Annotated in this window: 50 protein-coding genes and 1 pseudogene (1 of these 51 running past the window's edge); 25 read left to right on the top strand and 26 right to left on the bottom strand. The window is 70.1% G+C overall.

The features are described from left to right. Positions 1-95 precede the first annotated feature (95 nt). Positions 96-779: a nitrate reductase molybdenum cofactor assembly chaperone gene (narJ, locus tag G6048_RS04955; RefSeq protein ID WP_165338193.1), complete on the top strand. Its 684-nt coding sequence runs from the start codon at positions 96-98 to the stop codon at positions 777-779. Continuing rightward, the gene (gene narI / locus G6048_RS04950) at positions 776-1,549 is read left to right on the top strand and encodes a respiratory nitrate reductase subunit gamma (protein WP_165338192.1); all 774 of its coding nucleotides are present in this window, start codon (positions 776-778) and stop codon (positions 1,547-1,549) included. The genes narJ and narI overlap by 4 nt, the downstream gene beginning before the upstream one ends. Positions 1,550-1,694: 145 nt before the next feature. Here the strand turns inward: narI and G6048_RS04945 are convergent, their stop codons facing one another. Next, positions 1,695-2,042: a DUF1330 domain-containing protein gene (locus G6048_RS04945; protein ID WP_165338191.1), complete on the bottom strand. Its 348-nt coding sequence runs from the start codon at positions 2,040-2,042 to the stop codon at positions 1,695-1,697. A 322-nt stretch (positions 2,043-2,364) separates the two neighbouring features. Between G6048_RS04945 and G6048_RS04940 the strand changes: the two genes are divergently transcribed. Beyond that, the gene (locus tag G6048_RS04940) at positions 2,365-3,417 is read left to right on the top strand and encodes an aldo/keto reductase (RefSeq protein WP_165338190.1); all 1,053 of its coding nucleotides are present in this window, start codon (positions 2,365-2,367) and stop codon (positions 3,415-3,417) included. A gap of 344 nt (positions 3,418-3,761) precedes the next feature. On the opposite strand, the gene G6048_RS04935 is transcribed toward G6048_RS04940, so the two are convergent. Continuing rightward, on the bottom strand, positions 3,762-5,501 hold the full coding sequence (locus G6048_RS04935) for a sensor histidine kinase (protein WP_165338189.1): 1,740 nt from the start codon (positions 5,499-5,501) through the stop codon (positions 3,762-3,764). Between the two features lie 328 nt (positions 5,502-5,829). Then, positions 5,830-6,609 (bottom strand): HAD family hydrolase, encoded by a 780-nt coding sequence (locus tag G6048_RS04930; protein WP_165338188.1) that lies wholly within the window; start codon positions 6,607-6,609, stop codon positions 5,830-5,832. A gap of 495 nt (positions 6,610-7,104) precedes the next feature. On the opposite strand from G6048_RS04930, the gene G6048_RS04925 reads away from it, so the two are divergent. Then, the gene (locus tag G6048_RS04925; protein ID WP_165338203.1) at positions 7,105-8,604 is read left to right on the top strand and encodes an FUSC family protein; all 1,500 of its coding nucleotides are present in this window, start codon (positions 7,105-7,107) and stop codon (positions 8,602-8,604) included. 174 nt (positions 8,605-8,778) lie between these two features. Beyond that, positions 8,779-9,819, top strand: a complete 1,041-nt coding sequence (locus G6048_RS04920; RefSeq protein WP_165338187.1) for a lactonase family protein — start codon at positions 8,779-8,781, stop codon at positions 9,817-9,819. A gap of 90 nt (positions 9,820-9,909) precedes the next feature. Here the strand turns inward: G6048_RS04920 and G6048_RS04915 are convergent, their stop codons facing one another. The 4 genes from G6048_RS04915 to G6048_RS04900 form a co-directional block, all read right to left on the bottom strand. After that, positions 9,910-10,833 (bottom strand): sirohydrochlorin chelatase, encoded by a 924-nt coding sequence (locus G6048_RS04915; RefSeq protein WP_206341176.1) that lies wholly within the window; start codon positions 10,831-10,833, stop codon positions 9,910-9,912. Between the two features lie 119 nt (positions 10,834-10,952). Next, positions 10,953-11,993, bottom strand: coding sequence for an N-acetylglucosamine kinase (locus G6048_RS04910; RefSeq protein ID WP_165338186.1), 1,041 nt, complete (start codon positions 11,991-11,993; stop codon positions 10,953-10,955). Continuing rightward, positions 11,990-12,667 (bottom strand): uracil-DNA glycosylase, encoded by a 678-nt coding sequence (locus tag G6048_RS04905; RefSeq protein ID WP_165338185.1) that lies wholly within the window; start codon positions 12,665-12,667, stop codon positions 11,990-11,992. Before G6048_RS04905 ends, G6048_RS04910 begins: the two co-directional genes overlap by 4 nt. 118 nt (positions 12,668-12,785) lie before the next feature. Beyond that, on the bottom strand, positions 12,786-13,871 hold the full coding sequence (locus G6048_RS04900; RefSeq protein ID WP_165338184.1) for a WD40/YVTN/BNR-like repeat-containing protein: 1,086 nt from the start codon (positions 13,869-13,871) through the stop codon (positions 12,786-12,788). Positions 13,872-14,083: 212 nt separating this feature from the next. Between G6048_RS04900 and G6048_RS04895 the strand changes: the two genes are divergently transcribed. Continuing rightward, positions 14,084-14,662: an Rv1733c family protein gene (locus tag G6048_RS04895; RefSeq protein WP_165338183.1), complete on the top strand. Its 579-nt coding sequence runs from the start codon at positions 14,084-14,086 to the stop codon at positions 14,660-14,662. A gap of 12 nt (positions 14,663-14,674) precedes the next feature. Here G6048_RS04895 and G6048_RS04890 read toward each other — a convergent pair whose 3' ends face one another. Next, positions 14,675-15,754, bottom strand: coding sequence for an NADH:flavin oxidoreductase/NADH oxidase (locus tag G6048_RS04890; RefSeq protein WP_165338182.1), 1,080 nt, complete (start codon positions 15,752-15,754; stop codon positions 14,675-14,677). A gap of 184 nt (positions 15,755-15,938) precedes the next feature. Between G6048_RS04890 and G6048_RS04885 the strand changes: the two genes are divergently transcribed. Then, positions 15,939-16,298 carry an ArsR/SmtB family transcription factor gene (locus tag G6048_RS04885; protein ID WP_328825673.1) on the top strand — a complete coding sequence of 120 codons (360 nt, stop codon included), beginning with the start codon at positions 15,939-15,941 and terminating at the stop codon, positions 16,296-16,298. Here G6048_RS04885 and G6048_RS04880 read toward each other — a convergent pair. From G6048_RS04880 to G6048_RS04870, 3 genes are all read right to left on the bottom strand, one after another. Next, entirely contained in the window at positions 16,218-17,615 is a 1,398-nt protein-coding gene (locus tag G6048_RS04880) for a nucleobase:cation symporter-2 family protein (RefSeq protein ID WP_165338181.1), read from the bottom strand. The genes G6048_RS04885 and G6048_RS04880 overlap by 81 nt on opposite strands. A gap of 126 nt (positions 17,616-17,741) precedes the next feature. Then, positions 17,742-19,091: an FAD-dependent oxidoreductase gene (locus G6048_RS04875; protein WP_165338180.1), complete on the bottom strand. Its 1,350-nt coding sequence runs from the start codon at positions 19,089-19,091 to the stop codon at positions 17,742-17,744. 141 nt (positions 19,092-19,232) lie between these two features. After that, on the bottom strand, positions 19,233-19,880 hold the full coding sequence (locus G6048_RS04870) for a DUF305 domain-containing protein (protein WP_328825672.1): 648 nt from the start codon (positions 19,878-19,880) through the stop codon (positions 19,233-19,235). 214 nt (positions 19,881-20,094) lie between these two features. Here G6048_RS04870 and G6048_RS04865 point away from each other — a divergent pair, with 214 nt between their 5' ends. After that, the gene (locus tag G6048_RS04865) at positions 20,095-21,606 is read left to right on the top strand and encodes an LVIVD repeat-containing protein (protein WP_165338178.1); all 1,512 of its coding nucleotides are present in this window, start codon (positions 20,095-20,097) and stop codon (positions 21,604-21,606) included. On the opposite strand, the gene G6048_RS04860 is transcribed toward G6048_RS04865, so the two are convergent. The 5 genes from G6048_RS04860 to G6048_RS04840 form a co-directional block, all read right to left on the bottom strand. Beyond that, positions 21,585-22,295, bottom strand: a complete 711-nt coding sequence (locus G6048_RS04860; RefSeq protein ID WP_165338177.1) for a TetR/AcrR family transcriptional regulator — start codon at positions 22,293-22,295, stop codon at positions 21,585-21,587. The two genes, G6048_RS04865 and G6048_RS04860, sit on opposite strands and share 22 nt — an antisense overlap. Before the next feature lie 132 nt (positions 22,296-22,427). Next, complete coding sequence (locus G6048_RS04855) at positions 22,428-23,129, bottom strand: HAD family hydrolase (protein WP_165338176.1); 702 nt, start codon at positions 23,127-23,129, stop codon at positions 22,428-22,430. 10 nt (positions 23,130-23,139) lie between these two features. Continuing rightward, positions 23,140-23,868 carry a phosphatase PAP2 family protein gene (locus G6048_RS04850; RefSeq protein ID WP_165338175.1) on the bottom strand — a complete coding sequence of 243 codons (729 nt, stop codon included), beginning with the start codon at positions 23,866-23,868 and terminating at the stop codon, positions 23,140-23,142. A gap of 68 nt (positions 23,869-23,936) precedes the next feature. Continuing rightward, on the bottom strand, positions 23,937-24,872 hold the full coding sequence (locus G6048_RS04845; protein ID WP_165338174.1) for a M56 family metallopeptidase: 936 nt from the start codon (positions 24,870-24,872) through the stop codon (positions 23,937-23,939). Positions 24,873-24,964: 92 nt separating this feature from the next. Further along, positions 24,965-25,498, bottom strand: a complete 534-nt coding sequence (locus G6048_RS04840) for a DUF5134 domain-containing protein (protein ID WP_165338173.1) — start codon at positions 25,496-25,498, stop codon at positions 24,965-24,967. Between the two features lie 210 nt (positions 25,499-25,708). On the opposite strand from G6048_RS04840, the gene G6048_RS04835 reads away from it, so the two are divergent. The 6 genes from G6048_RS04835 (at position 25,709) to G6048_RS04810 (ending at position 32,699) form a co-directional block, all read left to right on the top strand. Further along, positions 25,709-26,239: a MarR family winged helix-turn-helix transcriptional regulator gene (locus G6048_RS04835; RefSeq protein WP_165338172.1), complete on the top strand. Its 531-nt coding sequence runs from the start codon at positions 25,709-25,711 to the stop codon at positions 26,237-26,239. Positions 26,240-26,518: 279 nt separating this feature from the next. Continuing rightward, positions 26,519-27,562 carry a LacI family DNA-binding transcriptional regulator gene (locus G6048_RS04830; RefSeq protein WP_328825674.1) on the top strand — a complete coding sequence of 348 codons (1,044 nt, stop codon included), beginning with the start codon at positions 26,519-26,521 and terminating at the stop codon, positions 27,560-27,562. Positions 27,563-27,587: 25 nt separating this feature from the next. After that, positions 27,588-28,832, top strand: a complete 1,245-nt coding sequence (locus tag G6048_RS04825; protein WP_165338170.1) for a sugar ABC transporter substrate-binding protein — start codon at positions 27,588-27,590, stop codon at positions 28,830-28,832. An 8-nt stretch (positions 28,833-28,840) separates the two neighbouring features. Next, entirely contained in the window at positions 28,841-29,803 is a 963-nt protein-coding gene (locus G6048_RS04820; protein ID WP_165338169.1) for a carbohydrate ABC transporter permease, read from the top strand. Next, positions 29,800-30,627 (top strand): carbohydrate ABC transporter permease, encoded by an 828-nt coding sequence (locus G6048_RS04815; protein WP_165338168.1) that lies wholly within the window; start codon positions 29,800-29,802, stop codon positions 30,625-30,627. Before G6048_RS04820 ends, G6048_RS04815 begins: the two co-directional genes overlap by 4 nt. A 56-nt stretch (positions 30,628-30,683) precedes the next feature. Next, the gene (locus G6048_RS04810) at positions 30,684-32,699 is read left to right on the top strand and encodes a glycoside hydrolase family 31 protein (protein ID WP_165338167.1); all 2,016 of its coding nucleotides are present in this window, start codon (positions 30,684-30,686) and stop codon (positions 32,697-32,699) included. 21 nt (positions 32,700-32,720) lie between these two features. Here G6048_RS04810 and G6048_RS04805 read toward each other — a convergent pair whose 3' ends face one another. Continuing rightward, positions 32,721-33,482 (bottom strand): VOC family protein, encoded by a 762-nt coding sequence (locus G6048_RS04805; protein WP_165338166.1) that lies wholly within the window; start codon positions 33,480-33,482, stop codon positions 32,721-32,723. A 169-nt stretch (positions 33,483-33,651) separates the two neighbouring features. Here G6048_RS04805 and G6048_RS04800 point away from each other — a divergent pair, with 169 nt between their 5' ends. Then, entirely contained in the window at positions 33,652-34,578 is a 927-nt protein-coding gene (locus G6048_RS04800; protein WP_165338165.1) for a GNAT family N-acetyltransferase, read from the top strand. On the opposite strand, the gene G6048_RS04795 is transcribed toward G6048_RS04800, so the two are convergent. Then, complete coding sequence (locus G6048_RS04795) at positions 34,554-35,603, bottom strand: Ppx/GppA phosphatase family protein (protein WP_165338164.1); 1,050 nt, start codon at positions 35,601-35,603, stop codon at positions 34,554-34,556. The genes G6048_RS04800 and G6048_RS04795 overlap by 25 nt on opposite strands. A 158-nt stretch (positions 35,604-35,761) precedes the next feature. Between G6048_RS04795 and G6048_RS04790 the strand changes: the two genes are divergently transcribed. Continuing rightward, positions 35,762-36,109 carry a DUF6479 family protein gene (locus G6048_RS04790; RefSeq protein ID WP_235989473.1) on the top strand — a complete coding sequence of 116 codons (348 nt, stop codon included), beginning with the start codon at positions 35,762-35,764 and terminating at the stop codon, positions 36,107-36,109. A 150-nt stretch (positions 36,110-36,259) separates the two neighbouring features. Continuing rightward, complete coding sequence (locus G6048_RS04785; RefSeq protein WP_165338199.1) at positions 36,260-36,739, top strand: flavin reductase family protein; 480 nt, start codon at positions 36,260-36,262, stop codon at positions 36,737-36,739. Here G6048_RS04785 and G6048_RS04780 read toward each other — a convergent pair. The 3 genes from G6048_RS04780 to G6048_RS04770 form a co-directional block, all read right to left on the bottom strand. Beyond that, the gene (locus G6048_RS04780; protein ID WP_165338163.1) at positions 36,732-37,718 is read right to left on the bottom strand and encodes an SMP-30/gluconolactonase/LRE family protein; all 987 of its coding nucleotides are present in this window, start codon (positions 37,716-37,718) and stop codon (positions 36,732-36,734) included. The two genes, G6048_RS04785 and G6048_RS04780, sit on opposite strands and share 8 nt — an antisense overlap. After that, positions 37,715-38,353 carry a diguanylate cyclase gene (locus G6048_RS04775; protein ID WP_235989472.1) on the bottom strand — a complete coding sequence of 213 codons (639 nt, stop codon included), beginning with the start codon at positions 38,351-38,353 and terminating at the stop codon, positions 37,715-37,717. The genes G6048_RS04780 and G6048_RS04775 overlap by 4 nt, the downstream gene beginning before the upstream one ends. A 114-nt stretch (positions 38,354-38,467) precedes the next feature. Beyond that, positions 38,468-38,710: a DUF7218 family protein gene (locus G6048_RS04770; protein ID WP_165338162.1), complete on the bottom strand. Its 243-nt coding sequence runs from the start codon at positions 38,708-38,710 to the stop codon at positions 38,468-38,470. Positions 38,711-38,771: 61 nt separating this feature from the next. Here G6048_RS04770 and G6048_RS04765 point away from each other — a divergent pair, with 61 nt between their 5' ends. Further along, on the top strand, positions 38,772-39,752 hold the full coding sequence (locus tag G6048_RS04765; protein ID WP_165338161.1) for an LLM class F420-dependent oxidoreductase: 981 nt from the start codon (positions 38,772-38,774) through the stop codon (positions 39,750-39,752). 284 nt (positions 39,753-40,036) lie between these two features. On the opposite strand, the gene G6048_RS04760 is transcribed toward G6048_RS04765, so the two are convergent. After that, on the bottom strand, positions 40,037-40,423 hold the full coding sequence (locus G6048_RS04760; RefSeq protein WP_165338160.1) for a VOC family protein: 387 nt from the start codon (positions 40,421-40,423) through the stop codon (positions 40,037-40,039). A gap of 71 nt (positions 40,424-40,494) precedes the next feature. On the opposite strand from G6048_RS04760, the gene G6048_RS04755 reads away from it, so the two are divergent. Continuing rightward, positions 40,495-41,037 carry a GNAT family N-acetyltransferase gene (locus G6048_RS04755; protein WP_165338159.1) on the top strand — a complete coding sequence of 181 codons (543 nt, stop codon included), beginning with the start codon at positions 40,495-40,497 and terminating at the stop codon, positions 41,035-41,037. A gap of 3 nt (positions 41,038-41,040) precedes the next feature. Here G6048_RS04755 and G6048_RS04750 read toward each other — a convergent pair whose 3' ends face one another. After that, positions 41,041-41,724 carry a glycerophosphodiester phosphodiesterase gene (locus G6048_RS04750; protein ID WP_165338158.1) on the bottom strand — a complete coding sequence of 228 codons (684 nt, stop codon included), beginning with the start codon at positions 41,722-41,724 and terminating at the stop codon, positions 41,041-41,043. Positions 41,725-42,105: 381 nt separating this feature from the next. On the opposite strand from G6048_RS04750, the gene G6048_RS04745 reads away from it, so the two are divergent. Genes G6048_RS04745 through G6048_RS04735 form a run of 3 tightly spaced genes read left to right on the top strand, consistent with a single transcriptional unit; the run spans position 42,106 to position 45,355 of the window. Continuing rightward, on the top strand, positions 42,106-43,503 hold the full coding sequence (locus G6048_RS04745) for a DUF6421 family protein (protein WP_165338157.1): 1,398 nt from the start codon (positions 42,106-42,108) through the stop codon (positions 43,501-43,503). Between the two features lie 38 nt (positions 43,504-43,541). Next, a complete protein-coding gene (locus G6048_RS04740; protein WP_165338156.1) occupies positions 43,542-44,288 on the top strand; it encodes an SDR family NAD(P)-dependent oxidoreductase in 747 nt (248 codons plus the stop codon). Then, positions 44,285-45,355, top strand: a complete 1,071-nt coding sequence (locus G6048_RS04735) for a threonine aldolase family protein (protein ID WP_165338155.1) — start codon at positions 44,285-44,287, stop codon at positions 45,353-45,355. Before G6048_RS04740 ends, G6048_RS04735 begins: the two co-directional genes overlap by 4 nt. 4 nt (positions 45,356-45,359) lie before the next feature. Here G6048_RS04735 and G6048_RS04730 read toward each other — a convergent pair whose 3' ends face one another. Further along, on the bottom strand, positions 45,360-45,605 hold the full coding sequence (locus G6048_RS04730; protein ID WP_165338154.1) for a helix-turn-helix domain-containing protein: 246 nt from the start codon (positions 45,603-45,605) through the stop codon (positions 45,360-45,362). After that, complete coding sequence (locus G6048_RS04725) at positions 45,605-46,102, bottom strand: DUF2975 domain-containing protein (protein WP_165338153.1); 498 nt, start codon at positions 46,100-46,102, stop codon at positions 45,605-45,607. The genes G6048_RS04730 and G6048_RS04725 overlap by 1 nt, the downstream gene beginning before the upstream one ends. Before the next feature lie 146 nt (positions 46,103-46,248). Between G6048_RS04725 and G6048_RS04720 the strand changes: the two genes are divergently transcribed. After that, positions 46,249-46,842 (top strand): transglutaminase domain-containing protein, encoded by a 594-nt coding sequence (locus G6048_RS04720; protein WP_165338152.1) that lies wholly within the window; start codon positions 46,249-46,251, stop codon positions 46,840-46,842. Between the two features lie 7 nt (positions 46,843-46,849). Here the strand turns inward: G6048_RS04720 and G6048_RS04715 are convergent, their stop codons facing one another. Beyond that, entirely contained in the window at positions 46,850-47,578 is a 729-nt protein-coding gene (locus G6048_RS04715) for a lysophospholipid acyltransferase family protein (protein ID WP_165338151.1), read from the bottom strand. 215 nt (positions 47,579-47,793) lie between these two features. Here G6048_RS04715 and G6048_RS04710 point away from each other — a divergent pair. Then, positions 47,794-48,190 (top strand): annotated as a pseudogene (locus G6048_RS04710) (TlpA family protein disulfide reductase). A 97-nt stretch (positions 48,191-48,287) separates the two neighbouring features. Continuing rightward, positions 48,288-48,315, top strand: the 5' portion of a protein-coding gene (locus G6048_RS04705; RefSeq protein WP_165338149.1) for a flavin reductase family protein. It continues 476 nt past the right edge of the window; only the first 28 of its 504 coding nucleotides appear in the window; the start codon lies at positions 48,288-48,290; its stop codon lies off the right edge, out of view.

Genomic DNA, 48,315 nt, shown 5'->3' with positions numbered 1-48,315 from the left:
GCCCAGCCACCAGTCGCCGGCCGCGTGCATCATGCCGACGATGCCGCACCCGGCCTCTTCCCACCCGCCGCGGACGACGAGAAGGGCTCCGTGTCATGAAGTCCGCCGCCGCTGAGGCCCGTAACTCCCTGGCCTGGCAGGCCCAGTCCCTGCTGCTGGCCTACCCCGACGACCAACTCGCCGACCGCCTCACTCTGGCCCTCAAGGTCGCCGCCACTCAGCCGAAACCGATCGCGCAACCTCTCGTGCGCTTCGCCGAACACGCCGCCCGTACCCCTCTTCAGGAGCTGTCCGCCGACTACGTCGCCACCTTCGACCACCGCAAACGCTGCTGCCTCTTCCTGACCTACTACGCGCACGGCGACACCCGGAAACGCGGCACCGCCCTGCTGAGCCTGAAGCAGACCTACGCGCAGGCCGGCTGGCAGATCACCGACGACGAACTGCCCGACCACCTCGCCGTCGTCCTCGAATTCGCCGCCACCGAACCCGCCCTCGGCTCCCGGCTGCTGACCGATCACCGCGCCGGCCTGGAACTCCTGCGCCTGGCCCTGCGCGACGCCAACTCGCCCTGGGCACACGTCCTGTACTCCGTCTCCGCCACCCTGCCCGCCCTTGCCGGCGACGAACGCACCGCCGTCATGCGCCTGGCCGCCCAGGGCCCGCCCGAGGAACAGGTCGGCCTCGACCCGTACGCGCCCCCCATGCCCGCACCCGGCCCGGCCCCCGTGTCAGCCCCTGTGTTCCTGCCCGATCCCGTCGTAGGAGGTCCCCGATGACCGCACCCGCGCAGCCACCCGTCAGCCTGGCGGTCGAGGCCGGCACCGGCGGCATCCTGCTGTGGGTCGTGCTGCCATACGTGGCGCTCGCGGTGTTCGTTCTCGGGCATGTCTGGCGCTACCGCTACGACAAGTTCGGCTGGACCACCCGCTCCTCCCAGCTGTACGAGAACCGGCTGCTGCGCATCGGCAGCCCGCTGTTCCACTTCGGCATCCTCGTCGTGCTCCTCGGCCACATCGGTGGCCTGGTCATCCCCAAGAGCTGGACCGAGGCGGCCGGGATCAGCGAGCACACGTACCACATCGGCGCGGTCGTGCTGGGCACCATCGCGGGCATCGCCACGCTCGGCGGCCTGGCCATCCTGATCTACCGCCGCCGCACCGTCGGCCCGGTGTTCTCGGCCACCACCCGCAACGACAAGGCCATGTACCTCTCCCTGACCGTCACCATCGTGCTCGGCCTGGCCGCCACCGTGGCCGCGAACGTCGTCGGCGGGGGCTACGACTACCGCGAGACCATCTCCCCCTGGTTCCGCTCCATCTTCTACCTCCAGCCCGACCCGGACCTGATGACCGGCGCCCCGGTGCTGTTCCAACTGCACGCGATCAGCGCCCTGTTGCTGTTCGCGGCCTGGCCCTTCACCCGGCTCGTCCATATGCTCACCGCACCGCTGGGCTACCTGACCCGGCCCTACATCGTCTACCGCAGCCGCGACACCCAGCTCGGTGCCCGCGCCCCGCGCCGCGGCTGGGACCGTGTGGGGTCCTGAACAGCCGAGCCACCGACCCGCGGTGATCCCGCCGCCAGGACGGATGAAGGAGTCGACACCCTCTGAGTTCGGGGGCGCCGTGTGTTCCGGCGTCCGGCCCTGCACCGATGGAGCGTGGGGCGCGCTGCGGGCCCGGGCCCGGGGCTCAATCGGCAGGCAGGGCCTCCCGCATGGCCTTTGCGGTGGCAGTCGGGTCGTAGTCCTCGGGGACGCCTTCGACCAGGATGATGTCGCCCTCGATGTGCCGCGAGCGCAGCGGAGCGATCTCCCGGTAGGCGGGGGAGTCCCACCAGGACCGCGCCTCGGCGATCCCGGGGAAGCCGATCACCACGACGTGCCCGGGCCAGCTGCCCTCCTTCACCTCGTGCTGTGTGGCGTGTACGAGGAAGCGGCCGCCGTACGGTGCGAAGGTGGCGGGCACGCGCTCGATGTACTCGGCGATGTCCGGGTGCGGGGCGGCCTCTTGCAGGTGAGCTATGGCATAGGCAGGCATGGCGTCCTTCCGGTCGGTCGGGTTCCGTACGCAGTTGATCGTGGCATTCAGCTGCGCCGGGGGCGATGACCTGGCAGGTAATCGCCCCCGGCCCGCAGCGCGACCAGCCGCCTCGGTCGGCACTACGCCGCAGACCACTGCGCTGCGTATCCGCGGCCTTCGCCGCGCGTGACACACCCGTATGCCCATCACTTCCGGAGGGGAGCGCAACTGACAACGCGGCCCGACAGAACCTCCCCGTGCCCTTGCCGTCAAGTGCACTCCAAGTCCTAGGCTGACGCTCCCAACCCGCCCCCGCCCCCGCCTGCGACGGAGTACCGGCATGCGCTATCGAGTCCTCGGCAAGACCGGCATCGAGGTCAGCACACACTGCCTCGGCACGATGATGTTCGGTGCCGTCGGCAACCCTGACCACGAGGACAGCGCACGCGTCATCCACGCTGCGCTCGACGCCGGCATCAACTTCGTGGACACCGCCGACATGTACTCGGCCGGCGAATGCGAGGAGATCGTCGGCAAGGCGCTCAAGGGTAGACGCGACGACGTCGTGCTCGCCACGAAGGTGCACTTTCCGCTGGGGGAGGGACGCAACCACAGCGGCAATTCGCGCCGCTGGATCCTCAAGGCCGTCGAGGACAGTCTGCGGCGCCTGGACACGGACTGGATCGACCTCTACCAGGTGCACCGTCCTGACCACACCACCGACATCGAGGAGACGCTGTCCGTCCTCAGCGACCTGGTGAGGGCAGGCAAGATCCGGGCGTTCGGCTGCTCCACGTTCCCCGCCGAGGACCTCGTCGAGGCTCACCATGTGGCGGAGCGGCGCGGACTGATGCGGCTGCGCACCGAGCAGCCGCCGTACTCGATTCTCGCGCGCGGCATCGAACGGTCCGTGCTGCCCACCGCGCAGCGCCTGGACATGGGAGTGCTGACCTGGTCACCGCTCGCCTCGGGATTTCTGTCCGGCGCCTACCGTGAGGGCCGGCCCGTCGACCTCACCACCGGCCGCGCCAAGCTCACTCCGCACCGTTTCGACCCCGCCGTCCCGGGCAACGCGGCGAAGCTCGCGGCCGCCGAGCAACTCGTCACCCTCGCTGAGGAGGTGGGCTGCACCCTGCCGGAACTGGCCGTCGCCTTTCCGTTGGTGCACCCGGCCGTCACGTCGGTGATCATCGGTCCACGCACCATGGACCAGCTCACCTCGCTGCTGAAGGGAGTTGACCTGCTGCTCGACGACGCGGTGCTCGACCGTATCGACGAGATCGTGGCGCCCGGTACCGATCTCTATCGGGCCGACGGTGTCTGGCAGCCGCCGTCACTCACCGAGCAGGCGTTGCGCAGGCGCCCGGCTGGGGAGCGGGCGGCCGCGGGCTGAGCCTGTCGTTCGAGAGTCCGGGCATCACGGCGTGGGGCAGGCGGATGGGTCACCGGAGGTGGTCGATCCGCTGATTCCCGTGCCCGCGAACCGGGCACCCGCCCCGCCCCGCAGGCACCCGGACGAGGGCTACCTGGTGCTGCTGATCGCCGCTCATGACACCGCCGATGCCTGGCACACCGAACACGCGGACACCCGCGGCGGCTCCAACCGGGAGGCGTATTACCCGAAACTGGGCGACTGCCCTGCCGGGCAAGCCAGGTCGTGGCGTGGCTTGCGCCGTCCGTCCGCTTCCGACGCCGCAGGCGCCCTCCTCGGCGCTTTGAGCGCTCCCGGGTGGGGGCTCAGGCTTCCGTCTGCGAGGGGAGGGGCACGGTCCATTCCACGATGGTGCCGGTGGGTTCGTTCGGTGTGAGCGTGAAGCTGCCGCCCAGGTCGGTGGCGCGGCGGTGGAGGTTGTCCAGGCCGCTGCGGCGGGTGACGGCCGGGTCGATGCCCCCGCCGTTGTCCGCGACGCGCAGATGGAGCCGCCTGCCGTCCGTCTCGGCGGTGACCTCCACCGCGGTGGCGTGTGCGTGCCGGGCGGCGTTCGAGAGGGTCTCGCGCAGCACCGCGAGCAGGTGCTCGGCGTGCCCTGCGGGTACGTCGGTGTCCAGCAGACCGGTCATGCGCAGCGCGGGAGTGAAGCCGAGCACGGCGGCGGCCTGGTCGGTCTCGGCCAGCAGCTTCGCTCGCAGCCCCCCGCGCCCGTCGGAACGGTCACGCTCACGCAGCGCGTAGATCGTGCCCCGTACGGTCTTGATGGTGTCGTCGAGGTCGTCGACCACGCGCTGGACCCGCTCGGCCGCCTCGGGCCGGTCGGAGATGCGGCCGAGGACGGAGTTGAGGGTCAGCCCGGAGGCGAACAGCCGTTGGATGGCGAGGTCGTGCAGGTCGCGGGCGATGCGGTCGCGGTCGGTGAGGACCATGAGCTGCTCGGCCTCGCGCCGGTGCTCGGCGATCTCCAGGGCGAGTGCGGCCTGGTCGGTGAAGCCGTCGATCATCGCCATGGTGGCGTCGGAGAACTCCACGCCACCGGGCAGGTTCGCGACCTGCAGGACCCCGCGCACGTTCTCGCCGCCGCCCAGCGGGAGCAGGAACCCCGGCCCCAGGCCGAGCTGTGCCGCTGATCCGCCACCTGCCTGCGGCTCGGCGGACAGCGCACTGCTGGTGACCCGCTCGTTGGAGTGGTAGACCTTCGCGGCGAGCGTGGTGGCCTGCAGCACCAGTCCGTGCACCTGCTCGGCGCCCTCACCGTCGGCGGCCTCGATGACCAGCTCGTCTCCGCCCTCGAACGGCACCGCCAGCGTCACCAGATCGGCGCCGGACAGCTTTCTGACGGTGGCGGCGATCTGGTGCAGGACCTGGTCGGTGTCGGTTCCCGACAGCAGGCTGCGGGTCAGCTCGCTGCTCGCCGCCAGCCACTGCTCCCGGCGACGCGTTTCGTCATACAGGCGGGCGTTGTCGATGGCGACACCGGCCGCTGCCGCGAGCGTGCGCAGCACTGCCTCGTCATCGTCGTCGAACTGCGCCCCGCCGCGCTTGTCGGTCAGATACAGGTTTCCGAAGACCCGGTCGCGTACGCGCACCGGCGCTCCCAGGAACGTCGTCATCGGCGGATGTCCTGCGGGGAAGCCCACCGACTCGGGATGTGCGCCGAGGTCGGCAAGGCGCAGCGGCTCCGGCTCCCTGATCAGCAGCCCCAGGATGCCCTCACCTTCGGGATAGTGGCCGATCGTCTTGATGGTGTCCTCGTCGATACCGACGGTGATGAACTGCTTGATCCTGCCTTCCTCGCCCAGCACCCCCAGCGCCCCGTATTCCGCGTCCACCACGGCCACCGCGGACTCGGTGATCCGCCGCAGCACCACGTCGAGATCCAGATCGGTGCCGATGCTGAGGACCGCGTCCAGCAGGGTGTGCACTCGGTCCCGGGCCGCGCGGACCTGTTCCACCTGTGCCTGCAGCCCCTCCAGGAGCTCATCCAGCCGCAACTGGGGCGCCGTCGGGAGGCCCTTGCGCCCCTGTGCTGGGCTCTCCGCCATTCCCACTCCCTCTGGAACAGGTGCCGTTGGCACCTCCTCATCATGCCCGAACGGCCCTGCTGGCACCCGAACGCCTGTATTAAACGGCCGCCCCAGATCTTATGGCCCTATGCCGGGTGTGACCGAAGCGTGGCGTGAGGTCCAAGCCGTCGCCGCCCACCACGCCCCGTCCCAGGGTCCGGTCAATGCCACCCTGCGGTGTGGATGCCATTCGGCTCTTCCGAGACGAACGGCCCTGGCCGAGGCGGCGCGTTATCACGTGTTTCTCCTGGGTGTCGGGCGTACCGCGTGGGGGGCATGGCGGATCGAGATGGTGTCGGCCATGGGTTCACCGCCATGTGGTGCGCGGGCGGCCTCGTGACGCATGGTCTGTGTCGGGCGACGAAGAGGCGGCAGGAGAAGACAGGGTTTGGGTGCTCGGGGGCGTCCAGTACGAAGACGCGGTCGACGATGAAGTGTGAGGGCCGGATATGAAGGCCAGGATGTGCGATACGGCCTCGTGCAGACTGGCGAATTGGCGGTGCACGCCGTCCACCGCGACAGCGGCGTTCACGCCCCACACCGTCATCCCGGCACGCAGCCCGGACCGCACTCCGGACGGGGCGTCCTCGATGACCAGGCAGTCTCCCGGCTCGGCTCCAAGCCGCGCAGCGGCTCGCAGATAGGGGACGGGAGAGGGCTTGCCCTCCTCGACAGCAGCCGCGTCCACGATCACGTCCGGCACAGGCAGGCCTGTCCGCAGGAAACGGCCGCGCACCCTGTGCTCGTAGTTCGAGGTCACCAACGCCCAAGACCCCGGTGGCAGGCCGTGCAGTAGCTCGGATGCGCCGTCGAAAGCCGCGTAGACGCCGGATCGGACGTCTTCGTCCTCCAGTTCGTGCAGCGTGGCCAGGCACTCGCACGGATCTTGGTCCGCAGCGACCTGAGCGAACGTCTCCATCGGTCGCGTCTGCAGAGCCACCCGGTAGACCTCTTCAGCATCCAGCCCGTACCGCTCTGCCCAGGTTGCCCAGACTCGGCGCTGGTTGCTCACCGCGTCGATCAACGTGCCATCGACATCGAACAGGACGTACTTCGTGCGGCCCGGCCGCCCAGGTTCACTGGTCACGCGTCGATCATGCCAGGCGGCGAGCGGGCGCTTGCGGGACAGCCCTTGGGGAAAGCTCGTCTTCGCCGCGGGCGGGGGGTGGACAGCCGGTGCCGGGGATTCGCTGCTATATACGGTCGGTCCGCAAGCAGGTTCGGTGTTCACGGGCGGTCGGTTTACGGCTGCTGGACAGACGGGCTCGCTGTGAGCCGGAATCGAGGCCACGTGCGGCCCAGGACCTGGGTGATGTCTGACCCGTTGGCCTCCCATCAGTCGACACCGAGGCTGATCAGCTGTGCCATTGGCGCAGCCAATGGCATGACAGTTGAGCCAGTGGGCCCAGAGTGGCTATCTTGGCCTTATCCATGTACTTGCGGCGCCGCGTAGCGCCGGACGGCGACGAGGCCGGATCCGGACCGCGGTGCCTTCGTTGTGTCTGCTCGCTGTCCACCACCCCGGACTGCCACGGATGCGGCGCGTACCACGGCAAGGGGGCGGCCGACCGCTGTGAAGAAGATGTTCGTTGCTCCGGACCCGGGGCGCCTGCGACTGAGGAACGCGACCCGTGCCGTCATCGGTGTCGCCGTAGCCGTCGCCGTGTCCGAGCTGTGCGGGCTCTCGCTCACCGCGTCGATCACCGGAGGGCTCGCGGCACTGCTCGCCCTCTTCACTGTCACCGACGCGACCGTCCGTGACCAGCGGATCACCACAGCCCTGCTGCCCACCGCCGGATTCCCGTTGCTGGCGCTCGCCACCACCTTGCACGGCATCACCCTGGCCCGCGACGCCGCGTTCCTGGCCGTCGTCTTCTGCGGGGTCTACGCTCGCCGCTGGGGCCCGCGCGGCCACGCGCTCGGGATCTTCGCGTTCATGAACTTCTTCATCACGCAGTTCCTGCACGCCGCCCCCGCCCAACTGCCCGAGCTGTACGCCGCCGTGGGCCTGGCCCTCCTGGCGGTCGGCGCCGTGCGCTTCGTATTCTGGCCCATCGAGCGCCGTACCGCGCCCACCGCAGCTCCGCCGGCCCTGCCCGGCACCGGCCTGGCGCGGCCCACCACCCGGCAAGCGTTCCAGGCCACTGCTGCCTGCGCGCTCGCGCTTTCCGTCGGGCAGGTGCTCTCCGAAGACCGTTGGTACTGGGCCGTCGGCACCGCATGGTGGATTTTCGTCAACACGGCATCCCGCGGCGAGACCTTGGTCCGCGGTTTCCGCCGTGTCCTCGGCACGTTGATCGGTATAGCCGTCGGTCTGCTGGTCGCCATCCCGCTGGACGGCGCGCCCGCGCCGACGGCCGGACTGGTCGCCATCTGTGTCTTCGGGATCTTCTACACCGCCGCCGTTTCGTATTCCTGGATGATGCTGGTGGTGACGGTCATGGTCGGTCTGCTCTACGGTCTGCTGGGCGTGCTGGACCCCAGCCTGCTCGTGCTCCGGCTCGCAGAGACCGGTGTGGGCGCTGTGTGTGCCGTGCTGGCCGTGGTTCTCGTGCTGCCGGTCACCACGCATGCCACGAACGATGCCTGGATCCAGCGGGCACTGCACTGCGTGCACGCCGCCACGGCCGAGGCGGCGGCTCGCCTCGCCGGTGACGCCGAGGCCGACCCGGCCCCGCACGCCGCCGAGTTGGAGCTGCTGCTCGGCCGGGTACGGATGTCAGTCGCCCCGCTGGTGCACCCGCTGAGCCCGTTCCGTGCTCGGAAGGCGCGCGCCCGTCACGTCATCGAGCTGCTCGACGACTGCGCCCGCGAGGTGCGGGGTCTGGTCTCCCTTGCCACCGACCCCACCGCGTCGAATGACGCCCGTCTGGCCGCTGCCTGCTGGCGGGTCGAGGCCGCTGTGGAGGCCCTCACCGTCGGCGAGATGCGGAGCAGGCGGGTGACGACCGCCACCCGCGAGACGCCCCATCAGCCGGAAACCGAGTCAGCCCTCGTCCATCTGCACGGCCTGGAGAAGGCCCTGTCGGAGCTGGCGATGCCGCTTGGGACCTCTCCGCGCTCTCCATTGGTCGGTTCCTGAACCGCGGGAAAGGGCGCCACTCGACTCAGGTGCGACGCTCTCTGACGGGCAGGCGCTCAACCGAGGGCGTGAGCACGCACCAAGCGGTCACACAAAGGCGATCGGCTTGGTCCAGTCCTTTGATCGTCTGCTGCTACCGTCGCCCCGACAGCGCGGTACCGAGAGGGGACGGCAGTGGCATACGGCGGCAGACGGCAACGGCGTGCGTTCATCGGCTCGTTCACGGCGGCAGGAGGACTTGGTGTCCTCGCCGCGGCCCTAAACGAGGACAACGGCGCGCTGACGGCCCTCGGCAGCGTGGACGGCGTCCCCGACCCCTCGTACCTCGCGCTGTCGCCCGCCGGGGACATGCTCTACGCGGTCAGCGAGACCGCCGAGGGCGCGGTGGCCGCGTTCCGCGTCAAGGGCGACAAACCGGAACGCGCGGGCCCGCCGGTCCCGGTCGACGGCAGCGGACCCACCCACCTCTGCGTGCACGCCGGGCACGTCCTGACCGCCAACTACGGCTCCGGCAGCGTCAGCGTCGTGCCCCTCCGCGCCGACGGCACTCTGGAGGGCGCCGCGTCCGGGGTGCTCCGGCATGCCGGTTCGGGCCCGCACACTCCGCGTCAGCAGGGCCCGCACGCCCACCAGGTGCAGCCCGACCCGAGCGGGCGGTGGGCCGTGAGCGTCGACCTGGGCACGGACTCCGTACGGGTGTGCGCGCTGCGGGACGGGGCGCTCACCGTGCACCGCGAGATCGCGCTGCGTCCCGGGTCGGGGCCCCGCCACCTGGCGTTCCATCCGGACGGCGAGCACGCGTACGTGGTCAACGAGCTCGCGCCCACCGTCACCGTCTGCCGCTGGGACGCCGCCGAGGGCAGCCTGCGGCCGGTCGGCGAGACGCCGGTACTGCCGGTCGCCCCGGACGGCGACGCGTATCCCTCGGGCATCGTCGTGTCGCCCGACGGCCGCTTCGTCTGGACCGCCACCCGGGGCCAGGACGTCCTCTCCGTGCTCGCGGCCGACGCGGACGAGCTTCGCCCGGTCATCACGGTGTCCTGCGGCGGCAACTGGCCGCGCGCGCTCGCCCTCGACCCCTCGGGGCGCTTCCTGTACGTGGCGAACGAGCGATCCGGCGACGTGACCTGGTTCGGGCTCGACCCGGACACCGGCATCCCGCGTCGCGGCGGCTCCATCGAGGCGCCCGCGGCGTCGTGCGTGGTGTTCGACTAGCAGCCGGCCCATACGACGGCGGACACGACGAAGGGCCCGCTCCTGCGAGAGGAGCGGGCCCTTCGTCGTACGTGAGGGTGTGTGCCGGCGTCAGCGCACCGGCGCGCCCTGCGGCTGCTGCGGCGCGATGCCCAGTGCCGTCGTGTACTTGGAGAGCGCGAGCTTGCCGATCGCCGGGTACGCGCCGAGCCCCTCGGCGGCGGAGCAGCCCGCCTCCTTCGCGGCCGCGTGGAGCAGCGTCGAGTCGAGCTCGGGACCGATCAGGTACGGCGCGAGCGCCAGCTGCTGGGAGCCGGAGGAGCGCAGCTGCTCGGCGGTGGAGGCGATCGCGCCCTCCTCGTCGAGCGCCGCCGCCATCACCGGCACGGCGAGGCGGGCGGCGAGCAGCATGCCGGTGATCCCGGCGGCCTGTACGGCCTCCTCGCCACCCACGGACGCCAGGATGATGCCGTCCGCGGCCGTCGCCACGGTGAACAGGCGGGCGCGGTCGGCGCGCGCCAGACCCGCCTCGGACAGCCGGACGTGCAGCGCCTCGGCGAGCAGCGGGTGCGGGCCGAGCACATCGGTCAGCTCGGCCGCGACACGGCTCTCCATAACTGCCTGGCGGATACGGCGCAGCAGCGCGTTGTCCGGGCCTGCGAGGAGCGGCACGACCACGGCGACGGGGCCCTCCGGCTCCCTGACGTCCACACCGGCGGCGCGGGCCTGCTCGAAGCGGGCGGTGCGCTCCTCGGCGGCGTGCACGAGCACCGACTGAAGCGTGGGGAACTCCGAGTCGTCACCGTCGAGGTACCCGATCCGGGCGTCGAGTCCGGGCAGCTCGGAGCGTGCGATGCTCACGACCTCGTCGGCAAGGCTGCGCACGGCACCGCTGGGCGTGCCGGGCACCGCGAGGAGCAGCGCGGGCGCGCCCTCGGGAGCCGACAGCGGCTCGGGACGGCGGTGCCGCCCGGGCTGGCGGGGTCGCGGCATTCGTACTGGCAGGCCGGACTCGGGCCCAGTGGGGGAGCTCATGGCGCCGCATGTTACTGGTTTTTGGGGCTCCCCTGTTCGGGGAGGGTGCAGGTGAGCGGTATACGTCCGGTTTTGTCTGATGAGTTACGTACGGATTGATCTCTTTGCGTACGTACGGATCAAGGTGCCGGGGTCTCGGGTGTGAGGGCCTCGGGCGCGAGGGTCTCCGCGATCACGTGCAGCATGTCTTCCTCGCGCGGCAGCGTCAGCCGGTCCTCGGCCAGGTCGGCGGCGATGTGTACGGCGCCGGCGAGCGGATCGCCCGCGGCCGCAACCTGGCGCGCGTACGGCAGCCGTTCCGTCAGCGCGGCACGCAGGGGTACGAGCAGGGGGTCGCCCATCTTGAACAGTCCACCCGTAAGGGCGACTTGGACCTCCCCGGTGACCTCGCCACTGGTGGGGCAGACCGCGTGGGCCGCGTCGGCGATGTGCCGGGCGGCCTCGGCCAGGATGTCCGTGGCCACCGGGTCGCCGTCCGCGCAGGCGGCCACCTCGGGTGCGAAGGACGCGAGCAGGGCGGGGCGGTCGGTGCGCGGGTAGAGCTGCCCGGGCCAGGTGTCGGCAGGGCCGAATATCTCCTCGCCGCGCGCCAGGAGCCGGGCCGAGCCCCCGGACCGTCCGTCGTGCGCGCGCAGGGCCGCGTCGAGTCCGGCCCGCCCGATCCACGCGCCGCCGCCGTTGTCGCCCAGCAGATGGCCCCAGCCGTCCGCTCTGCGCCAGCTCGTCAGCTCCGTGCCGATCGCGATCAGACCGGTGCCGGCCGCGACCACCGCACCCGGCCGCTGCCTCAGCGCGCCCACGTACGCGGTGACCCCGTCGGCGGCCAGCGCGAGCCTGCGCACGCCGAGTTCGCGGGCCAGCGCGGACGGCAGGTCGGCGCGCAAGGAGTCACCCAGCGAGGTGTAACCCGCGGCCCCCACGGTGACGGCGGCGAGCGTGGTGATCCCCGCGTCCGCCATCAACTGCCGGGCCATCGGCACCAGTTGCTCCACAAGGTGCCCGGCGTCGATGCCGCGCGGCCCCGTGCGCACCGGCTCTCTGGACTCGAGCGGAGCCGTACTCCGGCCGTCCTGGCCACCCTTGACCACCAGTACGGCCCGCAGGCCCGAACCTCCGGAGTCCACACCCAGTACGCCCGACGTCTCGCCGGGACCGGTCACGGCAGCCGCCAGTCCACGGGTGCGCCGCCCTGACGGACCAGCAGGTCGTTGGCGCGGCTGAACGGGCGCGAACCGAAGAAGCCGCGGTCCGCCGACATCGGCGAGGGATGCGCCGACTCCACCGACGGCAGGTCACCGAGCAGCGGACGGAGGTTACGGGCGTCGCGCCCCCACAGGATGGACACCAGCGGCCGCCCACGCCCGGCCAGCGCCCGTATCGCCTGTTCCGTGACCTCTTCCCAGCCCTTGCCCCGGTGCGCGGCGGGACGGCGCGGGGCTGTGGTGAGCGCCCTGTTGAGCAGCAGCACACCCTGCTCGGACCAGGGCGTGAGGTCGCCGTTGGACGGCTGCGGCAGCCCCAAGTCACTGCTCAGCTCGCGGTAGATGTTGATGAGGCTGCCGGGCAGCGGACGCACCTCGGGTGCGACCGAGAACGACAGCCCCACCGCATGTCCCGGTGTCGGATAAGGGTCCTGGCCGACGATGAGGACCCGGACGTCGTCGAAGGGCTGCTGGAAGGCGCGGAGCACATTCGGCCCGGCCGGGAGATAGGTGCGTCCCGCGGCGATCTCCGCGCGCAGGAAGTCACCCATCTCGGCGATCCGTCCGGCCACGGGGTCCAGGGCCTTGGCCCAGCCCGGTTCGACGATTTCATGCAACGGTCGTGGAGCCACGACGTCACCCTACTGGCGCCCGGACGGGCTCCATCAACCGGTGGCCGCGGAACGGCCAAGCGTGATAGGTCCGTTGACGGCCAGGGGTGGCCAGGGCTCAACAGATGACCGCGGAGGCTCAATCGATCACCGCCGCCCGTACGCACAGCACATCCGGCAGATGCGACGCCAACTGCCGCCAGCTGTCACCGTCGTCGGCCGATGCGAACACTTCTCCGTTGCGGTTGCCGAAGTACACGCCCGCCGGGTCCGCGCCGTCCGTGCACATCGCGTCGCGCAGCACCGTGCCGTAATGGTCCTCCTGCGGCAGTCCCGCCGAGAGCGCCTCCCACGTCTTGCCCGCGTCCGCCGTGCGGAAGACCCGGCATCGGCGCTCGGCCGGGACCCGGTCCGCGTCGGCGGTGATCGGGAACAGGTATGCCGTGTCCCCGCGGTGCGGGTGGGCGGCCGCGGCGAAGCCGAACGTGGACGGCAGACCCTCGCCGATGTCCGTCCAGTGCGCGCCCGCGTCGTCGCTTCTGTAGACACCCCAGTGGTTCTGCAGATACAGCCGGTCCGGCGTCGCCGCGTCCTGTGCGATCTTGTGCACGCACTGGCCGAACTCCGGGTTCGGATCGGGCAGGAACACCGCGGACACACCAGAGTTGGAGGGCGCCCAGCTCTCACCGCCGTCCTGCGTACGGAAGACTCCGGCCGTGGAGACGGCGACCGTCACCGCGCGCGGATCGCGCTGGTCCGTGATGACCGTGTGCAGGCCCTCTCCGCCGCCGCCGGGCACCCACTGCGAGCGCGTCGGGTGCTCCCACAGCGGGCGGACGAGTTCGAAGGTCTCGCCGCGGTCCTCGGAGCGGTACAACGCGGCCGGTTCCGTGCCCGCGTACACCACGTCCGGCTCGGCCGCCGCCGGATGCAGCTGCCACACCCGCTCCAGCGAAGCCCCCGTGTCCTGGGGGAACTTGACCGCGGGCTTGGCCGGTTCGGTCCAGGTGCGGCCCAGGTTGTCGGAGTGGAACACGGACGGGCCCCAGTGCGCGCTGTCCCCGCCGACGAGGAGCCGCGGCACGTCACCGCGGGTGTCGATGGCGACCGAGTACACGGCCTGCGCGTTGAAGTACGGACTGTCGTCGAACTCCCAGGCGCCGCCGCGCCGTCGCCCGATGAACAGGCCTTTCCGTGTGCCTACGGTGAGCAGTACGTCGGCCATGCCGACCACCTCCGGACGTCGTTGTCAGCAGACACGGGTCAGTCTGCACCCAGGCACTGACAATCACCTCTGGACGCACCATCCGGGCAGGTCAGACGGCATTCCGGCGACCAACGGCTATGTGGGAAACGTCTCTCCGTGAGCACCGGGGCGGTCGCTCGCGTATGGGAGGGAGGGGGACTGGTGCGTCGGTGAGGAGATTGGGGCGTTCGATGGCGGCATTCCGTGGTCCGAAGGTGTGGCTGTGGCGATGGCGGCGCAACCCGCTGCGGCGCCGCAGCGACGAACTGGAGTCCTGGCTCCTGCTCGCCACCTGGGCCCTGATGCTGGTCACCGGTCTGCTCGCCGGACTGGCGACGGCACACGCGGTCGAGAGCACCCTGGCCCAGCAGCGCGCCGAGTGGCATCCCGTCCTCGCCCTGACCACTGAGAAGACCCCGGTCGCGAGCACATCCGCCGCCAGCCACGAACGGATCTGGGCCGAGGTGCGCTGGACTGCCGAGGACGGTTCGCCGCACACCGGCCAGGCGCGTGTCGAGCCCGGCAGCACGGCCGGCACCCCCGTCGTCGTGTGGACGGACCGTGATGGCCGCCTCGTCACCAAGCCCGCCAGCGCGCACCAGGCCGGACTGCGGGCCGGGATGTCCGGGGTGCTGGTGGGTGCGTGCGCCGCCGCCGTGCCCCTCGGCGGCGGGCGGCTGTTGCGCAAGCGCCTGGACCAGCGGCGCATGGAGCAGTGGGACGCGGAGTGGGAGAAGTTCGGCCCGCAGTGGGGCTGGAAGACGGGCTGAGGGGCCGCGTGGTCAGACGGACCGGTGGTACTGGTCCGGTACGTGCGCCTCGCTCCCGAGTTCGCGCGCCGCGTACCGGGCCCATGAGGGGTTGCGCAGCAGCTCCCGGCCCAGCAGCACCGCGTCCGCCTCACCATTGGCGAGGATCTTCTCGGCCTGCTCCACATCGGTGATGAGGCCGACGGCGGCGACCGGCATGGACGTCTCGTTCTTCACGCGGGCCGCGAAGGGAACCTGGTAGCCCGGGCCGACGGGGATGCGGACTCCGGAGGCGTTGCCGCCGCTGGAGACGTCGAGCAGATCGACGCCATGGGCGGTCAGTTCGTCGGCGAAGCGGACCGTGTCGTCGGCCGTCCAGCCGTTCTCCTCCAGCCAGTCGGTGGCCGAGATACGGAAGAACAAGGGCTTGTCGTCCGGCCATACGGCCCGTACGGCGTCGACGACTTCGAGGGCGAGGCGCGTGCGGTTCTCGTGCGAGCCGCCGTACGCGTCCGTGCGCCGGTTGGAGTGCGGGGAGAGGAACTCACCGATCAAGTAGCCGTGCGCGCCGTGGACTTCGACGATCTCGAAGCCGGCGTCGAGAGCGCGACGCGCGGCGTCGGCGAACTGGCCGACGATCTCCCGGATCCCCTCGACCGTGAGCTCGGTCGGCACCGGGTGGTTCGCGTCGAAGGCGAGCGGGCTGGGCCCGAGCGGCTGCCAGCCGTGGGCCTCGTGACCGACCGGAGCACCGCCCGTCCAGGGGCGGTCGGTCGAGGCCTTGCGTCCGGCGTGCGCGAGCTGCACGGCCGGAACGGTGCCCTGCCCCTTGAGGAAGCCGGTGATCCGCCGGAAGGCCTCGGTCTGCGTGTCGTTCCAGATGCCGAGGTCGTACGGCGAGATCCGGCCCTCGGCGCTGACGGCCGTGGCCTCGACGACGATCAGACCCGTACCGCCGGTGGCGCGCGCCGCGTAGTGCGCGAAGTGCCAGTCGTTCGGGGCGCCCATGTCCGGGCCCTCGGGCGCCGCCGAGTACTGGCACATCGGGGGCATCCAGACGCGGTTCGGGATGGTCACATCGCGCAGGGTGTAGGGCTCGAAGAGCGCGCTCACGGCGGGACTCCAATCGTCACGGGGCCGGGTTACGACTCGTACGATAGGCATCGTAGTACGGGAGATGTCAAACTACGATAGTTCTCGTACAATGGAATCCTCCGGAGCGATGGAGCCCTCGGAGACCTGGGCGCCCGCCGGAACCAGAGGACCACAAGGCCCGAGCACAAGGACTGGAGCCGCCGTGACGACCGCAGCCCCGACCAGCAGCAGCCGTGAACTCCCGCACCCCACGCGCGAGGAGATCCGGCTGGAATCCGTGCTGCACGCGCTCTCCGACCCGATGCGGCTCCAGGTCGTACGAGAGCTCGCCGCCGACGGCGACGAGCTCTCCTGTTCGCACTTCGACCTGCCCGTCACCAAGTCCACGACCACGCACCACTTCCGGGTGCTGCGCGAGAGCGGAGTGATCCGGCAGGTCTACCGGGGCACCGCCAAGATGAACGGCCTGCGCCGGGACGATCTAGACGATCTCTTTCCGGGACTTCTCGACAGCGTCCTCGCCGCCGCCACTCGCCAGGCCGTCCGCCTCGGGGGCAGCTGAACCGCCCTTCGAGGGAAGGTGGTTGAAGAGCAGGTTCAGCACGATCGCCGTCAGGCAGCCCGCGCTGATCCCGCTGTTCATCACCGTCTGGAACCAGTCCGGGAACTTCTCGTAGACCGTCGGCACCCCGACCGGCAGCATTCCCACAGCGACCGAGACGGCCACGACCGTCAGGTTGTCGTTGCCCTTGAAGTCCACCTGCGCCAGCGTCCGCAGCCCGCTCGCGGCGACCGTCCCGAACATCACCAGGCCCGCGCCGCCGAGCACCGGTGCCGGGATCGCCGCGACCACCGCACCCAGCTTGGGAAGCAGGCCGAGCAGAACGAGCATGCCGCCGGCCGCCGCCACGACCCAGCGGCTACGGATCCGCGTCATGCCGACGAGGCCGACGTTCTGCGCGTACGCCGTGTACGGGAAGGTGTTGAACACACCGCCGAGCACGGTGGACAGGCCGTCGGCGCGCAGGCCGTCGGCAAGCGGGCGTGGCTCGACCTCGCGCCCGGTCATCTCGCCGACCGCGATGAAGTCACCCGTGGTCTCGGTCATGGTTACCAGAGCTACTACCAGCATCGACGCGATCGCCGACGCCTCGAAGGTGGGGGCGCCGAAGTGGAACGGCGTGCTGATTCCCAGCCAGTCCGCGTCCCCGACCCCGCCGAAGTCCGTGAAACCGAAAGGCACCGCGACGGCGAGGCCCACGGCGATGCCGATCAGTACCGCGATCCGGCGCAGGAACACCGGGGCGTACCGCTGCACGCCGAGCACCACCGCGAGCACGAAGGCGGCCAGCGCCACGTTCTTCGGCTCGCCGAAGTCCTCCGCGCCTACACCACCGGCCGCCCAGTTGCCCGCCACCGGCAGCAGCGAGAGCCCGATGATCAGGATCACCGTACCGGTGACCAGCGGCGGGAAGAACCGCAGCAGTTTTCCGAAGACCGGTGCCAGCAGAATGATCGCGAGTCCGGCGACGATCACCGACCCGTAGATCGCGGGCAGTCCGCCGCCGCCCGTACCGATCAGCACCATCGGCGACACGGCCGCGAAGGTGCAGCCCTGCATGATCGGCAGCCGCACCCCGAAGCGCCAGAAGCCGACGCACTGGATGAGCGTCGCGATACCGCACAGCAGCAGATCGGCCGTGATCAGATACGCCATGTCCGCGGGCGGCAGCTTCATCGCACTGCCCACGATCAGCGGGACCGCCACAGCGCCCGCGTACATCGCGAGCACGTGTTGCAGCCCGAAGGCGGCGAGTTGGCGGACGGGTGGGACCTCGTCCACGGGGTGCACGGGACGTGCGGGTGTCGTGGTTGCCATGGGCACTCCAGGAGCGGCGGGGGAGCGGAGCGGGGACTGCACGTGACCGTAAGGGGCTTGAACAGTTTGTTGATTTCCACGCCGTTGCCGTCAGATGTCATGCCTTCCGAGGCCCGCTCGACCCTGCTACGTCCCCGCCGTCCGCGCCGCTTCCATCAGTGACGACCAGTCGGGCAGCTTGACCACGCTCCGCCCGAGTGAGGCCCCGAGCTCCGCCTCCGCCCGCTCGATCGCCAGCCAGCCCGACCACTCGACCGGCCGCAGGCCTTCCGCGCGCAGCACCGCGAGGGGATCGTCCGGCACCTCACGGCGTACGAGAACGGGGGCGTCCTCCAGCAGCGAGGTCACCGTCTCCTTCGAGCAGGGCCGGTTGGTGCCGATGACGCCCGTCGGGCCCCGCTTGATCCACCCCGCCACGTACTCGCCCGGCGCCACCGAGCCCTCGCGCAGGACCCGTCCCGCGAGATGCGGCACCGTGCCGCGTTCGGCGTCGAAGGGCAGGCCCTCCAGCGGCACCCCGCGATAGCCGACCGAGCGCAGCACCAGCTGCGCCTCGATGTCCTCGTACTGCCCCGTGCCCGTCACGCCCCCGGTTCCGTCGGGCGCCGTCCGCTCGAAGCGCACCGCGCCCACGCGGCCCCCGGCGGGCAGCAGCTCGACCGGACGCAGGAAGAAGCGCAGCCGGATCCGCCGGGAACCGCCGCCCGGTGGCTGGGTGGCCCAGCCGCGCAGCACCTCTACGTTGCGGCGCTGGGCGGCGGGGAGCGCCGAGGGGTCCGCGTACGCCGGATCGAGCGCCAACTCCTCGGGGTCCACGAGCACTTCGGTGTCGGGCAGTGTGCCCAGCTCCCGTAGCTCCTTCGTGGTGAAGCGGGCCTGGGACGGGCCGCGCCGCCCCACCATCTGGATGTCCCGCACCTGGCTGTGGGCCAGCGCGGCGAGGGCTCCCTGCGGCATGTCGGTGGGGCTCAGCTCCGCGGCGCCGCGGGCCAGCATCCGGGTCACGTCCACCGCCACGTTGCCCACGCCGATGACGACGGCCGCCCGCGCGCCGAGCACGAAGCCGTCGGCGGTGGCGTCCGGATGCGCGCTGTACCAGGACACGAACTCGGTCGCCGACCAGCTACCGGGCAGCTCCTCGCCCGGCACTCCGAGATGCCGGTCGGTGGCGGCTCCCACGCAGTACACGACCGCGTGGTACAGCTCCCGCAGCCGGGCGGCCGGCAGCCCGCCCGGGCCGACCTCGACGCCGCCCAGGAACCGCACCCGCTCGTTCTCCAGGACCGTACGCAGGTTGTTCTGCAGCGACTTGATCTTCTCGTGGTCGGGCGCCACGCCGTACCGCACCAGTCCGTACGGGCAGGGCAGCCGGTCCAGGACGTCCACGCGGACCCCGGGCACCTGGCTCTGCTGAACGAGACTCTGCGCGGCGTAGACCCCACTCGGCCCCGAACCGACCACGGCGACGTGCAGCACGGCGGAACTCCTTCCCGTAGGAGAACGAGGAGATCGCTGCTACCTCCAGAATCGCACCGAGCCGCCGTCCACGGGAGGGTCACGAACGCGTCGCTACGCCACCGGAGTGCACCACCGCGACGCAGTGCGTGCGTGCCCTCGTCAGGGCATGTCCCTCATCTTGTTGATCTCCGTCGTCTGCTGGGCGATCACGTCGTCGGCCATTTCGCCGATCTGGACGTTGTTGCCCTGCGCGAGTACATCCGTGGCCATGGTGATGGCGCCGTCGTGATGGGTGATCATGAGCTTGATGAACAGTTCGTCGAAGGCTTTCCCCTTCGCGGAGCGCAACTTCTTCAGCTGGGCCTCGGTCGCCATACCGGGCATCGCCTCATGGTCGTGCGCCTGGCCCTTCTTCGCGCCGCCGTGCGCGTGCTGCCAGGCCTTCATCGCGTCGATTTCCGGCCCTTGCGCGGCGGCGATCCGCTCGGCGAGGCGCTTGACCTGGGTCGACTCGGCACGTTTCGGGGCGAGTTCGGTCATGTCCAGGGCCTGGGTGTGATGCTCGATCATCATCCGCGCGTAGTCGTGGTCCGCCGAGTTGGGGGAGTCGTCGGGCCGCCGCTTCTCGGCCTCCGCGGCGGAGAGTGTCTCGGCCGCCTCGCCCGGTTTCCCCGGAGCGATCACCGAAGGGCCCTTGTCCGACGCGGACTTGGGGTCGTCGTCCGAACCGGTGCAGCCGGCGAGCGTGAGCACGGCGACCGTCACGGAGGCGGTGACCACGTGACGGTACGTACGACGGATGAGCACAGCGGCCTCCTGTGGCACATGAAAGGGCGTACACCTTGTGGGTGTTGAGAACCGTCCTACCCCGTTACCGATCGCCGATGACATGTTGCCGTTCGTGAATGATTAGAAGGGTTCGTTACGACTGCATTGCGCCCTGTTGTTCTGAGCATGATGAAGACGATACTGCGGTGGTGCCTTAACCGTTCAACTGCGAACGGCTACAAGGGAGGACGCAGTGACCCTGTTGAACAACCACCGAACACGGCGCAGACGACTGGGAGTTGTCGCCACCGCGGCCGGACTCCTGGCCGCGCTGCTCACGGCCGGTCCGGCGGTCGCCACCCCGGACCCGGGGGACACGCCGGCCACCCCGGACAAGGTCTCCAAGAGCAAGGCGGCCGAGGTCAGGGAAGCGATCGAGAGCGGCGACATACCCGGCAAGGACGAGATCGTCCACTCGGACAACATCACCCACGTCGGCAACACCCCCAAGGACGCCCTGCCCGGCACCAACTCCGACCTGGCCTTTCAGGGGAAGTACGCGTACGCCGGCAACTACGACGGCTTCCGCGTCTTCGACATCAGCAATCCCAAGGCCCCGAAGACGGTCTCCCAGGTCCTCTGCCCCGGCTCGCAGAATGACATCTCCGTCTCCGGAAACCTGCTCTTCCTCTCCACGGACTCCTCGCGCAGTGACAACTCCTGCAGCAGCACCACGCAGCCCGCGACCGAGAAGTCCTCGTGGGAGGGCATGAAGATCTTCGACATCAGCGACAAGCGGAACCCCCGCTACGTCGCCGCCGTCGAGACCGCCTGCGGTTCGCACACGCACACGCTGGTGCCCGAGCGCCGGAACGTCTACGTGTACGTCTCCTCGTACTCGCCCAGCGCCACCTTCCCGGACTGCAAGCCGCCGCACGACGGCATCTCGGTCATCAAGGTGCCCCGCAAGGCGCCCCAGAAGGCGGCGGTCGTCGGCTTCCCGGTGATCTTCCCCGGTGAGGGCCCCGACGGCGGCGGCAACCCCGGCGCACCCACCAACCCGGGTGTCTCCAAGACCACCGGCTGCCACGACATCACCGTGCTGCCCTCCAAGGACCTCGCGGCGGGCGCCTGCATGGGCGACGGCATCCTGTTCTCCATCAAGGACCCGGAGAACCCGAAGGTCATCGACCAGGTCCAGGACAACGTGAACTTCGCGTTCTGGCACTCGGCGACCTTCAACCAGAAGGCGAACAAGGTCGTCTTCACCGACGAGCTGGGCGGCGGCAGCGCGGCCACCTGCAACGCGGCCATCGGCCCCAACCGCGGCGCCGACGGCATCTACGACCTCGTCGGCAAGGGCGACAAGCGCAAGCTCGTCTTCAAGAGCTATTTCAAGATCCCGCGCCACCAGGCGGACACCGAGAACTGCGTGGCCCACAACGCCTCGCTGATCCCGGTCAAGGGCAGGGACATCATGGTCCAGGCCTGGTACCAGGGCGGCCTCTCCGTCTGGGACTTCACCAACTCGGCGAAGCCCAAGGAGATCGCCTACTTCGAGCGGGGCCCGGTCAGCGTCGACGAGCTGTCGTTCGGCGGCTCATGGTCGGCGTACTATTACAACGGCTACATCTACTCGAACGACATCACCAACGGCTTCGACGTTCTGAAGATCAGCGACCGGCGTACGGACCCGGCGAGGTGGATCCGTATGTCCGAACTGAACGTGCAGACGCAGCCGGACTACTTCGGCTGGCGAGGCTGACCGACGCGACCGGCCCGGCCTGCCGCGTCGGCTTCGCGGTCCTCGGGCGAGAAGAACCGTGACAGGTCTGCGCCATACGTCCCGCCGGGCGCTTCGGCGTCCGGCGGGACACCCAGCTTCCAGTCGAGCCGGTAACGCTTGAACAGCTCGGCCCGCAGGGTCGCCAGCGGCATCGGAACGCCCGGCACCAGGGCCGCGTACACCGAGCCCATCAGCAGTGCCCGCAGCATCGGATAGTCGGCGGCGGGATCCGCGGAACCGTACCGGGTGACGGTGTCGCTGAGCAGTTCCGCCAGGCGCTGCTGCTCCGGGCACTGCACGAACCCCTCAGCCTGCAGTATCCCGGCCATGTGCTGGCGCATCAGCACCGGATGGTCCCGGGCCAGGCCCAGGACCGCGTCGATGGCGCGCGCCAAGCGTTCCCGCCCGTCCTCGGTGCGCGGCTCCCGCTCCAGCGCCTCCCGGAGCGTGCAGTGCATCAGCCGGTGGACAGCCGACTGCACGAGCTGCCGCTTGCCCGGGAAGTAGTACGAGACGAGTCCGCGCGCGGAGCCCGCGCGGTCCGCGATGTCGCCAAGTGTTGTCGCCTCGTAACCATGCGCGCTGACCAGCTCAAGTGCGGCCTGCAGCAGCTTTTCCCGGGATCGCCGCCGCAACTCTTCATTGACCGAGCGGCTACGGGGGGACATCCTGTAACTCCTGCGTTGACTGGCTGCCAGCCAACTATACTCGGCGGGTCCATGGCGACCCCTTCTCAGGGGTCCCTTTCGGGCTGCCGTCCGCCTGGGCGACGCGGGGGATCGTCCAGGCGGACGGGACATTCAGAGCCCTGAGCCGACCAGGCCCAATACCGGCCGGAGCCCGTCCGGGCGCTCGGTCACCGGCAGATGGTCGACGAAGTGCACCGCGCAGCCCAGAGCCGCCGCCCCGCCGTCCGCATGGCGGCTGTCGCCCACCATCAGCGTGTCCCGCGGATCGACGCCGAGTGCGGCGCAGGCGGTCGCGAACAGGCGTGGGTCCGGCTTCTGGATGCCGTGTTCGTACGACAGGACGTAGGCGTCGACGTACGGGTCGATGCCGTGGTCACGGAAGACGGGCCGCAGGTCCCAGCCGATGTTGCTGACCACACCGACCGCCACACCGCGCTCACGCAGCGCGCCCAGCACCTCGGCCGTATCGGGGTACGGGCGCCACGCGGCCGGTGCCATATGGCGGGCGTACAGCGCGTCGTGCAGGGCGGGATCGGGCAGCGGCACCTGACGGGAGAGACCGGTGTACGCGGCGCGGTGCAGCTCGGCGCTCTTGTCGCGGATCTCCCACACGTGGGCGAGCTCCTCGGGGATCCGCCCCGAGGGGAAGGACCCGCCCGGCAGCGCGCCCGCCTTTTCCAGTTCCCGGGCCACCCGGATCAACTCCGGCTCGGGAAGGGAGACTTCCGACTCGGCCAGCACTGCCCGCAGCCAGGACTCGGTGGATTCGATACGGAAGAGCGTTCCGGAGAAGTCGAATAAGACAGCAGTCACGCGCAGGACCTTACCGGTGTTCTTGTGCTTCCTGTTCGGCGAGTGGCCGCTGTGGCACCTCGGTTGCAGGCGTCCGCCACCGCTCGTACGACACCACCGTCAGCGCGACGGTCAGTGCGCCGAGTAGCCAGCCGCCGAGTACGTCCGTCGGCCAGTGCACGCCGTTCCAGACGCGGGTGAGGCCCACGCCGATGACGGAGACCGCCGCGAGGGTCAGGGCGATGCGCCACAGGACGCGCCCGGCGCCGTACAGGTGCAGGAGCCAGAGCAGCAGGCCGCAGACCACCGCCGCCGTCATGGCGTGGCCGGACGGGAAGGCGGCGTAGTGGGCGGAGTCCACGGGGTCGCGCCACACGGGGCGCTCCCGTCCGACCGCGGCCTTCATGCCCTGCTGAAGCAGGGTTCCGAGGAGGGTGGCGGCCCCCAGCCACAGGGCGGGCCGCCAGGCCGAGCGCCGGATGATCAGCCAGAGCACGGTCGCTGTGGCCAGGGCGCGCATGGTCCAGGGGTCCCAGACCCAGTCCGTCAGGATGCGGGACGTGTGCGTGACGTCGGGCTCGTCGACCGCCCACCCGTGCGTCGTACGCGCGATATCGCCGTCCAGGTCCATCAGCGGGTCCCAGGACAGGGCGACCAGCGCGATCAGCAGCACGGAGGGGACAGCGAGGGCCACCGCGGCGCGGACGGCGGCTGTGGGGGCCGCGGTGCGGGGTGGCGAGTCAACGGTGGGGGAGCGCATGGAACGATCCTCGCCGACCGGTGGGGCGGAAGGCCAACTCCGGTGTGTAGGTCTTCTTGTGCGTTTGGTTACCCGAGCGCCCGCAGCCCTGGCACGAACGTCACCAGTAGCGGAATCACCGGCACCAGCGCCGCAGCTGCCGTCAGTCGCAGCCGATGGGCGGGCGGAAGGCGGTCCGGGGGAGTGAGCAGGCGGTTGACGCGCTGCGGGACATGGGCGTGCGGGGTGGGGCAGGGGCCGAACACGCCCCTGTCCTCGTTCAGTTCCACCAGTGCGAGGGCGGTCGTCAGGCGGCCGAAGCGGCGGGACGCCATGTCGTCGGCGGCGAGTTCGACCAGGCGGTGCATCTCGTCGCGGAACGCGGCGAACACGGGTACCTGCGGAAAGCCGTTGGCCAGCGCTGCCGAGGAGTGCAGCAGCCAGTCGTGCCGGGCCCGCGCGTGCCCCTGCTCATGCGCGAGCACGGCGTCCAGCTGGCTCCCCTTGAGGCGGCGCAACGCGGCGGTGGTGATGACGAGTTGGGGTGCCGCCCCGGGGAGCCACCAGGCATCCGGACGCTCGCCCTCGAGTACGACGAGCCGGTCGCTGCCGGGCTCCTCGCCCGGCATCAGCGGGGCGCGTACCTGGAGTTCGGTCCGCTCGCGGCGGCGGCGCGCACGGGCCCGGACGATCTCGCGGACCAGCATCGCCGCGCTCCACAGGCCGCCGCAGGCGAGCGCCACGGCGGTCGCCGCGGCCCAGGGGCCTGCTTCGGCGAGTGCGTAGGCGTCCACCACGTGGTTCGGGGCGGGGGCGAACACATGGCCGCGCACCGCCTGCCAGGCGGCAGCCGCGCTGAGTGTCATCGACAGCACGCAGCACAGCAGGACCGCCACCACCACGCACTGCCACACCCAGAGGGCGACCACCGGTTCGCGGTCCGCCCAGTCGGCTCGGGCGAGCAGCCGCGGAGCCAGGACGGCGGCCAGGGCGCCGAGCAGCAGCAGTGCCGCGGGGACCATCATGGGGTCAGCCTATTTGGGCGGCGCGGCAAGGGGATACGGGCTGCCGGGGCAAAGTGACACAGACCACGATCTCGTACAGGCCCGGCGGCCCCTCACACGGTGAGCAGCATGGCGAGCATCCCGATCCCCATCGAAAGCCGGCAGGTCAGCGCCAGCTCCGGACGGTCTCCCCAGCCGACCGTGCGGGTGCCCCCTTCGGGTGTGTCGACGACGGCCGGCACCAGGCGCGTCCCGGTCCACAGCACGTATCCGGTGAAGTACGCGAAAAGTGCCCCGGTGAGCGCGGGGAGCCCTGAGTGTGTCCCGCCTGCCATCACCACCGCCATGTAGAACATCGCGGCCGCGCCCACCAGATGGTGCAGATGATGGTGGCAGGTCCGAGCCGCCCACAGGGCGCGCAGCGCGGCCGCGCCGAACACTGCCGCGCAGACGAGCCAGGCCCATCTCGGCGGCGTCAGCGCCGCGGCGGGTACGGCCATCGCGGCCATACCGAATCCCATGAGCGCCTCATCGCCCGCCGTGCGGCGCTGTTCCTCGACGGAACTGCGCATGCGCACGACGCAGTAGGCCCCGGTCGTCGCGCACAGCGCGACGAGCAGCCAGTCCGACGGCACCGGTCCGTGCACCGCGCACCTCCCCGATCGACGGTGTTCGCACAGTCCGGTCGAAGAGATGCCCAGGCCGGATCGCGTGCACGCGAGCGCAAGGGTGTACGCGGGGAGCGCCCGGGGTGTACTTCCCTCCGGAACGGGTGCCGCGCGCCGGGCAGACCGGACACCGTACGCTCGCAGCATTGGTACGACGGCAGGACTGCACGCACTCGGGGGCGCACAGGCATGACGACAGCGAATGGGCGGGCGACAGCGGGGGACACCGTCGCGGAGGTGGTGCGGCAGTGGCGGACGGTGCGCCCCGACTTCGACACCGGACCCATAGAGATCATCGGCCGCATCAACCGTTGTGCCGCCCTGCTCCGGGAGGCAGAGGACGCTCCGTTGCGCCATGCCGGGCTCACCCGTCCCGAGTTCGAGCTGCTGGCCGCGCTGCGCCGCACCGGCCGGGAGCTGACCCCCGGCGAGCTGGCCCGGGAGACCTTCTCCTCCGGCGCCGCCGTCGCCAAGCGGCTCAAGCAGCTGACCGAGCGCGATCTCGTCGAGCGCCGCGGTGACAGCCGTGACCGGCGCGTCGCCCATCTGCGTCTCACCGACGCCGGACGCGAGCTCGTCGATGAAATCGTCCCGGAACAACTCGCGTACGAGACGGCCGTCCTGTCCGGCCTCGACACCTCGACGCAGGGCGAACTCGGCGCGCTTCTGGGGGAGTTGCTGGGCCGACTGGAAGAACGCCTGGGCGCTCCGCGGGTCTGAGTGCTTGCGTCGCGTCAGAAACTTCTTGGTTACTGCCCGTTGACATGAGACCTGTGTCACTCCTACGTTCGGCACGCCGGTTCGGTGAACCGGCTGACGTGCGAAATGTCGAACGACTCTGGGTGTGGGGGAGGTGTGTCCGTGGTGTCGAACCGGTTCGACGAGGTGGCCGAAAGCAGCCGCACTCCCGTGCGCGACGGCGGCCACCCTCCCGTGGCCAGCGGCGACACCCCTGCGACCAGCGGCCCCAACTCTGCGACCAAAGGCAGTCGCATACCCGTGAACAGCGGCAGCCCCACCCCCGTCAACATCGGCGAGATCGCCCGCCTCGCCGGTGTCTCGCGCAGCACGGTCTCGTACGCCCTGAGCGGCAAGCGGCCGATCTCGGAACGGACCCGGCTGCGCATCCAGAAGGTCATCGACGAGCACGGCTTCCAGCCCAACGCAAGCGCCCGCGCCCTGGCCCACGGCCGGACCCAGTCCATCGGTGTGGTGTTCCCGCCGGCCGGACGGCGCTACACCGACATGCAGCTCGACTTCCTCAGCGCGGTGATCGACGCCGCCGCCGTTCACGACCACGACGTACTGCTGTCCCGCAGCGGTGAGGGCTGGGACGAGGCCTTCGACCGGCTGGTGGGCCAACGCCGCGTGGACGGCGCGATCCTGATGGAGATACGTGTCCAGGACTCGCGGGTGGACCGGCTCCTCGGCACGGGGTTCCCCTTCGTCACCATGGGGCGGACCGCGGACCCCGATGCCCTGTCCTGGGTCGACATGGACTGGACGGAGCTCACCGCCCGCTGCGTACGGCATCTCGCCGAGCTCGGTCACCGGCGGCTCGCCCTGGTGAACCGGCCGCGGGAGCTGTTCGCCGTGGGCTATGAGGCGGCGCACCGAGCCGTCGACGGCTTCCGGGTGGCCGTCGACGAGCTGGGGCTGACCGGCGAGATCCACCACTGCGGGGACGACGCGGCCTCCGGCGAGGCGGTCGTCCAGGAACTCCTCGATCACGACCCGCTGACGACCGGGCTCGTGGTGCTCAACGAGGCCGCGCTCGTGGGCCTGTACCGCGGGCTCGACCGGGCCGGACTGTCCGTGCCCGGCGATGTCTCGGTGACCGGCGTCGTCGGCGCCCGCTGGGCCGAGACGGTCACCCCGATGATGACCGGCTTCGACAACTCGTCGGACGTCATGGGCCGGCTCGCCGTGGACCTGCTGCTGGAACGGCTGGCGGGCTCCTCGACTGCAAGGCCCCGGCAGCACCTGCTCACCCCCGAACTCACGGTCCGCGCGAGCACCGGCCCCGCGCAGACGCGCAGTTGATCCACGCACCCTCTGGGAGAAGCACATGTCGAACCGGTTCGACCGCCGCTCGTTCATGCGGATATCGGGCTCTGGAGTTCTCGCCGCGGGCCTGGCCGGCCCGCTCACCGCCTGCGGCGGCTCGGAGAGCGGCTCGTCCGGCTCCAACGAGCTCGTCTGGTGGGACTACCTCGTCGAGGAGGCCCGTCAGCCCGGGATGAAGGCCCTCATCGCCGACATCGAGAAGCAGGTCGGCGTGAAGATCACCCGGCGGACCTTCCCCTTCGCCGAGCTGGAGCCCGCGATCATCAAGGGCGCCGCCTCCGGGGACCTGCCGGACATCGCGATCGTCGACAACACCTCGATGAACTCCTTCGTCCCGCAGGGACTCCTCACCGACCTCACCGACCGCGTGAAGAAGTGGGGCCAGTCGAAGGCGTACTACGAGGGCCCGTGGAACAGCGGCGTCATCGACGGCAAGACGTACTCCGTGCCGAACAACTCCAACTGCCTCTGCCTGTACTACAACACCGAGATGCTCGAGGCCGCGGGCGTGGAGCCCCCGAAGACCTGGGACGAGCTTGCCGAGGCGGCGAAGAAGCTCACCAAGGGCGACACATTCGGGTTCGCCATGAGTGCGATCAAGACCGAGGAGGGCGTCTTCCAGTTCGAGCCTTTCCTGTGGTCCACCGGAGGCGATCTGGACACCTTCGGCACCGACGGTGCCAAGGCGCTCGGGTTCCTCAAGGAGTTGGTGGACGCCGGCTCGATGTCGAAGCAGAGCGTGGGCTGGACGCAGCAGGACGCCAACACCCAGTTCGTGTCCGGCCGTGCGGCCATGCAGATCAACGGGCCCTGGCAACTGCCCGCCCTGCAGGAGCAGACGAAGGTCAAGTGGGGCGTCGTACCGATTCCCGTCGACAAGGAGCCGGCGAGCTGCCTCGGCGGTGAGAACTGGGTGATCCTCAAGACCAGCGGCAAGGCCGACCAGTGCTGGGAGGCCATCGTGCGCAGCCAGGAGAAGACGGTCCTGGCCAAGTACCTCGACGGGCTCGGCCTGTTGCCCGCCCGCTCCGACATGGCCGACGCGGGCAAGTGGGCCACCGACCCCACCCTGAAGGTCTTCGTGCAGGAGTTCGCCAATGCCCGCCCCCGCTCGTACGGCCCGAACTACCCGCAGATGTCGCAGGCGATGGCCGAGGCCCTCCAGGCGTCCCTCACGGGCAGCTCCAGCCCGCAGGCCGCCGCGCGGAAGGCTGCGTCCGCCATCACGCCCAAGCTGAAGAAGTAAGGCAGGGAATGAGCCTTCAGGTGAAAGCCCGCGAGCCGCTGAAGGCGGTGGAGAAGACCGAGACCGTGCGGCGCGGCCGTTCCCTCGCGGTGCGCCGCACACGGGCCGGGTACGTCATGTCGGCGCCGGCCCTGCTGTTCCTCGGCGCGACCATGCTCTTCCCGCTCGCCTACAACTTCTGGACGTCCGTCCACGACGTCGCCATCGGCGATCTCCTCACCGGAGACTGGCAGTTCAGCGGCGCCGACAACTACGACAGCGTCGCTTCCGAAGGCGCCTTCTGGCACGCGGTGCGCGTCTCGCTGGTGTTCACGGCCGGCTCGCTGTTCTTCCAGTTCACGATCGGTTTCGCGCTCGCCCTGCTGTTCGCGAAGACGTTCCCGCTCGCGGGCCTGTTCCGCTCGCTGATGCTGGTGGCCTGGCTGCTGCCGCCGATCGTCAGCGGCACCCTCTTCCGCTGGATGCTCGACGCCGACGCGGGCGCGTACAACGAACTCCTGCGCTTCGTCGGCCTCGACTCCCTCGCCCACAACTGGCTGACCGACCCCAGCACCGCCCTGCCCGGCGTCATCGCCGCCAACATCTGGGTGGGCGTGCCCTTCAACATGCTGCTGCTCCTGGTCGGCCTGCAGTCCATCGACCCGACGCTCTACGAGGCCGCCGAAATCGACGGCGCCGGACCCTGGCAGCGGCTGCGGCACATCACCGTCCCGCTGATGAAGCCGGTCTCGGCGGCGGTGCTGCTGCTCGGCCTGATCTACACCTTCAAGGTCTTCGACCTGGTCTTCGTCCTCACCGGCGGCGGTCCCGTGGACAGCACGAGAGTCCTGCCGCTGTACGTGTACGAGATCGCCTTCAAACTCTTCCAGCTCGGCCGGGGTGCGGCGGCGGGCGCGCTCCTGCTGGTCATCCCGCTGATCGTCGCCATCGTCTACGTACGGCGCCTGCGCAAGGAAGGAGCCGCCTCATGACCACCACCAAACGGCCCTGGCTGCTCACGCTCGTCGCGGGCGTCATCACGGCCTTCTTCCTGCTGCCGCTGTACTGGATGATCGCCACCTCGCTGAAGAAGCCCGACCAGGTGCTCGTCTCGCCACCGCAGTGGATCCCCTCGCCGTTCACCGGCGACAGCTACTCGCGGGCCCTCGACAAGGAGATGCTCGGCCAGGCGCTGCTCAACAGCGTCGTCATCTCGCTGGGCGTCGTGGCGCTGACGCTGCTGCTCGCGGTGCCCCTGACGTACGCGGTCGCCCGGATCCGGATGCGCGGGGCCGGTGTCATGGTCCTGTCCCTCCTTGTGGCGCAGTTGCTGCCGAGCATCGTGCTGGCCGCGCCGCTGTTCATCGTGCTGCGGCAGGTGGAGCTGACCAACACCCTCATCGGGCTCGTGATCGCCGACACGACGCTGACCTTGCCGTTCGCGGTCATCGTGCTGCGGCCACTGGTGCGCGCCATGCCCGTCGAGGTGGAGGAGGCGGCGCTGGTCGACGGCTGCGGTCTGCCGGGAGTGCTGTGGCGGGTCGTACTACCGGTGATGCGGCCGGGACTGATCGCGATCGGCGGCTTCTCGTTCCTGCTCGGCTGGGGTGAGTTCGTCTTCGGGATCACGCTGAACAGCGATCCGAAGGTGCAGCCGGTGACCGTCCTGCTCAACACCTTCGTCGGCCAGACGGGTACCGACTGGGGGCCCCTCATGGCGGTCGCCACGCTCGTCAGCATCCCCGTGGTATGCGTCTTCGCGATGCTCCAGCGCTACATCGTCGGCGGCCTGACCGCCGGCAGCGTCAAATCCTGAGACCCCTCCCGAGACCCACTACAGCTTCGTAACTCCGCCTGTACGCAAGGAGATCCATGCCCGTCTTCCGTGTGCTCGACGAGGCCCTGGAGGTGCGGCACCGGCACGAGGTGCTGCGTGTCGAGGCCTGGGGCACGGACAGTGCCCGCGTCCGGGTCGCCCAGTACCGCATCCCCACGGACAGCGTCGGCGCCCTCGAGGCGCCCCCGGAGCACACCAGCACAGCGACCGTCGGCGCCGAGAAGACCACCGCTCAGCTGGTCAACGGCGAGCTGACCGTCACGGTGGTCTTCCACGGCAACGCCGCCTACCCCGAGGCACAGCTGACCTTCACGCGCACCAGCACCGGCGAGGAACTGCTCACCGAGCAGCGGGAGCACCCATGGGCCCCGGGCGCCCGGGAGTTCAAGGGCAACCGGTCCGGCGCGTACGAGATCCACCAGAGGTTCGCGGCGTACGAGGGCGAGCGGCTCTACGGTCTCGGCCAGCACACCCACGGCCGCCTCGACCACAAGGGCCTGCGGCTCGACCTCGTCCAGCGCAACGGCGAAGTGTCCATCCCCTTCGTGCTCTCCAGCCGCGGCTACGGCTTCCTGTGGAACCAACCCGCCCTCGGCCGGGTCGAGTTCGCCGAGAACGCCACACGCTGGACCGCCGACCAGGCCCGTGGCATCGACTACTGGATCACGGCCGCACCCACACCGCGCGACATCCTCGCCCGGTACGCAGACGCCACCGGCCACGCACCCGAACTCCCCGACTGGGCCAGCGGTTTCTGGCAGTGCAAGCTCCGCTACCGCACCCAGGACGAACTCCTCGCCGTGGCCCGCGAGCACAAGAGCCGCGGACTGCCCATGTCCGTCATCGTCTCCGACTACTTCCACTGGTCGGCGATGGGCGACTACCGCTTCGACCCCGACGAATGGCCCGACCCGCAGGCCATGGTCGACGAACTCGCCGATCTGGGCATCGAGTTGATGGTCTCCATCTGGCCCACCGTGTCGCCCCTGTCGGAGAACTACGAGGACTTCCGCGACCGCGGCCTGCTCCTCGGCTCCGACCAGGGCGCCGAGGTGCACCACTTGGTCCAGGACAAGGGCATGGCGGCCCGCATGCAGGTGTCCGTCTACGACCCGACCAACCCCGAGACCCGCGACTACGTCTGGGACCTCATCCGGCGCAACTACCTCGACCTGGGCATCCGCGTCTTCTGGCTGGACGCCTGCGAGCCCGAACTCGACCCGGCTCACCACGCCAACACCACGCTCTACGCGGGACCCGGCGCCCAGACCGTCAACGTCTACCCCCGCGACAACGCCCGCCTCTTCGCCGAGGGCATGGCCGCCGCCGGACAGCCCGGCACCGTCCTGCTGTCCCGCTCGGCCTGGGCGGGCTCCCAGAAGTACGGAGCGGCCGTCTGGTCCGGCGACATCCCCGCGACCTGGGACTCGCTGCGCGCACAGGTGCGGGCGGGACTGTCCGTCGCCGTCTCCGGCATCCCCTGGTGGACCACCGACATCGGCGGCTTCCACGGCGGGAACCCGGACGACCCGGCGTACCGCGAACTGATGATCCGCTGGTTCCAGTACGGCGTCTTCTGCCCCCTCTTCCGCCTGCACGGCGACCGCGAACCCCGCATGCCCTGGGGATACGCGCAGACCGGCGGCCCCAACGAGGTCTGGTCGTACGGCGAGGAGGCGTACGGAATCCTCAAGGCGCAGCTCTTCCTGCGCGAGCGACTGCGGCCCTACCTCCACGAGCAGATGCGGACCGCGGCGGCCGACGGAGTGCCGCCCATGCGGCCGCTCTTCGTCGACTTCCCCCAGGACGCGGCGAGTTGGACCGTCGAGGACCAGTTCCTCTTCGGCCCGGACATCCTCGTCGCACCCGTCACCGAACCGGGCGCGCGCAGCCGCGAGGTGTACCTCCCCGCGGGCCGTACCTGGACCGACGCCTGGACGGGCGACTCGTACGAGGGCGGCCGGACCCTCACCGTCGAGGCGCCGATCGAGCGCATCCCGGTCTTCATGACTCAGGGAGCCGAGCTGCCCCTCATAGAAGAGGGTGAGTGATGCGCCGGTAGCGGGCCAGGCCTATTCCTCGCCCGCGGTGTAGAGACCGAACATCGCCCCCTGCGGGTCCCGCGGCACGGCGATGCGCCGGCCGTCCCCGATCGTGGTGGGTTCCATGAGGAGGGTGCCCTCGGCGGCGATGCAGTCCTGCGCGGTCCTGTCGACGTCCTCGACGGCGAAATAGGGCAGCCAGTGGGACGGCACCTCGTGCGGGAACTTGTCGCCCATCTCCACCATGCCGCCGAAGTCGGATCCCTCGATGCCCCATTGCGTGTACGACTCCGAAGCGTGGACCGTCCAGCCGAACACCGTCCTGTAAAAGGCGGTCACCGCCACGGGGTCGCGCGTCATCAACTCGACCCAGCCGAGCGAACCTGGCGCGTTGAACAGCCCCGCACCGGGAAAGGACCGCGCCTGCCACAGCTGAAAGGCCGCACCGCCCGGATCGGTCACCACCGCGAAACGGCCCAGGTCGAACACGTCCATCGGCTCCATGAGGACCGCGCCGCCCGCGGCCCGTACCGCCGCCACGGCCCCGTCCGCGTCGGGCGCCCAGAACGACACGTTCCAGGCGACGGGCTGCGACTCCTGGTACAGCGGGGTCAGCGCCGCGACCGGCGCGTCACCGAGGTGCGCGATGGTGTAGCCGCCCGCCTCCTGACGCGGATCCGTCTCCGGGCGCCAGCCGAAGATGTTGGTGTAGAACCGCTTGGCGGCCTCCAGATCACTGGTGCCCAGCTCGGTCCAGCAGGGGCCGCCGGGAACCGCCTTGTCCAGCTTCATGGTCGTCCCTTCGCCGGAAGCGCTCCTTGCACAGCACGCTAAACCCGGCCTCCGGGTCCCGGCCATCCGACGGAAATCCCATGGCGGGTCCACTCCGGGCGGCGTACCCTCAGCGTCGTACCGCACCTCATGGCGGCCTCCTCACGCTCATCTCCCCGGAGGTCCCCGCATGTCCGCGCTCCAGGTGCGCCCCTTCCACCGCGACGACCGCGATCAACTCACCGAACTCGTCAACGCCCATGTCGCCGCCGTCGTCCCCGGTATCTCCGTCTCCGTGAACACCGTGCTCAGCGAACTCCAGCGACAGCCCGCCGAGTTCATCACCGACCCCTGGGTCGCCGAACGCGTCACCCTCGTCGCCGAGCAGCGCCAGTACGTGGTGGCCGGCGCCCATCTGCTGCGCTACCGCGCCGACACCGAGGTCGGCGAGCACTACCGGGACGCCGGCGAGATCAACTGGTTCGTCTGCCAGCCGACCGCCTCCTTCTGGAAGGACTCCGACGACGCCGCCGAGTTGCTGATGGCCGCCTGCGTCGCCCAGCTCGGCCGCTGGAACGTCCGCGTCCGGTATGCCGACGGCGCCCTGCCCGCCCCCGCCGTGTACGGGCTGCCCCGGCCCTGGCCGCACATCCGGGCCGCGTACGAACGAGCCGGCTTCCGGCACACGGGCGGCACCGAGGTCATCGTGATCGCCGAGGTGGCCGATCTGCCGCCGCTGCCGCTGCCGGGTGTCCACGTCGCCCGCACCCTCGGCGAGTGCGGCACCCGCTTCACGGCACGGACCGACCGGCGCGCCCTCGGCTTCGTCGAGATCGACACCGCCCTGAGCCGCCCCGAACGCCACGCCCGCAGCGGCGGCCTCGCCGACATCGGCAACTTCCACATCGAGCACCCGATGGAGGGCCTGGAGACCTTGCTCCTCGCCCAAGCCGCCCGCTGGCTGCGCCTCTGTGGAGTGGAGCGGCTCCTCGCATACGAGACCGCCGACGACACCGAGGCGATCGGGCGCCTGATCGCTGCCGGCTTCCATGAGCTGACCCGCACGGACCGCGGCTGGGAACACCAGCCCAACTACCGGGCCCGCCTCGGAAGTTGAGCACCCGCTGTCGCGGCTTCGTCCCCGCCGACGGGGTGCAGCACCCGTGGCGGCGCGGCCTCATGTCCGCGAAGGGAGGGTGCCGTACCGTTCCACCAGTCGGCGTTGCCGTCCTCGATACAGCGCAGGAGGACCCCTTCGCGCAGCGCCCAGGGGCAGATGGTCACCTCGTCGATGCCCATCAGTTTCATGGTGGTGTGCGCGACGACCGCCCCGGCGAGGGACTGTTCGGCGCGGGCGGCGGAGATGCCCGGCAGGGCGGCGCGCTCCGCGGCCGGCAGCTCGGCGAGCCGACGTGCGGCCCGGCGGAGGTCGGCGCGGGTCATGCCGCGCGGTGTGAAGGGCCCCGACCGGCCGGGCGGCGCCCCGCACAGCCGGCCGAGCTGCTGGAACGTACGCGAGGTGGCGACGGTCGTACGCGGCGCCTCCCAGCGGATGCGGGCCGTGACATCGCGCAGCTGGTGGCGGACATGGCGGCGCAGCGCCCGCACCCTGCGCTCCGAGGGCGGGTCCTGGCCGCGGAAGTGCTCGCGGGTCAGACGGTTGGCGCCCAGCGGCAGCGAGATCGCGAAGTCGGGCAGCTTGCTGCGGCCGAACGCCACCTCCAGCGAACCGCCCCCGATGTCCAGCATGGCCAGCGGCCCCGCCCGCCAGCCCATCCAGCGCCGCGCGGCCAGGAACGTCAGCTCGGCCTCGACCTCGCCGGGCAGGATGTGCAGCGGCACCCCGGTCTCCGTGGCGACCTGCCGCAGAATCTCCGCACGGTTCGGGGCGTCCCGGACGATCGCCGTGGCGAAGGCGAAGGGAGCCGTCACCCCCCAGCGCAAGGCCTCGTCCCGGGCGGCCGTGACGGCCTCCACAAGCCGGGCCACCTGCTCGTCCGGCAGATGGCCGCCCCGCTCGACGTACGCCGACAGTCTCAGGCGCCGTTTCGCGGTGTGCACGGGCAGTGGAACGGCGCCGTCCGTCTCCGCGATGACCAGCCGTACCGTGTTCGAACCGACATCGAGCACTCCCATACGCATTCCTCCCCAGTACCCGGGCCGGCGTCCGCCATGCGGTGGGCCCGCGCGCGCCCGCGTGCGGGCCCCCAGCTGGGCCCGCGGGATGCGCCAGGCGCGCGGGCACCGTTTCAGCCGGTCCCATGGGGTACCCGAAGGTTATGGACACCTTCGGCAGAGGTTTGGCCATCCCTCACGAGATCGCGGCGGGGGCCATCCCCTTCGCGATCGGGGTGGTGATCGCGTCGATGCTGATCCTTGCGGTGTGGCTGGGTATGCGCGTGCGTTCCCGGGAACCCGGGCCGCCGCGTCCGGAGGACCAGCCCCATCTCCCCGACTCCGGTCCCGTCCACGAGATCCGCGAGATGCGCGAGCCGGACGAGGTGCCGCATGACGGCGGCTTCCTCGCCCCGCACGAACTGCGGGGCTTCGGCAACATCCGCTCGCACACCGCCAAGGACCAGACGCCGCCGCGCTGGAGTCCGAACAGCAGCGGCGGGTTCGGCAGCGGCAGCCCCGGGCACCACTGAGGGTCGCCGGCCGGTCTACGAAGGGGCGGGGCTTGTGACGGAGCCCCGTCCCGTCGAGGGCTGCCCGCGCGACCCGGACCGGGCCGGGCGCCGGGGTGCTGGACGGGGCTTTGAGCCAGGTGCCGGCAGTGAGGAGCGGGCGTGACCGCGATGCAGTCGTTCGTCGACCGGCTCGACCACCCCGTGTACGTGGTGACCGTCGCCGCCGACGAGGAGCGAGCCGGCTGCCTGGTGACCTTCGCCTCGCCGTGCTCGATCAAGCCCGCCCGTTTCATGGTCTGGCTCTCGACGCTGAACCGGACGTACCGGGTGGCACGGTCCGCCGAACAGCTCGCCGTCCATCTGCTCGGGCGCGACCAGCACGCGCTCGCGGAACTGTTCGGCGGCGAGACCGGCGACCGCGTGGACAAGTTCGCCCGCACGGCCTGGACACCGGGCCCCGGCGGCCTGCCCGTACTGGACGGCACACTCGCCTGGTTCGCCGGCCGGGTCGAAGCGCACGTCGACACGGGCGATCACATCGGCTTCCTGCTCAGCTCTGTCGCGGGCGAGACACAGGAGCCGACGAAGCGGCGGCCGCTGTGCCTGAGCGATGTCGTCGACATCACCGCCGGGCACCCTGTCAGCTGAGCTCGGGCAGTTCGCACACGGCGACCCCGTCCTCCAGGAGGCTGCCCAGCACCAGGGCGCCCTCATGTGCGTACACACTGGTCACCATCCGATAGCCCGCCCTGAACCGCCTGAAGTCGTGGCGGACGGCGCCGTCGGGGCCGATGCCCATGACGCGCGCGACCGGCAGCGGGCGGATGCGCAGGGGGCATACGGCCCGCCAGACCGCCCGGCGCACCCGGACCGGCGCGCGTCGCAGCCAGTCCAGGGGTGCCTGCCGCGGACCCGCGAGGGCGACCCAGATCGTCCTGTCCGCGGCACGGGAGAGGTTGTCCGGGAAGCCCGGGAGGTTCTCGATCAGGGTGTCGCGGCGGCCGGCCCGCGGGCCGGACAGCCACAGCCGGGTCAGACGGTACGCGCCGGTCTCGGCCACCACGACACAGGACTCGTCCTCGGACAGCACCACTCCGTTGGCGAAGTCGAGGCCGTCCAGCAGGACTTCCGCCGCGTCGGCGTCGGGCCGGAGCCGGAACAGCCGGCCGGTCGCCGTGTGCTCCATCAGATCGCCGAGCCAGTCCTGAAGCCCGTATCGCGTGCTGGAAGCGGTGAAGTACACGGTGCCGTCCGCCGCCGCGGCCGCGTTGCTGCAGAACCGCAGCGGCACCCCCGCCACGGAGTCCACGAGAACCTCGACCTTGCCCTCGCCGGAACCGCCGGCCGCGCCGATGCTCGGTGTGACACGCAACAGCCCGCGCTCCGCGTCACACACCAACAGCCGCCCGTCCCGCAGGACTTCGAGCCCCAGCGGCCGCCCCCCGGTACGGGCGATCTGCTCGACCCGGGCCGGTCCTCGGGTGTGGACGCGCAGGATGCGACCGTCCTCGACGCCCGTGACCACGCGGCCCTCGTGGTCGGCGACCACGTCCTCGGGGCCCGTTCCGCCGAGCAGGATCCGACGCGGCGGCGGCAGCGGACGAGGAGCGGTTCGGCGCGGTGTCATGAAGCGCGTTGGGCCCGGACGCAGCGCCTCAGTTCCTCGGCGTAGGGCAGCGCGACACCGGCGCTGATCACCGCGCCAAGCCCCAGCAGGTACGGGGCGGACAGCGGCCTGTCCTTGGGCAGCAGCCTCCAGTCGTCGCGGCCTGGTCCACCCCGCAGCGTCGCGCGCACCTGGTCCGCATGCAGGCAGCCGATGAAGGAGAGCCCCGCCAGCGGCAGCACCTCCAGGAAACTGTGGATGTGCTGCTCGACGGGGCGGACTTCACGCTTGTGGGTGGCGAGGCTCACGTCGTACAGGGCGGTGGCGCTGTGCGCCGCCGCGGCGCCGCCCATGGTGGACAACACAAGGGGGTTGATCCGGGCCAAGAGCCCCATGGCGACCGGGATCCCGGCCTCCGTCATCATCAGCGCGTGCACGACGGACTCCTTCGTCCCGGACGTGTGCTCGATCCGGGTGCGCCGGTGCATCCACCAGTCCGCGACCGCGGGCACGACCCACAAGGGCAGCATCCCGTACAGCAGAAACCTCCGGTTCGCGTCCTCCACGTCGGTCGACGACAGAGGAACCGACAACCGAGCGCGCCCCCGCCGCCAGTGCCTCCAGGACCGGGTCAGGGACTTGCCGGGCAGAGCCATGGAAACCTCCGTCGCAACACGGGCATGTGACGTGCCCGGCTCCGGTACCCGACACCGGCCCGGGCACACTCCACGACGAATCCGCAAGTGAGGCCCTCAACTCCAGCGGAGCGCTCAGCGGTTCCGCAACGCCTTGATCAGCTCATCCTTCGACATCGAGGAACGGCCCTTGATGCCGACCTTCTTCGCTTCCTCGTAGACGTCCGACTTCGACTGGTCCTCGTACTTGCCGTGCTTGCCGCCCTTGCGGGAGGAGGACGTCGGGCTGTTGGCGATCCGCGCCGCCTTCTCCTTGCCCGCGCCCTCACGGCGCAGCGACTGATACGTCTTCTCGTCCTTGATCTGCGGCCTGGGCATGGAGATCCCTTCTCTCGTTCAGGGCACGTTTCGGGTACCCCGGACCGGCCACCCGGAACGCATGGTGCGAATCGGATACACGATGATGACCGAGCAGGCCGGCCCACGTGAGCTCGTACGGCACGTGGTCGCCGCGGAGCAGGCCGGATTCGACTTCTCCGTCACCTCGGACCACTACTTCCCGTGGCTCGAGGAACAGGGCCACGCCCCGTACGCGTGGAGCGTGCTCGGCGCCGCGGCACAGGCCACCTCCACGATTCCCCTCATGACGTACGTGACCTGCCCGACGACCCGCTATCACCCGGCGGTCGTCGCGCAGAAGGCCGCCACGACGCAGCTGCTCGCCGAGGGCCGCTTCCGTCTCGGGCTGGGCTCCGGCGAGAACCTCAACGAGCATGTGGTGGGCGCCGGTTGGCCCGCCGCACACGTGCGTCTCGACATGCTGGAAGAGGCCGTGGAGATCATCCGCGCGCTGTTCGCCGGCAAGAACGTGAACCACCACGGCGCTCACTACGATGTGGAGAACGCCAGGCTCTACGACCTCCCCGACGAACCGCCCCCGATCGGCATCGCCGTCTCGGGGGAGCACTCCTGCGCACTCGCCGGCCGGCTGGCCGACCTGTTGATCGCCACCGAGCCGAAGTCCGAACTGCTGGACTCCTTCGACCGCCACGGCGGCACCGGCAAACCCAGGGTGGGCCAACTCCCCGTCTGCTACGACCCCGACAAGGACGCCGCCGTCACCCGGGCCCACGAGCAGTTCCGCTGGTCGCTCGGCGGCTGGCCGGTCAACGCCGAACTTCCCGGCCCCGCGAACTTCGACGCCGCCACCGCAAACGTGCGTCCGGACGACGTCGCGGAGACCATTCCGTGCGGCGACGACGTCGACACCTTCGTCGAAGCCGTACGCCCCTTCGTCACGGCCGGCTTCACGGAGATCGCCCTCGTCCAGGTCGGCGGCGACCACCAGCAGCCGTTCCTGGACTGGGCGGAGAAGGAGCTGCTGCCGGCACTGAAGGACCTGTCACCTTCTCGGCCGTGAAGCGACTGAGCTTGTGCGCTCAGCCGTCCACACCTCGTCGCGCTCCCGACTGCCCCCCACGGCAGGGCGGTCACGGGTCGCATCCACCGCATGACGGCCGGACCGCCATGCGGTGCGGGACCGGTGACAGGGCCCCACGCCAGGAAGTCCTGGCGACGTCGATCCGGTCGACACCACGTACAACCGTCTCCCCGGCCAGGCCGGTTCGTGCCTTCAAGGGCTCACGGAACGACCGAAGCATCGTACCGGAGACGCGCGGCGCTTCGCGCATCTTGTCCCGGGCCTTACGGCCGATACCGCAGCGGATGGTCCGCCGGTACTTCCACCACCGCGATCTCGGTTCCGTCCGGATCGGTCAGCCACATCTCGATGAGGCCCCACGGTTCTTTGACCGGGGGCCGCACGATCTCGACGCCCCGAGCCGTCAGCTCTTCGTACGCGGCGGTCGCGTCCGCCACCTGGAGCCATAGCTTGACCGCGGGGGAGGGGGGTTCGTCGGAGCGGCCCGCGACCTCCAGGTAACCGCCGCCGAGGAAGTAGACGGTGCCGCGCTCCGGTCCGGTGCCGAATTCGCGGTAGACGGCGAGGCCCAGTTGCTCGCCGTAGAAGGCGCGGGAGCGCTCGGGATCGGTCGGCCGGAGCAGGGTCCGGCTGCTCAGTACATGCACCATGGAGCCGCACCTTAGTGGGAGGGTTACGCTCTTCGGTGCCCGAGCCGCGCCGAGATCGGAGAACCCCCTCCATGGACACAGCCGCCGCTACCGGCCTGACCTTCCGAGACGCCACCGAAGGCGACGTCGACGCCCTTGTCGCGCTGATCGAGTCGGCCTACCGCGGGGACTCCAGCCGGACCGGCTGGACCACCGAGGCGGACATCCTTCAGGGGCAGCGGACGGATCCGGAGGGCGTGCTCGAGGTCATCAAGTCGCCCGACAGCCGACTGCGCGTCGTCGAGCGCGGCGGCACCCTGATCGCCTGCTGTCAGCTCGAACACCGCGGTGATCACGCCTACTTCGGCATGTTCGCGGTCAGCCCCGTGCAGCAGGGCGAAGGCCTCGGCAAGGTGATCCTCGCCGAGGCCGAGCGGTACGCCCGCGAGTCGTGGGGCGCCGCGGAGATGCACATGACCGTGATCACCGCACGAGAAGACCTCATCGCCTGGTACGAGCGGCGCGGCTACCGCCGTACGGGACAGATGACGCCCTTCCCGTACGGCGACGAGCGGTTCGGCATCCCGCAGCGCGCCGACCTGCAGTTCGAGCTGCTGGTGAAGCCGCTCGTATAGCCGTTACGCCGTGAAGCGTCCGGTGCGCTTGATCTCCGGGTAGTCGGTGGTCGCGCCGTCCAGCTCCAGGGCGCGTACCAGCCGCAGATGGTCCTGCGTGTTCACCACCCAGCCGATGATCCGCAGATCCGCCTTGCGCGCGCACTCGACGATCTCCAGAGTGAGCCGCCGGATGTTCAGCACGACACTGGTGGCGCCGGCCGCGGTGGCGCGCTCGACGACATCGGTGCCGTACCGGCTGGCGACCAGCCCGGTGCGTACGCCCGGGACGAGCCGGGCGATCTCGGCGACCGCCTCGTCGTGGAACGACAGCACCTCGACCCGGCCGGACAGATCCCGCCGGTGCATGACCTCGGCGAGGGCCTGAGCCGCCGCGACGTCCTTGATCTCGGCCTGGAGCGGAGCCGTGACGGCGTCCAGGACCTCTTCGAAGACCGGGATGCGCTCACCGCGGCCCGCGTCCAGTGCGCGCAGCTCGGCGAGGGCCTGCTCGGCGATCGGCCCCGAACCGTCGGTCGTCCGGTCCACGTCGGCGTCGTGCATGACGACCAGCGCGCCGTCCTTGCTCAGATGCAGATCGAGTTCGATCACGTCGAGGCCCGCCTGCTCGGCGGCGACGAAGGAACGGAGGGTGTTCTCGGGTTCGACACCCATGATTCCGCGGTGACCGATGGTGAGGAAGTTCAAGACTGACTCCGCTTCCGTCGACGGCGGCTCGGCAGCCGCGCGCTGCGGTCCCGTGCCCACGCGGCCAGCCGCAGCCTAATCGCCCCGCTCGGCGATGGACCCGGTCCGAACGCGAGGAATCACGCATTCCAGCGGCCTGTCGCGGCACCCGGGCTCACTCTCACGTGGGCGAGTCCCGAGGCGGGTTGACCGCCCACACGCCGACCGCCCGCATCGCTACCCCGGAAGCGGTGGAAGTAATCGCCGAAACGGTATCCGACAGGAAAAAAGGCGGTGAAGAGGGGGGTTTCACAGGATGATTTCCCGGAACCCCACTTGTGAGAGGGAACCCCGCATGCATACGGTGTGTGTACGCGAGGTTCTCCCGTGGAGGATGGGGTCATGACGGAAATTCTTGTGCAGGTGGGTACGGAGGAGCAGGTTCCTCCCGGTGGCAGGGTGGTGGAGCACCCGGCCTGGCCCGTGCTCAAGGATGCCGTGGAGCGGATCCGGCCATGGCAGTCCAAGGACGGCTCGATCGACTTCGAGGCGGAGGGCGCCCCCGATCGCGGCGACGCCGATCGCGCCGTACGCCGTGTCGTGGACGCCGTCGAGGCGCTCGCGCCCCTGCTGCCGCACGACGCCGCCTACCACAAGGCGCTGGTCGCTGACCTGCGGCGCTGGGCAGACGACGGCTTCAAGGTGCCCGACTTCCTCGACTCGCTGCTGGCCTTCCAGCCCGCCGCCAACCGCCGGGACGGCCTCCAGCACCTGGTCGTCTTCCCGATGTACACGCAGAACGGCAACCCGAACCGCAACCTCGAAGCCCTCGTGCTGCGCATGGTCTGGCCGGACTGGCTCGCCGAGCTGGAGCGCACCCGCTACGACAACCCGCTGTTCTGCGGCATCACCTTCGAGGACTTCACCTCGGGCTACGACACCAACTCGGCCGTCCTCTTCCCGGAGACCATCGCCGTGCGCGAGGCCCCCGAGCGGTTCAGCTGGGGCGGCATCTTCTGTGACCGTGAGGCCGCCCGGTTCCGCCGGGTCACCGAGGCCGCCGTCGGCATCCTCGGGCTCGAACTGCCCGACGACGTCCGCGAGATGGTCGCCGACCAAGACCGCTGCCAGCAGGCCTTCGTTCTGTGGGACATGGTCCATGACCGCACCCACAGCCACGGCGACCTGCCCTTCGACCCGTTCATGATCAAGCAGCGCCAGCCCTTCTGGATGTACGGCCTGGAGGAGCTGCGCTGCGACCTCACCGCCTTCAGGGAGGCCGTGAAGCTGGAGGCCGACGGCGTCCCGCAGGGCCGTGACGTCCAGTACGCGGTGCTGTTCGACCGGATGTTCCGCTTCCCGGTCACCGGAGAGCGCGTCCGCAACTACGACGGCCTCGGCGGCCAGCTGCTCTTCGCGTACCTGCACAAGCACGATGTCGTCCGCTGGACCGACAACAAGCTGTTCATCGACTGGCAGCGCGCTCCGCAGGTCACCAACGAGCTGTGCGCCGAGATCGAGAAGCTGTACCGCGAGGGCATCGACCGCCCGAAGCTGGTCCACTGGTTCGCCGGCTACGAACTCGTCTCCACCTACCTCGCCCCGCACCCGGGCTCCAAGTGGGCCAAGGGCCCCGACGCCCTTGATCTGAGCCAGCCGCCGCGAAAACTCGTCGATGACGTGCTTCCGGACGAGTTTCCGCTGAGCATGTTCTATGAGGCACTCTCCAAGAAGCTCAAGAACGTGATCGCCTCCACCAAGGGGATCGTCGCGGAGGGCGCCGAGCGGGTCGCCGCGTGAGCGATCTCGTCCAGAACACTGCTCAGGAGGCGAGGACCATGGGGAACGGGGCGCTCAACGGCGCGGTGATCGCGGTGGCCGGTGCGGGTGGTCCCGCCGGACGGGCCGCGTTGCTGCGGCTCGCCGAGGCGGGAGCGGTCGTCATCGGCTCGGACAACGATCCGGAGCGGCTCGCGGAGGCCGTGGACGCGGCGAGCTACGCACACGGCGGCGCGACCGTCGTCGGGGACACGGTCGACCTGCTCGACCGGCAGTCGGCTCAGGACTGGGCCACCCGCATCGAGAAGGACTTCGGCCGCGTCGACGGCCTGGTCCACCTCGTCGGCGGCTGGCGCGGCAGCGAGACCTTCGCCAGGACGAGCCTCGACGACTGGGACTTCCTCGAGATGCTGCTCATCCGTACCGTGGCGCACACCTCCCTCGCCTTCCACGAGGCCTTGCAGCGCAGCGATCGCGGCCGCTACGTCCTGATCAGCGCCGCGGGGGCGAGCAAGCCCACCGCGGGCAACGCCGCCTACGCCGCCGCGAAGGCCGCCGCCGAGGCCTGGACGCTGGCCATGGCGGACTACTTCCGCAAGGCCGGGGGCGAGTCCGGGCCCACGTCGGCGGCTGCGATCCTGGTCGTGAAGGCGTTGGTGCACGACGCGATGCGCGCCGAGCGCCCCAACGCGAAGTTCGCGGGTTTCACGGACGTCAGGGACCTGGCCGAGGCCATCGTCGATGTCTGGGAGCGGCCCGCCGCCGAAGTGAACGGACAGCGTCTGTGGCTGACAAAGAAGCCGTGAACCCTCCGAAGACCGACGCGCGGCGTCATCACGACCCGGAGGTCCGTGGCTTCGCCAGCGACAACTACGCGGGGGCCCATCCCGAGGTGCTCGCCGCGCTGGCCCTGGCCAACGGCGGTCACCAGATCGCGTACGGCGAGGACGCGTACACCGAAAACCTCCAGCAGGTGATGCGCAGTCACTTCGGTGCGACGGCCGAGGCGTTCCCCGTCTTCAACGGGACGGGCGCCAACGTCGTGGCACTCCAGGCGCTCACGGACCGCTGGGGTGCGGTGATCTGCGCGGAGAGCGCGCACATCAACGTCGACGAGGGCGGCGCCCCCGAGCGCATGGGCGGCCTCAAGCTGCTGACGGTGCCCACCCCCGACGGCAAGCTCACACCCGAGCTGATCGACCGGCAGGCGTACGGCTGGGAGGACGAGCACCGCGCGATGCCGCAGGTCGTCTCGATCACCCAGAACACCGAACTCGGCACCGTCTACACGCCCGACGAGATCCGGGCGATCTGTGAGCACGCCCACGCCCGCGGCATGAAGGTGCACCTCGACGGGGCCCGGATCGCCAACGCCGCCGCCTCGCTGAACGTGCCGATGCGCGCGTTCACCGACGCGGTCGGCGTGGACGTGCTGTCCTTCGGCGGCACCAAGAACGGCGCGCTGTTCGGCGAGGCGGTCGTGGTCCTGAACCAGGACGCCGTCAGCCATATGAAGCACCTGCGCAAGCTGTCGATGCAGCTCGCCTCCAAGATGCGCTTCGTCTCCGTGCAGTTGGAGGCCCTGCTCGCCAAGGACCTGTGGCTGCGCAACGCCCGCCACTCCAACGAGATGGCCCAGCGCCTCGCCGAGGGCGTGCGCGCGGTGCACGGCGTCGAGATCCTCCACCCGGTACAGGCCAACGCCGTCTTCGCCCGACTGCCCCACGACGTGAGCGAACGCCTCCAGCAGCGCTACCGCTTCTACTTCTGGGACGAGGCCGCGGGCGACGTCCGCTGGATGTGCTCCTTCGACACGACGGAGGACGACGTGGACGGCTTCCTGGCGGCCCTGAAGGAGGAGATGGCGCGCTGACCCGTCACCGACGGCTGACCTCGCCCGTCCGCGCCTCCTCGGCGTCCTCCGCCTCCCAGCGCAGCAGGTCTCCCGGCTGACACTCGAGCACCTCGCAGAGCGCGGCAAGGGTGGTGAAGCGCACCGCCTTGGCGCGGCCGTTCTTGAGCACGGCCAGGTTGGCGGGCGTGATCCCGACGCGGTCCGCGAGTTCGCCCACGGACATCTTCCGCCTGGCCAGCATCACATCGATGTCGACGGCGATCGGCATCAGATCACCTCCGCCAGCTCGGCCTGCATCCGCGTCGCCTCGACATCGCGCGCGACGGCCTGGGCGAGCAGCATCCGCAGCACGAGCACGATGAACGCGACCCCCAGGGTCGCCACGACGCCCCCGCCGATCAGGAGGACGATGCCCGGCGCGACGGCTTCGCCCGGCGCCAGGAGGACCCCGAGCGTGAACACCAGGAGGGCGGCAGCCACGATCGCGCCGGTCACGATGTCCACGTACCGGAAGGCCGCGTAGGAGAACACGGTTCCGTGCCGCACCATCGTCACCAGCCGCCATACGCAGACCATGACGACCTGGACCGTCACGATGCCCAGGACGATGATCACGAGGAACGCGGTGGGCGGATACGCCAGGTCCGAGTCCACACCCTCCAGGTCACGGCCCAGCAGCGGCACCATCACCGTCTGCACGAACACCGAGCCGGCGAGCAACACCACGAGCACGGCGCGCAGCGCAAGCACTGTCAGCTTTCCCATCGCTTCTCCCTCGATCGAACCGCGATGGAAACCTATCGATATTCGATAGCTGCGGCAAGTGGTGGTCGGGCGGCTCGGTGCATAAATATGCGCTCTCCAGAAAAGTCATTGACTCTCTGCTGGTCGCGTTCCTAAGCTCTGCGGGCATGGAGCTGATCCAGGAAACCCCTGACCTTTCCGCGTACTTGGCCGCCAGCGAGGTCATCGACCATCATCATCCGCTCGTACGGGAGACGGCGGCGCGACTCGCCTCGACAGTCGATGACTCGTATGCCTATGCACGAGCGGCGTACGAGTTCGTCCGCGACGGCATCCCGCACTCGGCCGACAGCGGTGATCCGCGCGTCACCTGGCGTGCCTCGGACGTCCTGGAGCAAGGGACCGGTATCTGCCACGCCAAGGCCCACGCGTTGGCCGCGCTGCTGCGGGCCGAGGACATCCCTACGGCGCTGTGCTACCAATCGCTGATGCATGACGACGGCAGTGCGCTCTGCGTGCACGGTCTCATCGCCGTGCGGTTCGACGGGGCATGGCATCGGCAGGACTGCCGCGGAAACAAGCCGGGGGTCGACTCGCAGTTCTCGCTCGAGGGGGAGCACCTGGCCTGGGTGCCCGACCCGGAGTCCCATGAGACGGACTACTCGGTTCTATATGCCGAACCTCACCCGGCTGTTCTGCGCGCCCTCAAGGCCGCCCCCGACCGGGAGTACCTCTGGAAGACGCTCCCCACTGCACTCTGAGTGCGGTTCAGCGCGCCTCGGCGGCCTTGACCTCTTCCGGAGTGGGGGCCGTGCCGCCGAGGTGGGCCGGCATCCACCAGGTGTCGTTCGGGTCCTTGGGGCGTACGGGGTAGGCGCGCTGGGCTGCTTCCAGGAGCTCCTGGACGCGCTCACGCACCTGCCGGGTGATCGCGCCCGCGTACTTGTCGCGGGAGGCCTCGATCGCCTCGCCCACCCGGATGGTGATCGGGATGTGGCTCCGCTTGAAGTTCTTCGGGTGGCCCTTCGTCCACAGCCGCTGCGTACCCCACAGGGCCATCGGGATCAGCGGGACGCCGGCCTCCTGGGCCATGCGCGCGGCACCCGACTTGAAGCTCTTCAGCGTGAACGACTGGGAGATGGTGGCTTCCGGGAAGACCCCGACGATCTCGCCGGAGCGCAGCGAGTCCAGTGCGTGCGCGTACGCCGCCTCACCGTTCTTGCGGTCCACGGGGATGTGCTTCATGTTGCGCATCAGCGGGCCGGAGACCTTGTGCCGGAACACCGACTCCTTCGCCATGAAGCGGACCAGGCGCTTCTGCGGCAGGGCGGCGAGACCGTCGAAGATGAAGTCGAGGTAGCTGATGTGATTGCTCACCAGCACCGCACCGCCCGAGCGCGGGATGTTCTCCGATCCCTTGCAGTCGATCTTCAGGTCCCAGGCCTTGAACAGCGTGCGGGCGAGACCGATGGCGGGACGGTAGGCAAGCTCAGCCATGGACGGAGTGGACCCTTCTCTCTGCCTGGGAAGGGGGCTCCCGGCGGGAAAGTTACGCAGCCGTAGGTTTACGGCATTGGGCAGATCGTGCCCGAAGAACGGACGAGTAGCCAGTCTTCGTTCCTTCGAACGGCGAGATTCTCGTCACTTCGGGGGACGGTCCAGCTCCAATGGGCCGGGAATCTTCGGGCTTTCATAAGTGCTGAAGGGGCAAGGTGCTCGCGGTGGCGGGCGACTACGGAGTGCGGCATCGGCAGCGGAAGCAGGAGGGTGAACGTGCGCGGGCGCGACGGCGAACAGCGGCTCGGCGCGGCCGAGTTGGGGGATGACCTCGGTGAACGGGCCACGCTGGTCCAGTTCTCCAGCGCTTTCTGCGCGCCCTGCCGGGCCACCCGCAGGGTGCTCGCCGAAGTGGCCGGAATGGTCCCGGGCGTGACCCACGTCGAGATCGACGCCGAGGACCAGCTGGATCTCGTACGCGAACTCGGCATCCTCAAAACCCCGACCGTGCTGGTGCTCGACACGGAGGGACGCATCGTCCGGCGCGCCACCGGACAGCCCCGTAAGGCGGACGTGATCGCGGCGCTGGGAGAGGCCGTTGCGACGTCCTGACGACAGGGGCACAGGCCCCGCCGCACCGCAGGTGACACATCTCCCAGATGCTGGAACGCACTTGACTGCACGCACCACCCATCGTCAGCGTGACCCTGTGCCCCCGGAAGTCCTTCTCCCTCAAC

This window comes from Streptomyces ureilyticus, assembly GCF_011045025.1.
GTDB classification, from domain to species: Bacteria; Actinomycetota; Actinomycetes; order Streptomycetales; family Streptomycetaceae; genus Streptomyces; species Streptomyces ureilyticus.
This window is presented reverse-complemented; position numbering and strand designations above follow the sequence as displayed.

Bases quoted from the DNA above. Each gene is read 5' to 3' on its own strand.
- narJ (WP_165338193.1), top strand. From the start codon at position 96: ATGAAGTCCGCCGCCGCTGAGGCCCGTAACTCCCTGGCCTGGCAGGCC.
- narI (WP_165338192.1), top strand. From the start codon at position 776: ATGACCGCACCCGCGCAGCCACCCGTCAGCCTGGCGGTCGAGGCCGGC.
- G6048_RS04945 (WP_165338191.1), bottom strand. From the start codon at position 2,042: ATGCCTGCCTATGCCATAGCTCACCTGCAAGAGGCCGCCCCGCACCCG.
- G6048_RS04940 (WP_165338190.1), top strand. From the start codon at position 2,365: ATGCGCTATCGAGTCCTCGGCAAGACCGGCATCGAGGTCAGCACACAC.
- G6048_RS04935 (WP_165338189.1), bottom strand. From the start codon at position 5,501: ATGGCGGAGAGCCCAGCACAGGGGCGCAAGGGCCTCCCGACGGCGCCC.
- G6048_RS04925 (WP_165338203.1), top strand. From the start codon at position 7,105: ATGTTCGTTGCTCCGGACCCGGGGCGCCTGCGACTGAGGAACGCGACC.
- G6048_RS04915 (WP_206341176.1), bottom strand. From the start codon at position 10,833: ATGAGCTCCCCCACTGGGCCCGAGTCCGGCCTGCCAGTACGAATGCCG.
- G6048_RS04900 (WP_165338184.1), bottom strand. From the start codon at position 13,871: ATGGCCGACGTACTGCTCACCGTAGGCACACGGAAAGGCCTGTTCATC.
- G6048_RS04895 (WP_165338183.1), top strand. From the start codon at position 14,084: ATGGCGGCATTCCGTGGTCCGAAGGTGTGGCTGTGGCGATGGCGGCGC.
- G6048_RS04880 (WP_165338181.1), bottom strand. From the start codon at position 17,615: ATGGCAACCACGACACCCGCACGTCCCGTGCACCCCGTGGACGAGGTC.
- G6048_RS04860 (WP_165338177.1), bottom strand. From the start codon at position 22,295: ATGTCCCCCCGTAGCCGCTCGGTCAATGAAGAGTTGCGGCGGCGATCC.
- G6048_RS04850 (WP_165338175.1), bottom strand. From the start codon at position 23,868: ATGCGCTCCCCCACCGTTGACTCGCCACCCCGCACCGCGGCCCCCACA.
- G6048_RS04845 (WP_165338174.1), bottom strand. From the start codon at position 24,872: ATGATGGTCCCCGCGGCACTGCTGCTGCTCGGCGCCCTGGCCGCCGTC.
- G6048_RS04835 (WP_165338172.1), top strand. From the start codon at position 25,709: ATGACGACAGCGAATGGGCGGGCGACAGCGGGGGACACCGTCGCGGAG.
- G6048_RS04825 (WP_165338170.1), top strand. From the start codon at position 27,588: ATGTCGAACCGGTTCGACCGCCGCTCGTTCATGCGGATATCGGGCTCT.
- G6048_RS04820 (WP_165338169.1), top strand. From the start codon at position 28,841: ATGAGCCTTCAGGTGAAAGCCCGCGAGCCGCTGAAGGCGGTGGAGAAG.
- G6048_RS04815 (WP_165338168.1), top strand. From the start codon at position 29,800: ATGACCACCACCAAACGGCCCTGGCTGCTCACGCTCGTCGCGGGCGTC.
- G6048_RS04810 (WP_165338167.1), top strand. From the start codon at position 30,684: ATGCCCGTCTTCCGTGTGCTCGACGAGGCCCTGGAGGTGCGGCACCGG.
- G6048_RS04805 (WP_165338166.1), bottom strand. From the start codon at position 33,482: ATGAAGCTGGACAAGGCGGTTCCCGGCGGCCCCTGCTGGACCGAGCTG.
- G6048_RS04800 (WP_165338165.1), top strand. From the start codon at position 33,652: ATGTCCGCGCTCCAGGTGCGCCCCTTCCACCGCGACGACCGCGATCAA.
- G6048_RS04795 (WP_165338164.1), bottom strand. From the start codon at position 35,603: ATGCGTATGGGAGTGCTCGATGTCGGTTCGAACACGGTACGGCTGGTC.
- G6048_RS04785 (WP_165338199.1), top strand. From the start codon at position 36,260: ATGCAGTCGTTCGTCGACCGGCTCGACCACCCCGTGTACGTGGTGACC.
- G6048_RS04780 (WP_165338163.1), bottom strand. From the start codon at position 37,718: ATGACACCGCGCCGAACCGCTCCTCGTCCGCTGCCGCCGCCGCGTCGG.
- G6048_RS04775 (WP_235989472.1), bottom strand. From the start codon at position 38,353: ATGGCTCTGCCCGGCAAGTCCCTGACCCGGTCCTGGAGGCACTGGCGG.
- G6048_RS04770 (WP_165338162.1), bottom strand. From the start codon at position 38,710: ATGCCCAGGCCGCAGATCAAGGACGAGAAGACGTATCAGTCGCTGCGC.
- G6048_RS04765 (WP_165338161.1), top strand. From the start codon at position 38,772: ATGGTGCGAATCGGATACACGATGATGACCGAGCAGGCCGGCCCACGT.
- G6048_RS04760 (WP_165338160.1), bottom strand. From the start codon at position 40,423: ATGGTGCATGTACTGAGCAGCCGGACCCTGCTCCGGCCGACCGATCCC.
- G6048_RS04755 (WP_165338159.1), top strand. From the start codon at position 40,495: ATGGACACAGCCGCCGCTACCGGCCTGACCTTCCGAGACGCCACCGAA.
- G6048_RS04745 (WP_165338157.1), top strand. From the start codon at position 42,106: ATGACGGAAATTCTTGTGCAGGTGGGTACGGAGGAGCAGGTTCCTCCC.
- G6048_RS04740 (WP_165338156.1), top strand. From the start codon at position 43,542: ATGGGGAACGGGGCGCTCAACGGCGCGGTGATCGCGGTGGCCGGTGCG.
- G6048_RS04730 (WP_165338154.1), bottom strand. From the start codon at position 45,605: ATGCCGATCGCCGTCGACATCGATGTGATGCTGGCCAGGCGGAAGATG.
- G6048_RS04725 (WP_165338153.1), bottom strand. From the start codon at position 46,102: ATGGGAAAGCTGACAGTGCTTGCGCTGCGCGCCGTGCTCGTGGTGTTG.
- G6048_RS04720 (WP_165338152.1), top strand. From the start codon at position 46,249: ATGGAGCTGATCCAGGAAACCCCTGACCTTTCCGCGTACTTGGCCGCC.
- G6048_RS04715 (WP_165338151.1), bottom strand. From the start codon at position 47,578: ATGGCTGAGCTTGCCTACCGTCCCGCCATCGGTCTCGCCCGCACGCTG.